We start from the raw sequence: 57671 nt of genomic DNA, 5'->3' as shown, positions 1-57671 counted from the left end.
CCGGGGAGCCGGCGACTGACTCCGGCACCACCAGCAGCCGTCGACCCCGCAGCAGCGCACCCCAGATATCCCATACCGATAAGTCGAAGGCCGAGGAGTAGCACTGCGCCCACACCCCACCGGGCGGCAGGCGTTCGTCGAGCGCCTCGATCAGCCAAGTGACGTTGTGGTGCGTGATGGCAACGCCTTTGGGTGTTCCGGTGGTACCGGAGGTGTAGATGATGTAGGCGACATTTTCGGGGGCGGGATTCGGAAGTGGGGTGCCGGGCTGGGCCTCGATGGCGGGATCGTGGGCATCGATGACCGGCAGGTCGGATTTGTCCAGCCGTGAGCGCAGCTCGGCGGTGGTGATCACGGCGGTCGGTGCGGCATCGGCAAGCACGAACTCCATCCGCGCCGACGCATGCGCCGGGTCGACCGGCAGATACGCGGCCCCGGTCTTGAGCACGGCCAGCATCGCCACGACCGCGTCAGTGCACCGGGGGAATAGCAGCGCTACACACTGCCCTGGGCCGACCCCACGAGCGGCCAGAAGATGCGCCAGCCGGTTCGCGGCCTCATCGAGTTCCCGATACGTCATGGCGCGGCCGTCGAAGGTCACCGCTACCGCCTCGGGGGTGCGCTCGGCGTGCTCGGTGAACACCACCGGAATCGACACCGGCGCGGTGACCGGCTGGGTTAACGCCGCGCGATGCGACCACGTATCGAGCCGGCCGTTTTCTTCCTCATCGAGGATTTCGATCGAGGAGATCGGCCGTTGCGGATCGGCGGTCATTTCCATCAGCACCTGCTGGAGGCGTGCCGCCAGGTAGGGAACGCCGAAGCTCGAATAGGGCTGTCCGGCGCCCGCCGTGCTGAGAAACAGTTGATCACTGGCCCCGATGAAGAACAGTCCGAAGTGCCCGGCGGGGCCGTTGTTGGTGTAGGTCGCGGTTGCTGGAGCGCCTCCGAGCTCCAGGGTCAATCGAGACGGGATGAAATTGACGCCGACCCTGTGCGCTGGCTCTCTCAGGCTGCGAGAGCCGTCTTCACCGTCGAGCCGGTGCACCGGAAACCGCTGATGCTTCAGCAATTCCCGGATCTGTATGTCAACGTGCTGACAGAAATCGGCGACCGTTGTCTCCGGTGACGTCTGCAAGACCAGGGGCACAACTCCGGCGAGCATCCCCGGGAGCGTCTTCGACTCGGGACGTACCCGCCGGCTGACCGGGAAATCCAGTGCCACCTCCGAACCGCTTCCCGACCATGCATGCACCACGAGCGCGCATGCCGCTGTGATGACCGAGTAGCGACGGATGCGCAGCTTCTTGGACAGTTCTTGCATGCGGCCGACGGCAGTCGCATCAAATTGAACTGACGCCGACGGCGAACACGAGTCCCTGACGGCGTTGGTTTGGGGGAGCTGATAGTCCTGTCCGCTCTCCGACGGAAGGTTCTTGCGCCAGTACGCTTCGTCTTCCAGATAGTCGGTGGATCCTTCGTATCCCGACTCGAGATCAACCAAATCCTGTGCCGAGCCGAAATACGCGTCGGGAACAGGCATTCCAGCCACGATCGCCGAATAGATGGTGGCAACCCGACGCGACACCAGCGCCATGCCCAATCCGTCTAACACGATGTGGTGGCAGCAGCCGAACAAATAAAACTCCTCGGCCTGCGTCTGGAACAGGACGAATCTGAGCAGCTGGCCGTTCAACGCCATCGGCGTGCGCTGGATGGAGGAAGCCCTCCGGCGGACGTCCTGCAGGGGATCGAATGAGCCGGTCAGGTCATGAAACTCGAGCTCGATGTGCGGGCAGTCGATCGGCCTTTGGAGGACCTGCCCATCGATCTCGAAGAATGAAACCCGGATTGGCTCGGCTTCCGCCACCGCTTGGCGGATCGCCCGCTCGAGGACATCACGCCGTATCGTGCCCTCGATCTTTATCAACAGGCCGAGCTGCCAATCTGTACCGGCATGGCCCGATTCCTGCGAGAGCCAGATGTCTAGTTGTCCGCGTGTCAGCGGTAACGCCAGGCCATCACGCCCCATCGACTCCCCCAGAGCTCCACCCACTCGCCCCGCTTACCCGAGTGGTTACCGGTCAAAATCCTGCCCGTCGTCTGCCCGTCGCGCAGAGATTTCGGCCGAATGTCCGGCCAATTTTTGTTCGATGTGATGCAGGCACGCGCGCGTCGGCTCCCGCAGCGACCATCCGCCACCCAACTGGAACACCGCCGACGGCCGGCCACAGGCCGCGCGCCCCGTGGCGGGGACACCTCGTTGGCCGAGGTTCTCAGACGGCCGTCGTGATGCGTGAATTCGGTTGAAGAGTCAGCGAATTGGGATCGAGACCGGAGCGCGGACCGGTTGCGCAAGAGCTGGTGATCGAACAGGTATGCACCTCGGCGTGGCCACGCGTCGGGCGGTGGCGCGGGGTGAACGATCAGCTGATCGGGCGGCCGGACTCGGGCGCCACGTCACCTCGAGAGTTCGACGCGCGTCTTGTTTCCGGATCGGTCTAACGGTTGCCAACCGTGCCGGGAGGTAACAGTGTCGCCGCGGATCGGCGATTTTGCCAACGCGCGCGGCAGACCGCGGTTAAACTCCCTTCGATTCGGGGGATTTACCGCCGGCGATGCACCTGATCTCGGGCGATCAACGTGAGCGCAGGCACCGGTAGGACGTGGGTGTTGAGTTTCGCCATTGGGAGGGGCGTCAATGAACCGACGATCGGACTATGTCTTCACTGAACTCAGCTACCACACGGACGACTGCGTTCCGGTAATCCAACAATATCTTGACTTTCTGGTCCGAGGCGACGGCCGAAAAGCGCATTGCCCCTTTACCGAAACGATGCTCGGAAAACGCCAATTCTACTATGATACGAGCAATTTTCTCCTGGATGAGGAGGAATTTTTCCGGGCTATAGCGGAGATGCGTGAATTTCACGCTAGACATTCTGATCGTTATCTGGTTGTCGGGGTGGCGTACCAGAATGTCGAAAACTTCTTGGAAGCGGTCGCTGCCCAGGGTGAAGTGTGGCGGCAGAAATTGAGACTTGAGCTCATAGCTGCTGGTCTGACGATTGCGTGGACTCATCCGAAAAATCCACTCGGTACCCACACAGATCGCGATAAGCCTGTCGAGCCTCTTTGGGTGAGCGATATTCCACTTCTTATGCTCAGGAACCTCGACAAGGGCGATGAACCGTTCATGGTGAGCGCCGATTCCAAGTCAGCGTTTGTGCTGGGCATGAAGTATAACGAAACGATACCTGTCGAAATACGTCCTGTTGCGATAAACCCGCAGCTGCAACCGCACTATAAGCTGACTGCCCTGACGAATCTCATGAGTCATGTTCGACTTTCCTCCGTCAGATCGGTATCCGCCGATTTAGCCGGAGATCTCACGGTCGTCATGAAAAGCGGAAAGACCTACGCGCATGCGTGGAGTCCCGAGCCCGCGATATCGGAGGAAATGCAAAATGCGTGAGCTTGCGAGCACCCGGACTGACGACAGGCGGGAATGCCCCTCTATCTGAAGTGATCAACGTTGGGGGCAGGAAAGCTTAACATCTTCGACTCGAGGGGGCGCCGGGCGACCACATCTGGAAAACAACAACGAACGCAGCCTTCCGGCAGTGGTGACGTTGCTTTTCGGCGACTAGGTAACAAATATTTACGCTGGTGAACATTCCGGTTTATCAGATGAACATTCCGCGACATCACATTTCCCATGGACAGAGGGAGACTCGATTGGATCTGCGCTGCAAGAAGTTCGAGAATGTACCCACGCTTAACCGCGTGGATTCGCGCGGACTTACGCATGACCGCGCATTTATTGTGCTCACCCGGTTGACGAAATCGGCACATAGTTTATTGCGCGAATAAGCATGACGGGCAAAGTCGAAACAAGGTGGTGCCACATGGTTTTCTACGCAGTTCGTCGGCGGCGTGTTCCTAGCCGGGGGTCTTGGTGACAGGGGTCGAAATGCTTGCCGCCACAGAGCAAAGATCACCGGGCGCCTGCGAGGCGGCCGCAATCCCGCGAGGCTTCCCAGCTCCCAGGTTCGTGCGGCCGACCATTGCGGTGCCGACCGTGCTGGTTTGGCTTGGGTCGCTCGTTGCGTGGTGCGGGGCGACGGCAGCCGTTCTCTGCGGAGTGAGTGGTTGGTGGTTGGCGGTCACCATCGTCGTTCAGGGTCTCGTAACGTTTTCCATGTTTTCCGTGCTGCACGAAGCGATTCACCACACCGTCGGCCGGCCAAAGTGGATCAACCAGGTGTTCGGTCGCTTGTCGATACCGTTCGTCTCGTTGTTCGCAACATTTCCACTGCTCGCGTATACGCATCTCGCACACCACCGCAACACCAACGAAGGTATCCATGAGGATCCGGACGCGTGGAGTATCACGGGTCCGCGTTGGCAGCTGCCGCTGCGCTGGTTGACGATCGACGCCTGGTATTGCCGCTTTTACCTGATGCGCCTGCGCGAGCGCCCCCGCAAGGAAGCCGTCGGGTTTGCCATACACGTCACTCTGGCCCTCGCCTTCGTAACCGCCATCCTGATTCTCGGCTACGGGCGCGAGCTGGTGCTCATCTATTTCATCCCGCAGCGGATCGGCATGGTCATCCTCGCGTGGTGGTTTGACTGGCTGCCTCATCACGGCCTCGTGGCGAAAAAGACCGACCGATTCCGGGTCACCCGCGCTCGGGTTGGCTGGGAGCGTGCTCTGTGTCTGTTGTTGATGTATCAGAACTATCACGTAGTTCATCACATCCATACTGCGATTCCTTTTTACCTGTACGTAAAGGCATGGAGGGCTGCAGAATCCGACTATCTGGACCGAAACGTCCCAATCAGCACCGCGTGGGGGCAGGAAATGACGCCTTCGGAGTACCGCAGATGGCGGGATGTCAGAAGCGGCATTGTCGAAGCGGATCGCGGTGATCGCCTCGCGGAGATCTGGGGGTAGCGGTTCGGCAGTGGTCAGGTCTTGGTTGCCGACCTTGATCTTGACGGTGCGGTATTGGTGGCGGTTCGCGCGAATGTCTTGATGCTCCAACCGGTTTCAGCCTCGATGAAGTGGCTGATGGCGACCGCGGCACCGATGCTCCGGTCTCAACCGCGAAGTTACACAAGAGATCGTGCGACGAATCCCCGGCATTATCACAGTCCTTAGGCGTTATGCGGGGCGTTGTGCGGTGTAAACGGTGATGGCCGCCCCGGAAACCGAGACGGCCACACCTCGACGCGGCTAGCGCATCGCCGCTCTCACCATCCCTGCGGCCCCAACGGTCCGCCCGGCCCCTGTCCCGGCGGCGGCGGTCCCAGCGGTCCGCCCGGCCCAGGCGGTGGTCCGCCGAATGGTCCACCCGGCGGAGGCGGTCCCGGCTGGCCCGGAGGCGCCGGCGGTGGCGGGGGATCCGCACTCGCCACCCCGGCACCGATGCCGGCCACGGCGGCCCCGAGCGTCCCCGCGAGCAACGAACCAGCGATGAGTTTCTTGAACTTCACTCGGCCCATCCATCCTTCCAATCGTCGTTTCCCTACCCGGCGACGCGAAATCGTCCTTCTCGCACCGCTTGCCGCGAGGTTAGGAAGTCAGCCTGAAGCTGAGCTGAAGAAGGACGGGGCCAGAGTGCTCAGCGCGGCGACGACGGCGCGGTGATCGCGGTCAGGTTCCACTTGTCCAGCCACGGCCGCACCAACTCGGCGACGGAGAATTTGGCGCGGGCCGCGCACCCGGCCTTGGGGGTGTAGGGGTCACCGCCGCGGATGAGGATGCCGACGGCGCTGACGGTGCCGTCGCGTTCGTAGAGGTACACCGGGCCGCCCGAATCGCCGCATTGGCCGCTCGCCAGGAACACGACCTTGCTGTCGGTGATCTCGACGATCTGCCCGCAGGCGTCCGCGCCGGAGCCCATGCCGAACTTGCACAACTGTTGTCCGACTTGAAGATTGGTGGCGACGCCGGTGACCGGCAGCGACGCGGCGACCGCCGAGGACTGGGGAACGTTGTTACCGTCCAGCGTGATCAGACCGATGTCGTGCTGTTCGCCGTGGACCCCCTCGCTGATCGTCTGGGTGAACGTGCCCAGCGCCGTGTAGGGAAGGACCCCGCCCAGGTTCATCGTGACCTTGCTCGGCCCGCCGGGACGATTGCAGTGACCGGCGGTGAGGACCCCGCCCCGGCCGTCACTGGTGTGGACCAAAAATCCTGCGGTGCAACCCATTCCACCGGATCCGTCGCCATATTGGACGTAAATTCCGGCGCCCGGGCCGATGGCGCTGGCCGCGGGCAGATCGATCGGCGCCAGCGTCGGCGGTGGCGGTGCGGGAGGCTGCTGCGCCGGGGAGGCGGCCTTGGGGTACAGACAGACGGCCGCCACGAGGGCGGCGGTGCTGCACACCGCCGCGAGGATGAGCAGCGTGGTGTGCAGTTTGGCGCGCCGCGGCAGCACGTCGGCGAGCGCGCGGGTTTTCGGCTTGCGCCGCCGCTGGTCCCGGCTGGGCAGGAAGCCCAAGACGGCGAGCACCGCCAACACCACGGCGCTGAGCGGGAGCGCGACGGTACGAGCCGGCGAATATGGCGACCCCCAGCTGGCGAACTCCAGCGCGTACACGCCCCCCATTAGATCGATCTTTGCCGCCTCGCGCGGCGCTCTCAACAGAGTTGGTGGATCAGCTGATGGTGGCGGGCTCGGGGGAGGGCTTGTCGTCGAGGCGGCGGTGTGCGAGGCGGTGGTGCCGACGGAACTGGCGGACCTCGATGATCAATCCCGCCAGGCCCAGCGCGCTGGTGATCGCCGACACCAGGTACAGCAGCGAGTTGGGGTGGCCGGCCAGCGCGTCGCCGAGGACGACGACGGCGGTGGTGCCGGGTAGCAATCCGGCCAGCGTCGCCAGGCCGTACGGCAACACCCGCACGCTCGACGCACCGGCGGCATAGTTGAGCGCCGAGAACGGCACCGCGGGAATCAGTCGCAGCGACACGATGGCCAGCCAGCCCCGCCGCCGCAGCCGTTGTTCCACCGTGTGGATCGATCGGTGGCGCACCAGGCGGGTCAACCGCCACCCGGCCGCGCGCACCAGCAGCATGGCGATCATCGCGCTCGCGGTGCTGGCGACCACCGCGATCGCGACGCCCAGCAGCGGGCCGAAGAGCAGCCCGGCCGCCAGCGTGAACGCGGTACGCGGGATGGGCACCACCGTCACGACGATGTGCGCCACCAGGAACGCCAGCGGGAACCACGGCCCGAGCGACTGCGCCCAGTCGCGCATCTGCACCGGCGAGGGCAGCGGAAGCACCGACGCCAGCACCAGCAGCGCTGTGATGCCCACCACTGTCCAGACGACCCGCGACCGAGACACGCTGCGCGCCGCCGCGCCGATGGCGCAGCCGAGATCGCGAAGCGTCGCGGTGATTTTGCTGGTGGCGGAACCCGTCACGGCATCCAAGGTTACGGGGCGCAGATGAATTGGGCGTTTCCCGCGCCTGGCGTTTCGTCCCGAGCCTGCTCCGCTGGCGGCACCTGGCGGTTTTTAGCGCAGAGCTCCCATCAATTAGCCTCAATAGCTAAGTGGTATCCCCAAAGCGGTAGCCCAAATGCTGGGAAAAGGGAGCAATCGGTGTCCATTGATGTACCCGAGCTCGCCGGCCTAGAACAGGTTCGCGGGCGTTGGCGCAGTGCGGTCGCCGGAGTGCTGGCCAAGAGCACCCGGAAGGACCCCGAGGAGTTGGGGGACGCGCCGGAGCGGCTGCTGGAAACCCCGACGTACGACGGGATCGCGATCCGCGCGCTCTACACCGCCCTCGACGAGCTGCCCGAACCGCCGCTGCCCGGTGAGTGGCCTTACGTGCGGGGCGGCGACGCGCTGCGCGACGTCAAGACCGGCTGGCGGGTCGCCGAGGCGTTCCCGGCCACCCCGGTGCCCGGCGTCGACGCAAAGGACGTCAACTCCGCGGTGCTCGACGCGCTCGGCAACGGAGCCAGCGCCCTGGTGCTGCGGATCGGGGAGTCGGGCGTGGCGCCCGACCAGCTGGCCGACGCGCTGCAGGGTGTCTACCTGAGCATGGCGCCGCTAATCCTCGAGGCCGGCGCCGACTACGCGGCGGCCAGCGACGTGGCGCTGGCGCTGGCCGACGGGATGGAACCCGACCAGCGCGCCACCGTGTCGATCGACCTGGGCGGTGACCCGCTGACAGCGGCGCACAGCGGCCGGCCCGCGCCGAGGATCGAGGACGTGGTCGCCGTCGCCAAGCGGGCGGCCGAGCACACCGGCGTGCGTGCGATCACCGTCGACGGGCCCGCCTTTCACAATCTGGGCGCCAACGCGACGTGGGAGCTGGCCGCCGGTGTCGCGGCCGCGGTGAGTTACCTGCGGGTGCTCACCGAGGCGGGGATGCCGATCGGCCAGGCGTTGCGGCAGATCAGCTTCCGGTTCGCCGCCGACGACGACCAGTTCATGACGATCGCCAAGTTCCGCGCGGCGCGCAACCTGTGGGCGCGGGTCGCCGAGGTCGTCGGCGAGCCCGATTCCGGCGCGGCCGTCATCCACGCCGAGACCTCGCTGCCGATGATGACCCAGCGCGACCCCTGGGTGAACATGCTGCGCTGCACCCTCGCCGCCTTCGGCGCCGGGGTGGGCGGCGCAGACTCCCTGCTGGTCTTCCCGTTCGACGTGGCGATCGACGGCGGATTCCCAGACATAGCAACAAGTTTCGCGCGCCGCATCGCACGCAACACCCAGCTGCTGCTGCTCGAGGAGTCACACGTGGGTCGCGTGCTGGACCCGGCCGGCGGGTCGTGGTTCGTGGAGGACCTCACCGCCCGGCTGGCCGAGCAGGCCTGGCAGCATTTCCAGGCCATCGAGGCGCACGGCGGATTCACCGAGGCTGCCGACTTCATCGCCGGCCAGATCGCCGAGATCGCGGCCCGCCGCAGCGACGACATCGCGCACCGCCGCACCGCGATCACGGGCGTCAACGAATTCCCGAACCTCACCGAACCGCCGCTGCCGCAAAGCGACTCGTCGTATTCGCCGCTCGCCGCCGGCAAGCTGGTGCGTTACGCCGCGGAGTTCGAAGCCCTGCGCGATCGCTCCGACGCCTTCGTGGCCCGCACCGGCTCGCGCCCCCAAGCGTTGTTGCTGCCCCTGGGCCCCTTGGCCGAGAACAACATTCGCGCGACGTTCGCCTCGAACCTGTTGGCCTCCGGGGGCATCGAGGCGGTCAACCCCGGAACCGTCGACGCGGCCGGCGTCGCGGCGGCGGTGGCCGAGGCGGGGTCGCCGACGGTGGCGGTCATCTGCGGCACCGACAAGCGCTACGGGGACGAGGCGTCCGGCGTCGTGCAGGCCGCCCGGGACGCCGGAATCTCCCGGGTGTATCTGGCCGGGCCCGAAAAGGCGGTGGCCGACGCCGAGCACCAACCGGACCAATTCCTGACTGCGAAAATCAATGCGGTCGAAGCACTGTCGGATCTGCTCACAAGGTTGGGGGCGTAGCTAGCATGACGACCACTGCACCTGCTGTCGGCAGCTTCGCCGAGGTTCCGCTGCACAGCGAGCGGACCATCGCGCCGGCGACCGAAGCCGCCGTCGACGAACACGTGGCGGCGGCCGCGGCCGCGCACTGGTACACACCCGATCAGCTGCAATGGCATACGCCGGAAGACATCGACGTCAAACCGGTCTACATCGCCGCCGACCGCGCCGCCGTCGAGGCCGACGGCTATCCGCTGCACAGCTTCCCCGGCGAACCGCCGTTCGTGCGTGGGCCCTACCCGACGATGTATGTCAACCAGCCGTGGACGATTCGGCAGTACGCCGGTTTCTCCACCGCCGCCGAGTCCAACGCCTTCTACCGCCGCAACCTGGCGGCGGGCCAGAAGGGTCTGTCGGTGGCCTTCGACCTGGCCACCCACCGCGGGTATGACTCCGACCACCCGCGCGTGCAGGGTGACGTCGGAATGGCCGGTGTGGCAATCGATTCCATCCTCGACATGCGGCAGCTGTTCGACGGCATCGACCTGTCGACGGTGTCGGTGTCGATGACCATGAACGGCGCGGTGCTGCCGATCCTGGCGCTGTACGTGGTGGCCGCCGAGGAGCAGGGTGTTCCGCCAGAGAAGCTGGCCGGCACCATCCAGAACGACATCCTCAAAGAGTTCATGGTGCGCAACACCTACATCTATCCGCCCAAGCCGTCGATGCGCATCATCTCCGACATCTTCGCCTACACCAGCGCCAAGATGCCCAAGTTCAACTCCATCTCGATCTCCGGCTACCACATCCAGGAGGCCGGTGCCACAGCGGATTTGGAGCTGGCCTACACGCTGGCCGACGGGGTCGACTACATCAAGGCCGGCCTGGACGCCGAGCTGGACATCGACAAGTTCGCTCCGCGGCTGTCCTTCTTCTGGGGCATCGGGATGAACTTCTTCATGGAGGTCGCCAAGCTGCGGGCCGGCCGGCTGTTGTGGAGCGAGCTGGTCAGCCAGTTTGATCCGAAGAGCGCCAAATCGCTGTCGCTGCGCACACATTCGCAGACCTCGGGCTGGTCGCTGACCGCGCAGGACGCCTTCAACAACGTCGCCCGCACCTGCATCGAGGCCATGGCCGCGACCCAGGGGCACACCCAGTCGCTGCACACCAACGCGCTGGACGAGGCGCTGGCGTTGCCCACCGACTTCTCGGCGCGCATCGCCCGCAACACCCAGCTGGTGCTGCAGCAGGAGTCGGGCACCACGCGGCCCATCGACCCGTGGGCGGGCTCGTATTACGTGGAATGGCTGACCCATCAGCTCGCGCAGAAGGCCCGCGCCCACATCGCCGAGGTCACCGAGCACGGCGGCATGGCCCAGGCCATCAGCGACGGGATCCCCAAGCTGCGCATCGAGGAGGCGGCCGCACGCACCCAGGCCCGCATCGACTCCGGGATCCAGCCGGTGATCGGGATCAACAAGTACCAGGTCGAGGAGGACCAGGAGGTCGAGGTCCTCAAGGTCGAGAACAGCCGCGTGCGCGCCGAGCAGCTGGCCAAGCTCAAGGAGCTGCGGGAAAGCCGCGACCAGCAGGCCGTCGACGCGGCGCTCGCCGAGTTGTCGCGCGCCGCGGCGGCGCACGGCCGCGCGGGTGAGGACGGGCTGGGCAACAACCTGCTGGCGCTGGCCATCGACGCGGCCCGCGCCAAGGCCACCGTCGGCGAGATCTCCGACGCGCTGGAGAAGGTGTACGGCCGTCACCAGGCGGAGATCCGCACCATCGCCGGCGTCTACCGCGACGAAGCTGGAAAGGCCGGAAACATGGCCAGCGCAACCGAACTCGTCGAGAAGTTCGCCGAGGCCGACGGCCGCCGCCCCAGGATTCTTGTGGCCAAGATGGGGCAGGACGGCCACGACCGGGGGCAGAAGGTGATCGCGACGGCGTTCGCCGACATCGGCTTCGACGTCGACGTCGGATCGCTGTTCTCCACGCCCGAGGAGGTGGCCCGCCAGGCCGCCGACAACGACGTGCACGTGGTCGGCGTGTCCTCGCTGGCGGCCGGTCACCTGACGTTGGTGCCGGCGCTGCGCGAGGCGATGGCCGAGGTGGGGCGCCCCGACATCATGATCGTGGTGGGCGGCGTCATCCCGCCCGGGGACTTCGACGCGCTGTACGAGGCCGGGGCCGCCGCCATCTTCCCGCCCGGCACGGTGATCGCCGACGCCGCAATCGGCTTGCTGCACAAGCTCGCCGAGCGGCTGGGTTACGACCTCTAATGATGCGCGCGAGACTGCAACTACCGACAGGGTTACTCGGGAAATGCGTCGCCAGTTGCAGTCTCGCGGTGTGGAAATGAACCCAGAGCAGCTGGCCAAGGCCATCCGCAGTGGCGACCGCGCGGCGCTGCCGCGCGCCATCACCCTGCTGGAGTCCACCCGCAAGGACCACCAGGAGAAGGCGCAGCGGCTGCTGTTGGAGCTGACGCCGGACTCGGGCAACGCGCATCGGGTGGGCATCACCGGGATTCCCGGGGTGGGGAAGTCCACCACCATCGAGGCCCTCGGCATGCACCTGATCGAAATGGGCCATCGCGTGGCGGTGTTGGCCGTCGATCCGTCGTCGACGCGCACCGGCGGCTCGATCCTCGGTGACAAAACCCGGATGGCGCGCCTTGCCATGCACCCGGATGCATACATTCGGCCGTCGCCCACGTCGGGCACCCTGGGCGGGGTGGCCAAGGCCACCCGCGAAGCGTCGGTGCTGCTGGAGGCCGCCGGTTTCGACGTGATCCTGATCGAGACCGTCGGCGTCGGTCAGTCCGAGGTGACCGTGGCCAACATGGTCGACACCTTCGTGTTGCTGACCCTGGCGCGCGGCGGCGACCAGCTGCAGGGCATCAAGAAGGGCGTGCTGGAGCTGGCCGACATCGTCGTGGTGAACAAGGCCGACGGGAAGCACCTGCCCGAGGCGCGGTCGGCCGCGCGCGAGCTGTCCGGGGCGATCAGGTTGATCTATCCGCGCGAAACGCTATGGCGGCCGCCCGTTCTCACGATGAGCGCCGCGGAGGGAACCGGCCTCGACGAACTGTGGGACACCGTCGAACGTCATCGCCAGGTGCTCAGCGAGGCGGGGGAGTTCGAGGCGCGCCGCCGCGGCCAGCTGGTCGACTGGACCTGGCAGATGGTGCGCGACACGGTGTTGGACCGGCTGGCCTCCAACCCGGCGGTGCGCAAGATCCGGGCCGACGTCGAGCGAAAGGTCAAGGCGGGGGAGCTAACTCCGGCCCTGGCGGCCCAGCAAATCTTGACAGCCGCGTCCGGCTAACGGATAGGTAAATATTCGGGGGGTTTCGCTCCTGCCGGGTGTGTAATCCAAGTAAATTCAAAGTGTGACGGTGGATAGCCGAGTCAATCGCCGCGCGGTCCGTGTCCACGATGACCTTGACGCAGGTCACCGTGTGTCCGGCGCGGCGGACTCACACTTCGGGTGCGTCGTTCGTAGCTTTTCCAGCATGTTTCCCGCCCGCCGGTTCGGTGGCGGGGCGTTGGCCGTCTATGTCGACGGCCGGCCCGTCGTGGACGTCTGGACGGGTTTTGCCGACCGGGGTGGCCAGCGGCCGTGGTCGGAGAACACCGCCCCGATGGTGTTCTCCGCGACCAAGGGAATGGCCGCCACCGTCATCCACCGGCTCGCTGACCGGGGGCTGATCGACTACGACGCCCCCGTCGCCGAATACTGGCGCGAGTTCGCGGCCAACGGCAAGGCCGAGATGACCGTGCGCCAGGTGATGCGGCACCAGGCCGGCCTGTCGGGTCTGCGCGGCGCCACCAAGGAAGACCTCCTCGATCACGTGGTGATGGAGGAGCGGCTGGCCGCGGCGGCTCCCGGGCGGCTGCTGGGCAAATCCGCGTACCACGCGCTGACCTTCGGCTGGCTAATGTCCGGCCTGGGTCGGGCGGTGACCGGTAAGGGGATGCGCACGCTGATTCGCGAGGAACTCGCCGAGCCGCTGGGCGTCGACGGCCTGTACCTGGGCCGGCCGCCGGCCGGGTGCCCGACGCGGGTCGCCGAGATCGTCGCGCCGCAGAACCTTTTGGGCAGTTCGCTCGTCAACTACGTCTCCCGCAAGGTCGCCAACGAGCTCTCCGGCGGATTCCGGTCGATCTATTTCCCGGGCATGGTCGCCGCGGTTCAGGGCGATACCCCGCTGCTGGACGCCGAGATCCCGGCGGCGAACGGGGTCGCCACGGCGCGCGGCCTGGCGCGGATGTACGGCGCCATCGCCAACGGTGGCGAGGTGGACGGCATCCGATTCCTCTCCCGCGACCTGACGGCAAGCCTGACGGGGGAGCGCAGCCTGCGGCCGGACCGAAATATCTACGTGCCGTTGGCTTTCCACCTCGGTTATCACAGTCTGCCGATCGGCGGTGTGATGCCCGGCTTCGGTCACGTCGGGATGGGCGGTTCGGTCGGATGGGCCGATCCCGCCTCGGGGGTGGCGTTCGCGTTGGTGCACAACCGCCTGCTGACGCCGCTGGTGATGTCCGACCATGCGGCGTTCGTCGGGATTTATGCGCTGATCCGCAGGGCCGCGGACAAGGCACGCAAACGCGGATTCCGGCCGGTCACCGAGTTCGGGGCGCCGTTCTGCGAGCCTGGGGCCGTCGCCGGCTGACGCCGAAAGGCGCACGAGCCCCCGGACGGTGCGTTGCCGCAATGCAAATGACCGCGTAATTAACGGGGGCGCTTAAATCGACTGGCCGATTCGAATGTCGGTGGTCGAAAGGCCCTATGTGCAGTTGTTTACGTGCGATGTAATGTGTGCTGGATGTTTGCTCAGCTCATTCCTGCGAATTGCCGCGGCGTTGCCCGAAAACAATGCCCGCCGGTAATCCTGGCTTCGCGGGAGTGCTGATGACCGGACTGCGATTTTGGTGCCCGGGCGCCGGGCAGCGAGAATCGGTCGGATGAGCGCGAACCCGGCAGTCTCTGGCCCCGATGCAACCGTCAACCCAAAGCGGCGAGGGCCGGGGCGCTCGACGCTCGCCCAGGTGTTCGACACCCGAAACAACGCACTGAACGTTTGGCGGCTGGTGCTGGCGTCCGGCGTCATCCTGCAACACTCCTGGTTCCTCACCGGCCGCAAGATCTACCCACCGGTGGAACAGCTGCTCACCCAGGTATGGGTGGACGGATTCTTCGCGATATCGGGGTTCCTCATCACGGCGAGCTGGGTGCGCAATCCGCGGCTTCGCGAATACTTCGTCGCCCGCGTTCTTCGGATTTTTCCGGGCCTGTGGGTCTGCGTGGCCGTGGTGGCTTTCGTCATTGCCCCGCTGGGCGTGGCGATCCAGGGGGGCTCGGCCGCCAAGCTGCTGTTGTCTACCGCGCCGATCGAGTACGTGCTGAACAACGCCGTGTTGAACGTGTATCACACCGGTATCGACGGAACGCCCCGAAACGTCCCCTTCCCGGGCGTGTGGGACGGCGTGCTGTGGACCCTCGTTTTCGAATTCCTCTGCTACATCGCCATCGCTATTGCCGGGGTGGCCGGACTCCTCAAACGCCGCTGGCCCGCTCCGGTGGTGTTCGCACTGTTCTTGGTGGCCGCGGCGCTCGTTTCGTACCCGGTGGGCGCGGTGGAGACGCTCCCGCAGATGATCACGCGGTTCGCCCTCGTCTTCGCCGCCGGCGCGGTCCTACATCAATTCCAGGATTTGATTCCCGCCCGATGGTCACTTGTTGCCGTGAGCGCGGCCATCGTGGTGGTGGCCGGCTTGCTGGTGCCGAACTATCGGGTCCTCGCCGCCCTCCCGCTGGCCTACGCCGTCGTCGTTTCGGGGGCGCTGATCCACAACCAGCGCATGCGTTTACGTACGGACCTGTCCTACGGCGTGTACATCTACGCGTGGCCCATGCAGCAGCTGTTGGTGATCTGCGGGCTGGGCTTCCTGCCTCCCGTCGCGTTCGCCGTGGTCGCCGCCGTCGCGACCCTGCCACTGGCCGCACTGAGCTGGTTCCTGGTGGAAAAGCGCGCGCTTGCGCTCAAGTCCCGCTTCAAGCGCAAAGCGCGTGAATGGGACGGCGTGGTCGCTGACGCACAACCGTCCGCGCACACCGTCACCGGCGACTGAGTCGCGGATTCCGCGCCGCACGACACTCAATCTCACCTTTACCGTGAGATAAAGTCGTCCAGACCAAACGATTAATGCGCGTTGCTGTAGGCACCTCTTGGTCGGCGACGGCGTTGCCGGAAGCGCGTATTTGAACTTTGCCCCGCAAATTGCAAATTCATGCATAATGACCCGTGATCCCGGGGGCCGCATGACGCGCAACTGAAAGTGTGGGCCACCGATGACAGCTCCCCGGACCAGCCAACCCGCCGATCTCCCAGAGTCATCCGCCGGCCAAGCAACCGCCGTCCGTCCGGTTGCGCTGTTCGTGCTGGGAATGGCGAGGTCCGGGACGTCGGCGCTGACCCGGGTCTTGTCGCTGTGCGGCAGCACGCTGCCGGCCGGAATGTGCGGCGCCGACGGGAACAACCCGCGGGGTTATTGGGAGCCGCGCGCCGCGATCATGCTCAACGAAACGATCATGCGTCGCCACGGCAGCAACTGGTACGACCCGACGCTGCGCCTGCAGGAGGAGTGCGCGTTCGGCGCCGAGGAGAAGGCGGCCTGCATCGCGGAGATCGCGGCGTATCTGGGCACACTGCCGGCGGCGCCGCTGGTGGTGATCAAGGAGCCGAGGATCACGGCGCTGTCCGGCCTCTGGTTCGAGGCGGCGCGCCAGGTCGGCTTCGACATCGCCGCCGTGATTGCGGTGCGCCACCCGCAAGAGGTTGTCGCCTCGGCGGCGAAGTACGTGGACACCTCGCCGGAGCTGTCGAGCGCCTTATGGCTCAAATACAACCTGCTCGCCGAGCGGCACACCCGCGGTATGCCGCGCGTGTTCGTCGACTACGGCAACCTCCTCGACGACTGGAAACGAGAGGTGAAGCGCATTGCCGCCACGCTGGAAATCGATTTGGACGCCGTCGACGAAAGCGCCGTCGAGGAGTTTCTCACCCCCGAACTTCGACGCCAGCGATACGGCGGCCCGGTGGCGGACCATTTCGGCGCGGACTGGATCTCCGCCGTCTATGAGGCACTGCGCGGAGCCGCGCAGGACTTCCCCCTGCACGTAGCGACCCTGGACCGGGTTTTCGAGTCGTATCAGGCGGGCGAGCGTGATTTCCGCATGGCGTTCACGGAATTCCACGCCCGCACCAACAGCTTGGTTCGCCGGGTGTTCAGGCCGTTCATCGTGAAGCGGATCCTCGAGGTCGCCGCGATGGTGCACCGGCGCCGGGGAGCCTGGGCGTAGACAAAAGACTCCAAAGATTAAGTACGCAAAACAGTTTCGTAAAAGCGCCGCCTGGATCGTGTGGTCGGGTTATAGTCCTTAGCGGGCGCAATGATTGATGGTTCTCACCGGGGGGCAGAAGTTGCCGGTCACAAGTCAAGCCTGACTCCGCAAGAGGAGTGCGGTATCGCCTTCTCTTTGCCAAAGTCGTTGAGCAGGCTGTGATTTGGTCTCTGACATCGTGGCACGCGCGACGGTGTCAATTTCGAACGGTTGCTGCGCGTTGATCGCGCGTACACCACCTCGGAAACCCCTGGATATCAACCGAACTCCGAAAGTCGCCCACGTGCGCGACCAGTGAAAGGTTTGGATTCGCGATGAGATTGGCCCGCATCACCAAGCCCGTCGAAAACGCCTTGACTTCCCCCAACCAGGTCGGCTCCGGGAACCGCCCGGTCGCCCTCTTCGTGCTGGGACCGCAACGGTCGGGAACATCGGCGCTCACCCGGGTGCTCTCGCTGTGCGGTGGCACGCTGCCGGCCGCGATGCTGGGCGCCGACGCCAACAATCCGCTCGGGTATTGGGAACCGCGAGCGGCCATCTCGCTCAACGAAACGATCCTGCGCCGTCTCGGGACCAATTGGTACGACCCCTCACTTCGCTTTCTCGATCGAGGTTCGCCCGACAAGGAGAGCAAGGCCTGCATCGCCAAAGTCGCCGAATATCTGTCCACGCTGCCGGCGGCGCCGCTCGTGGTGATCAAAGAACCGAGGATCACGACACTGTCCAACCTGTGGTTCGAGGCGGCGCGCATGGCGGGGTTCGACGTCGCCTCGGTGATCGCGGTACGTCATCCGCAAGAGGTCATTTCGTCGATCGCGAAGGCCTGGCACGTCTCTCCCGCGCTCGCGAGCGCCTTGTGGTTGAAATGCAACATCCTGGCCGAACGAAATTCACGCGGCGTACCGCGGGTTTTCGTCGACTACGCGAACCTCCTCGACGACTGGCGCCGGGAAATGAAGCGCATCTCCGCGGAACTGCCGGTCGAACTGCATGCCCAGGACGAGGACGCCGTTGAGCGATTCCTCACCCCTGGTCTGCATCGGCAGCGGCACTGCGGCCCGGTGACGGATCTTTTCGGCGCCGATTGGATTTCCACGATCTACGAAGCGCTTCGCGAGGCCGCGCAGGACGACCCCATCGACACGTCAACGTTGGACCGCGTTTTCGAGTCCTACCGGGCGAGCGAGCGTGATTTCCGTAAGGCGTACGAGGATTTTCACGGCTTGTCCAACAGCATGCTGTTCCGGGTTTTGCGGCCGGCCATCGCGAGGCCGGTGATGGAGGTCGTCGCACTGGCCCACCGGCACAGGGGGACTTGGGCGTAGCGCCTTTTCGTGCATGTGGCGCGCCCCGATGCGCCGGCGATCTGCTTGGCAGAATCGTCGGATGCGGCGGTAAGTGCCCGATATGATCGACCGGATGGCGATCTCGGCGAGTGTGCCGATCGCATATTTTCCTCAGCATCCGAACGGAAGGCGTCGATTCGTGTCAGCGTCCGTGCTCATCACCGGTGGGGCGGGATTCATCGGGTCGGCGCTCGCCCGTCGTCTCATCGAGGCCGGATACGACGTCGCCGTGATGGACGTGCTGCATCCACAGGTGCACGGGGGAGATCGGCCGATCGAGCTGCCGGAGTCGGTGCGGTTGTTCACCGGGGACGTCACGCACGCGCCCGACTTCGACGCGGTGCTGCGGTTGTTCCGTCCGTCCCAGGTCGTCCACCTGGCCGCCGAGACGGGCACCGCGCAATCGCTGTCCGAGGCGACGCGGCACGGCTCGGTGAACGTCGTGGGAACCACCCAGCTTCTCGACGCCTTGAGCCGCTCGGGACACGTGCCCGAACAACTCGTCCTGGCGTCATCGAGGGCGGTGTACGGCGAGGGCTCATGGCAGTCCGGCTCGCAGATCTTCTACCCGCGACCCCGCAGCCACGCGCAACTCGTCGCGGGTCTCTGGGATCCGCAAGGCCCCGCGGGTGAAGAGGCGGTGCCGCTGCCGAGCCGCGCCGACCGAACCGAACCCCGGCCCACCAACGTCTACGCCGCGACCAAACTCGCCCAAGAGCACCTGTTGGCCGCGTGGACGTCCGCGCACGACACCAACCTCAGCGTGCTGCGTTTGCAGAACGTCTACGGTCCCGGCCAGTCGCTGACCAATTCGTACACCGGGATCGTCGCCCTCTTCGCGCGGCTGGCGCGCCAGGGGCTTGCGTTGGAGGTATACGAAGACGGCCGCATCGTGCGCGATTTCGTCTACATCGACGCCGTCGTCGATGCCCTCTTCGCGGCGGTCCAGCGCCCGGCAACCCAGCCGCGCTGCCTCGACATCGGGTCCGGCCAGGCCACCACCATCCACGAGTTGGCCAACAAGATCGCCGCCATGTGCGGCGCGCCCGAACCGACCGTCGTCGCGAAATTCCGCGACGGCGACGTACGCGCCGCGAGCTGCGACATCGAGCCGGCGATCAACGAGCTCGGCTGGCGCCCCGCGGGGTCGCTCGATGACGGTTTGCGCGCGCTGCTCGACTGGATCGCCGAACGGCCCGAGGCCGCGTCGAACGAATCCGGCCGTCGCGTCGTGGAACAGGCGGGACAGCGCTAAGAGGTCCGGCCTGGAGCGGCTGGCGGTAGCCGAAGCAGTGCTTTTTTACGCCTATGATGGTTGCTACTCCCCGGTAGGGGCAGGGACGGATCACTCACCGCCAGTCTTTCATTTGAACCAGGGGGCAGCCTTGACCGTGACCGATCGTGACATGCGGTCTCCGTTCCTCGATACCCGATCCGCGTATCTTGACCTGCTGCGACGTAACCTCACCCGGTACGGCAGCGACGAGTTGGTGCCGGTGGGCTGGGACCGTCTGGGGCGCCGTCTCTTCAGCACCCGCAGCCTGATGCTGGTCCGCAAGCGTCCGTTCAACGAGCACGCCCGGAAGTTGGGCCTGGATTGGCCGGCCGACGCACTGACGATGATCGGCATGCAGCGGTTGACCAGCCTGCAGCGCTGCGTGGAAACGGTTCTGACGGAAGACGTCCCCGGTGACCTGGTCGAGTGCGGGGTGTGGCGTGGTGGGGCGTCGATTCTGATGCGCGCCGTGTTGTCCGCCTACGGGGACGAGAAGCGATCCGTGTGGCTATGCGATTCATTCGAAGGGGTGCCGCCACCGGACACCGCGCACTACGAAGCGGACAAAGGCATCAACTTGCATCGCGCCGCCGGGGTGCTCGCGGTATCCGAAGCGCAAGTCAGGGCGAATTTCGAACACTACGGGCTGCTCGATGGCCGCGTTCGTTTTGTTCCGGGGTGGTTCAAAGACACGCTGCAGGATGCGCCGATCGATCGCATTTCCGTCCTGCGGCTCGATGGTGACCTTTATGAGTCGACGATCCAGGCCCTCGATGCCCTCTACCCGCGACTCTCGTCGGGCGGGTATTGCATCATCGACGATTACCACGCCATCGACGCATGTCGGCAGGCCGTAGCGGATTACCGCACGGCTCACGGCGTCACCGCAGAGATCGAGGAAATCGACGGCACCGGCGTGCTGTGGCGCAAGCCGTGACGATCGCGCAAACCGGTGCAGTGGGGATTCGGCGCTATTTAAAGTGATCGGTGCATCACCGTGATGGCGCAACCGAAGGGCTTTGATCCGCGATGAAATGTGTGCTCGCCAGCTATGGAACGCGCGGCGATATCGAGCCTTCCGTGGTTGTCGCCCGTGAACTGCAGCGCAGAGGGCATGACATGGTCATGGCCGTCCCGCCCGACTCGGTGAGCTTCACCGAAGCGGCGGGTCTGACCGCGGTCCCTTACGGGCTGGAATCGCAGGCCTGGCTGGACGTCTACCGCAACTTCTGGACCTCGTTCTTCCGCGGATTCTGGAAGATCCAGGAGATGCGCGGCATGTGGCGCGAGATGTGGGATCTCAGTGACCAGTGCTGGGCGCAGATGAACACCACGCTGATGTCGCTGGCGGACGGCGCCGACCTGCTGTTCGCCGGGCAGAGTTACCAGGAGACCGCCGCCAACGTCGCGGAGTATTACGACCTTCCGCTGGCCACGCTGCATCACGTCCCCATGCGGCCCAACGGCCAGGTCGTTTCGATGCTGCCGCCGCCGCTGGCCCGCTCGGCAATGACGGCGTTCGACTGGTACTGCTGGCGCCTGAACAAAAAGGTCGAGGACACCCAGCGCCGGGAACTCGGGCTGCCGAAGGCGACAGCGCCGTCACCGCGGCGGATCGCCGACCGCGGATCGCTGGAAATCCAGGCCTACGACGAGGCCTGTTTTCCCGGGCTGGCCGACGAATGGGCGAAATGGGACGGCCTGCGACCCTTTGTCGGCACGCTGACGATGGAGCTGACCACCGAGGCCGACGACGACGTGATGTCCTGGATCCACGCGGGGACACCGCCGATCTGCTTCGGATTCGGCAGCATGCCGGTCGAATCTCCGGCCGACACCGTCGACATGATCAGCTCCGCCTGCACGCAGCTGGGCGAGCGGGCGTTGCTCTGCGCCGGCAGGAGCGACTTCAGCGGCGTCCCCCTTCCCGATCACGTCAAGGTGGTGGGCCCGGTGAACTATGCGACGATCTTTCCCGCCTGCCGCGCGGTCGTTCATCACGGCGGCTCGGGAACCACCGCGGCCAGCCTGCGCGCCGGGGTCCCCACGCTGATCCTGTCGATGGACGCCAACCAGACCATCTGGGGCGCTCAGCTCAAACGGCTGAAAGTTGGTACCACACGGCGATTTTCGGCCACCGATCGCAAATCACTAGTGGGGGATCTGAGCCGGATCCTCGCCCCGGATTACGCCCGGCGCGCTCGCGAGATCGCCGCCCGGATGACCAAGCCGGCGGACAGTGTCATCAAGGCCGCCGACGTCGTGGAGCAGTTCGTCAGCTCGCGGAGTCGCGCCTGATCGTCCGGCCGGCTCATGGCAGTTGTACTGGGGAAACGGCCAAATCCGGTGGCCTTTCGGCGTACGCAGGCAACCGGTACGACTTCTCGCTTTTCAAGACACGATGTGGATCGTCTGGCACACTGACGTGAGAACAGGCGACGACGCCCGGGGGTCGGCCATACCTGCCCAAGGGTCGTCATATCTCGACTACCGGGGGGCTAGGGCGATGAGGTTGGCTTCGTCGCACTCGGCTCGCCGGTGCGCGTACTATCCCGCTCGGGCGCGGGCCCTCAAATCCATTGCGAAACAACGACAACCAAATGCCTCTGACGAAACCACGGGACCAATGGCGGGCCGCAGATTACCGAGCGGAAACGCCGCCGTCAAAGTTGCCCGTGCCGTCGGAGATTGATTAAGGTAACAGTCGCGATGAAATTTGCTGTGGCAAGCTATGGGACGCGTGGCGATATCGAGCCTTGCCTCACCATCGGTCGTGAGCTGATACGCAGAGGCCACTCGGTACGCATGGCCGTGCCGCCCAATCTTGTCGATCTGGCCGAGGAGGCCGGTGTCCCGGCGATCCCGTACGGGCCGGATATGCATGACTTTTGGAGCGACGAGTTCATCCGCGACTTCTTCAAGAATTTCCTCCGGGGCCCGGTCAAGTTGATACGGGAAGCCTGGGAACCGGTACTGAAGAACTGGCAGGAAATGAGCTCGGCGCTGATGTCGGTGGGCGCCGGAGCCGATTTGCTGTTCACCGGGCAGCTCTACCAGGATTTGGCGATCAACGTCGCCGACTATTACGGCATCCCGATGGCCACATTGCACTACATCCCGATGCGGCCCAACGGCCAGGTTGTTCCGGGGGTGCCCGGGCCCATGGTCCGCACCGGAATGGCCGTGTACGACTGGATGTGCTGGCGGATGAACAAGAAGGCCGAGGATCGTCAGCGGCGCGAGCTCGGCCTCCCCACCGCAACGGTGGCCTCGCCGCGGCGGATCGCCGAGCGGGGGTCGCTGGAAATCCAGGCCTACGACGACGTTTGCTTCCCCGGACTGGCCCACGAATGGGCGAAGTGGGGTGGTCAGCGGCCGTTTGTGGGCTCGCTGACCATGGAACTGACGACCGAATGCGACGACGAGGTGTTGGGGTGGATCGCCCAGGGCACCCCTCCGATCTGCTTCGGCTTCGGCAGCATGCCGGTCGCCGAGTCGCCCGCCGACACGGTGAGAATGATCGGCGCCGCCTGCGCGGAGCTGGGGGAGCGGGCGTTGATCTGCTCCGGCTGGAGCGACTTCAGCGACGTTCCCCACCTGGATCACGTCAAGGTCGTCGGCGTGGTCAACTACACGAAAATCTTTCCCGCCTGTCGCGCGGTCGTTCATCACGGTGGCTCGGGCACCACGGCCGCCGGCCTGCGCGCGGGGATCCCCTCGCTGATCCTCTGGACGGCAGGCGACCAGCCGATGTGGGGGTCGCGCGTCAAACACCTGAAGGTCGGCACATCCCGACGGTTCTCGAGCTCCACCCCCGAAACTCTGATTGCCGATCTGCGGACGATCCTTGCCCCGGAGTACGCCACCCGCGCCCGTGAACTGGCGACCCGGATGACCAAACCCGCCGAGAGCGCAGGGCGCGCCGTCGATCTGCTGGAAGAATTCGCTCGTTCGGGGCGCTGTGTTCCCGGGGTATCGACAGAGCGAAGTCGCTGAGCAGACGGTGACGGATACACTGCGAAACGCATTGATGGCATCGAGGGACGTCTAGGCTCTCTACCGGTATTACTGGCACGCGGAGTTGGGGGTAGTTTTGGCCGTGACTGATCACGACACGCGGTTCGCATACCTCGATCTGCTCCGGCGCGACCTCACCAGATACGGCAGCGACGAGCTGGTGCCGGTGGGGCTGTACCGCCTGGGGCGCCCCCTGTTCAGTACGCGCAACCTGCTGCTGGTGCGCAAACGGCCGTTCAACAAACAGGCGCGCGACTTGGGCCTGGACTGGCCGGCCGATGCCTTGACGATGATCGGGATGCAGCGGCTCACCAGTCTGCAGCACTGCGTGGAGACGGTCCTGCAAGAGGACGTGCCCGGCGATCTGGTCGAGTGCGGCGTGTGGCGCGGCGGCGCTTCCATCTTGATGCGTGCCGTGTTGGCGGCATACGGCGACGAGAAGCGCACCGTATGGTTGTGCGATTCGTTTGCCGGAGTCCCGCCCCCCGACACCGTCAATTACAAAGCGGATAAAGGGATCAGGCTGCATCGCCACGCGCGCATCCTGGGGGTGCCCCAAGAGCACGTCAAGGCGAATTTCGAGCGCTACGGGTTGCTGGATGACCAGGTGCGTTTTCTTCCGGGTTGGTTCAAGGACACCCTGCAGGACGCCCCGATCGACCGCATTTCCGTGCTCCGGCTCGACGGCGACCTTTACGAGTCGACGATTCAGGCGCTCGACGCGCTCTACCCGCGGCTGGCGCCCGGAGGCTTTTGTATCGTCGACGACTACCACGCGATCAAGGCGTGCGCGCAGGCCGTGACGGACTACCGCGCCAAGCATGGGATAACCGACGAGATCGTCGAGATCGACGGCACCGGCGTGCTGTGGCGTAAGTCCTGAAGAGAACGCTGAAACATTAGGTGTACGAGATGGTTTGCCCTTTGGTGCAGGGTAGGCGAAACACGATCATGATGAACCGCTTCCGTTCCCCCCGGGGACGGCACGCGCCGATGCTATGGTTGCCGCCGTGGCAACTGGGCTGACAACCGGCACCCGCCTGCGGATGTGGTGGGTGCGCACCGAATACTGGCTCGCGCGCACGCTGTTGCCTGACGTCTACGCCAACGATGCGTTGATCACGTTCAACAACTTTCATGCGTTCCTCGATGATCCCGAATTCCGGCGTGCCTACCAGCGTGGTGCCCGCTCCCTCGGCAACGAGGATTGGTACCAGTGGCAGTGGCGCGTGCACGTGGGGCTGTGGGCGGCGGCCAGCGCCAGCCAGCTCGAGGGCGACTTCGTCGAGTGCGGCGTCAGTTACGGGTTTTTGAGCAGCGCGATCATGGAGTACCTCGACTGGGATCGGCTGGGCAAGACGTTCTACCTGCTCGACACCTTCGCCGGTCTCGACCCGCGGTTCGTCACCGAGAACGAACGCCAGGCCGGGGCGCTGGAGACCAGCAAAGGACACCTGCGCAACGGGATGTACGTCAACGGGGTGGACAGCGTCCGCGCCAATTTCGCGGAATGGAAAAACCAGCGCATCATCGTCGGCGCGGTTCCGGAGACACTGGAGCAGGTCGATGCGCCGTCGGTGGCGTACCTGCACATCGACATGAACTGCGCTCCCCCCGAAGTCGCTGCGCTGCGGTTCTTTTGGCCGCGGCTCACTCCCGGCGCCTTCGTGCTGCTGGATGACTACGCGAACCGGGGACGCGACGAGCAGCGCGCCGCCATGGACCAGGTCGCCGGCGAACTGGGTGTGAAGATCTGTACACTGCCCACCGGCCAGGGCCTGCTCATCAAGCCGGCTCGCTAGGCGAAACAGGCCTTCTCCCAACGTTTTTAGCTCGCTGGATCGCCCGTTGTTGCCCGATCGGGTTTCATGGTCTTTCACACGGGTAGGCCTCTGTTATGGCATTAGCATTGATCACGGGCGCGTCCAGTGGAATCGGTCTCGAGCTAGCGGAGCTTTTCGCCCAGCGGGGATATGACCTGGTGGTGGCCGCCGAAAACGACGGCATCTACCCGGCGTCCACCACGTTGTCCCGGTGGGGCGTTGATGTGCGGCCTGTACAGGTTGACCTACGTACCCCGGAAGGCGTCGAACAGCTCTATCAGCAGGTCGCAGAAGGTGATCGGCCGCTCGACGCGGCCGCGCTGAACGCCGGCATCGGCGGCGGCGGGAGTTTCGTCGAGGGCGACCTGGCACACGACATATCCATCATCGACCTCAACGTGAAGTCGACCGTGCACCTGGCCAAGCTCGTGCTGCGTAACATGACGCGGCGCGACGCGGGGAAGGTGCTGCTCACCTCGTCGCTGGCGTCGATGGCGCCCGGACCTTTCGAGGCCGTTTATCATGCCTCCAAGTCGTTCGTTCAGTCCTTCGCCGGGGCGTTGCAGGACGAATTGCGTGATACCGGAATCACTATCACCTCCCTGCTACCCGGCACCATCGAGACCAACTTCTTCAACCGCGCGGGTATGGACGAGACACGCGCGGGGCAAAAGCCGAAGGACGACCCGGCCGAGGTCGCCAGGCAGGGCTTCGAGGCGATGATGCGGGGCGACCGCAGGGTCGTCGGTGGCTCGTTGACCACCAAAACCGTGGGTGTGGCCCTGCGCTTCCTGCCCGATTCGCTCAAGGCGGTCGCCAGCCGGATGAATTCCACGCCCGCCGGGCGGCGATGAAGCGGCCTCAGCCAACCACTTTCCGGCGGACGGCTTCCTCCAAGAGGTCGGCGGTGGTCCCGATGCTCTCGGCGGGCTTGCTCATCCGGGCGGAGAGTTCCCGGGCTCTGGTCGCGTAGTCTGGGGCGAGGATGGTGTGCAAATCCGACACCAGAGATTCTCGGGTGGTGGCCGAAAAGCGCCGGGCGGCACCTACTTTCAAGCGTTTGATCTGGGCCGCCCAATACGGCTGATCGGCCGAACTCCACAGGGCCAGGGTCGGGGTGCCCGCTCGCAGGCTCGCGGCGGTGGTGCCCGAACCGCCGTGATGAACGACGGCACGGCAGGCGGGAAAGATGGACGCGTAGTTCACCGGTCCGACGACTTTGACGTGGTCGAAATGCGGCACGTCGCTGAATTCCGTTCCGCCGAAGCAAATCAGAGCCCGCTCGCCCAGCTGTGCGCACGCCGCGCCGATCATTTCGACGGTGGCGGTGGGGGATTCGACCGGTATGCTCCCCGACCCGAAGCAGATGGGGGGTGTCCCCGAGGCGATCCACGAGGCGACGTCGTCGTCGGCGTCGGTCGTCAACTCCATCGTCAGGGCGCCGACGAACGGACGGCGGCTGCCCCATTTCGCCCATTCGGCGGCCAAGCCGGGGAAGAACACGTCGTCGTAGGTTTGGATTTCCAGCCAACCGCGGTCGGCGATCCGTCGCTGGGAACGGCGTGTCGCCTTGGGCAGCCCGAGTTCTCGGCGCTGCGCGTTGTCGATCTTTTTTGTCGCGCGCCAAAACAGCCACTCGAGCGTCGTCATCGTCGAGCGGACCAGCGGCGACGGCATGCTCGGCACCAGCTGGCCGTTGGCGCGCATGGGGAAGTGATGGAACGAGGCCAACGGAATGTCGTAGTACTCAGCCACATTGGCGGCGGCCTGCTCGAAATTCAGGCCGGTGGTGAGTAGGTCGGCGTCTTCCGCCAGCGACTTCAGCGTCGTGCTGGTATCGCCCCAGAACTTGATGAGCGGTTCCCAAATCTTGAGTATCGACCTGATCGGATGGCGGAAGGAATCCGACCACATGTTCCGCAGAAATTCCTCGTCGAGGAACTCCTGCACCGTGGGGCCGTAGGGGACCGCCGCCAGCCCGATCGACTCGACAAAGCCAACGAGTTCGGGGGGGACGGCCAGGCGAACGTCATGCCCGCGGCGCAGCAGTTCGCGGCCCACAGCGGCGGACGGCTCGATGTCGCCGCGAGTTCCGTAACTCGCCAGGGCAAATCTCATTGTTGGTCCCAGCCTTGCAATCGTCGTGCACCGGCGGCGTCCAGGGTATCGAAGGTGATGGTGGTTTCCGGCGCACTGGGGGATTCAGTCAAAGCGCCTCGCGCGGGCAAATTTTTCCAAGAGGTCGGCGGCTCTTTCGATGCTTTCGGCGGGTTTGGTCATCCGAGAAGACAATTCGCGGGCGCGGGCGACGTAGTCGGGAGCCAGGATCCGGCGCAGGTCGCCGACCAACGTTTCTCGGGTGGTGCTCGAAAACGGGCGGGCGATGCCCACTTGTAGCCGGTCGACCTGGCCGGCCCAGATCTTCTGATCGTTCATGCTCCAAAGGCTCAGAGTGGGTACTCCGGCGCGCAGGCCCGCGGCCGTGGTGCCCGCTCCGCTGTGGTGCACCACCGCGCGGCACGCGGGAAAGACCGCTGCGTAATTCACCACACCCACAACCTTGACGTGGTCGAACTGCGGCACGCCCGTGAAATCGGTCTTGCCGGAGCACACCAGCGCCCGCTCGCCCAATTCCGCGCAGGCCTCGCCGATCATCGTGATCGTGTCGGCCGGCGAATCGACCGCGGTGCTGCCGAAGCCGAAGCAGATCGGGGGTGTTCCCGCGGCGATCCACGAGGCGACTTCGTCGTCGGCGTCCGTCGTCAGCTCCATGGTCAGCGTGCCGACAAAGGGCCGCTGGCCTTTCCACTTCGCCCATTCGCCGGCCAGCCCGGGAAAACACACCTCGTCGTAGGCCTGGATCTCCAGCGCGCCTCGGGCGGCCATCCGCTGCGGCGCCGGGCCCTTTGCCTTCGGCAGGCCGAATGAGCAGCGCTGCGCGTCCTCGGCCTTCTTTGTCACCCGCCACTGCGTCCAGTCCAGCGCCATCATGGCGGAGCGCACCAGCGGTGCGGGCAGGCCGGGGGAGAGCTGTCCATTGGGCCGCATGGGGAAGTAATGCATCGTGGCCAACGGAACGTCGAGATGCTCGGCCACGTTTGCCGCGACGCCCGGGAACCCCGGCCCGGTGAACACCAGGTCGGCCCCATTCGACAGGGATGTCAGGGTGGCACTCATCTCCGCCCAGGATTGGACAAGCATGTCCTGGGCCTCGCGCCACCGCCTTCTCACCTCGGGGAAATTCCAGAACTTGCCCAGGAAGTCCGTGTCCCAAAAGCCGTCCTGCTGATCGGGCCCGTAGGCGGCCGCCGCGAGGCCGGCCGACTCGACCAGCGCCACCAGGTTGGGCGGCACAGCCAGGCGAACGTCATGTCCACGCCGCTGCAGTTCGCGACCCACGGCCGTGCAGGGCTCGACATCGCCGCGAGTTCCATAGCTCGCCAGGGCAAATTTCACGACGAATCCTTCCGGTGGTCGTGCGGGTGGGCGGCGACGAGGCCATTATGTCTGCTTACTCGCCCGGCGGGGTGGCCCGATCGCTCACGAAACGCCCCGTGTCAGCCGGAGATGAGTGCGCGGTCGGCCAGCGCACCAATTGCCGGCGCCAATAGCCGGGCGTACTCGGGCGTCAGATGAAATTCGTCCTCGTACACGAGAGTGTTGCCCACAATCGGCGGGCATCGGTCCGCAGTGCAGAACAACTCGGTGACGTCGGCGTATTGCCCCCCCGGGGCTTTGGTCGCGGTGTTTTCCGCCCCGATACCGGACTTGTTCACCGCTGTCGACGTCGCCGACGAGCAGGCGGTCGCGTCGTTGAGGTGAACGGAAAGGCAGTCCGGCACCATTGTATGAAGGTCGGGGGTTGGCCCGATAACCAATACGTTCGCCCCAGTGCCGCGAAGCTGCTGGACTAGGCGGGTCAGGCTTTCGGTCCAGGCCGGCCCGTAGGGTGGGGCACCTGTGCCGCCGTGGCGCAACATGCCCAGCACCACCAGTCGCGGGTGCTCGCTCTGCAGTCGGGCGATGATATGACCGCGCCACTGCTCGCACTCGGTGTAGTCCCGTTGACCGAAGACTTTGATGGGCAGGTCCAGCATCGGGCAGGCGCCCTTAGTCAGGACCTCCAGGCGCCAGTGCCGATGCGCGGCGACATCCTGGAACGCCGGGCTCCAGCTGTAGGCATTCGAGTCGCCGACTAGAGCCACGGTGGTCTTCGATGCAGTGTCGCCCGTCGCGCACTCGGGTTGGTCGACGTTCAACAGGTTGCGCAGGCAATCCTCTAAACCGCGCGGCGCATTTTCGTGTGTCGCGCCAACCAGCGACGGATCGAGATTTGACGGTACGGCCTTAAGGTCGACGGAGGCCGCAACGGCGGCCTGCACTTGCGCGAAGACCTGCTGAACCGCAGCGTCATACGGCTCAATGTTCTGCCCAGTGGGCGGAGGCCCCGCAGTCAGCCGCAGCGCCGGAGCGGCTGGGCCGCGGCCGACAGGATCGGGCAGGACCACCAGCAGCGCCACTCCTACAATGACCGCCACCGCGGTGGCGATGCCGCCGAGCGCGAGGCTGCGGGCGGCCGATCGGCGCAGGGAACCGGAGTATCGGAAGGGGTTCTCGATAAGACGCAGCGTGAGTACCGCCAACAAGAAGGAGACGAGAACCGCCGCCAGGCCATCGATCGGCCCCAGCGGACGGCCCAGCAATGGTGTCGCGAGCAGCAGCACTGGCCAGTGCCAGAGATACCACGAATACGACAGCCGACCAATCGCTCGCATCGGCCGCAATGCCAAGATGCGGCCACATCCCCTAGACGGTCCGGCACAGCCGGCGCCGATCACCAGCGCTGTCCCGAGCACAGGCAACAGTGCGGCGGTACCCGGAAAGGGCGTCGTTGCGTCCAATTGGTTGCAGGCCACCAAGATCAAGGCCAGACCTGCCCATCCCACGATCGCGGCTGGCAACGTCGGTAGTCGGCGCCAGTGGATGGTTGTGAGGGCCACTAGGCCGCCTACGGCCAACTCCCACGCCCGGGTATGCAACGAAAAGAACGCCACCGGAGGCGCCGTGTGGGTAGTCACCAAGGACACACCAAACGAAACGGCGCCAACCAGGGCAAGGACTAACACGTAGGGAGCGACCGACGCGGCATGTGCCGTCCCGGCGCGCCGACGCGCACACCGTATGACCCACGCAGTACCAATCATCAGGGCCGGCCATACGAGGTAGAACTGTTCCTCGACGCCCAGAGACCAGTAGTGCTGGAACGGTGAGAGCGAAAGCTTGCTGATGTGAAAGTAATCGACGCCTTGCAGCGCAAATCGATAGTTCCCGACATACAGCGCGCTAGCGATGCCGTCGCCGATAACGCCCGTAGCCTCCAGCGGAGATAACAGCACAGCAGAGGCAATCGCGGTAACCACGCCGACCGTGGCCGATGCCGGCAACAGCCGGCGAGCCCGTGCCCCATAGAAGCGGAGCAGCCCCACGGTCCCGGTGCTGCTCGCCTCGCGCCAGAGCATCCCAGTAATCAGGAAGCCTGAGATGACGAAGAAAACGTCGACACCGACGAATCCGCCGCCCACTCCGGGCGCACTGCAGTGAAAAAGAACAACGGCCAGCACCGCAACAGCCCGCAACCCCTCGATGTCCGCGCGAAATCCCGTCTGCGGGTGCCGATCACCATCGGCGGCATCACCAACAGCGGACTTCGATTCGATGGCGGAAAAAGGTGCCACAGCGGTGAGAGATAGCTCTCGATCACGGGTGTCGTCGTCTGTTGAGGTCATGCTCGCCCTTCTGGTCGTCTGCGTATTGTGCTCCACGAGGAGCCGACACCCGCTTGTTATCGCCTATTCGCGCTTTCAGGCAGGCTAATGACCAGATCAGTCAAGAGTTTTGGCCTTCAACTAGACCAGCGGAGCGGCGATGTCGTCGCCTATGTCGTACCGCAACCAGCCAGAAGTTGTTGCTCAGTCCGAGGTGTGTCTCGCAATCGGTGTCCTCGTGGGGCCGGCTGTTATTGAATAGAGGCCATGCCGCTTTCGGATACCGGCCGACGCGCCGGCCGCCTCATCCGCCGTGTATGCTTCTTTGGCCCAGGCCAATGCAACATATGCGGGAGTTGGGTTCGCTTTCTGAGTGTTTCGCGCAGGCTTGGTGGCGAGCTGGCCATGTACGGGTTTCCTTACTCTCTCGACCAGATGGAGACCATCAATCACCGCCGATACGTCTGTCCGGTGTGTGGCTCTGTCGACCGGGACCGCCTCTATAAGCTGTATGTCGACCGGTATCTACCGCCCGATGGTGGTGTACGCGAGGTGCTCGAATTTGCGCCGTCCGCACCCTTGTCGGCGTACTTACGCAGTCGCGACGATTTCCGTTACCGCAACGCCGATTTGATGATGGGCGGTGTCGATGACGTCGTTGACATCACCGATATGCCGATTTACGCGGACGGCTCGATCGATTTCTTCATCTGCTCCCATGTGCTCGAGCATGTTTCGGACGACGGCCGCGCGCTCAACGAGCTGTATCGAATACTGGCACCCGGCGGACGCGGCATCGTCATGACCCCCGTGGCCCCCGAGGGAACCTTTGACGAGGACCCTACGGTCACCGATGAAGGCGAGCGGTGGCGCCGCTTCGCCCAAGGCGACCACGTGCGCCTCTACGATCGCTCCACACTGTGTTCGCGGATCGCTAAGGCTGGGTTTGAGGTTTCTGGCCTTGACGTCGAGACGTTTGGTACCGAGACGTTTAATCGGCATGCCATCGCGTTCGGCTCGGTCCTCTATATAGTGCGTAAGCCGGAACTGCCGCCAACCGACGGGTGAGGGCGCTAAACTTGCGCCGGCAAGCATGCTGGCGGCGTTGTGATCCTGATTTGAGAAATGCTTTGAAGCGCCCAAACGTTGGGACGCTGACCAACACCCTGAGTTTGCTAGGGGGATCGAATGCTAAGGTTGACGGACAGGCTCAACCAAATCGGCCGTGCAATTCGGGATGGACGTAGCGCAGGGCAATCTGAAGGCGCTTCACTCGGTAACGGGCAACAGACAACACTACCTCAACGCGGTTTTGACATATGCAAACCAGCATATTCCCGCAAGAAGCTGCGAAAGCAATTTCACGAACTTCACGATGAAATTTTCTGGCAGATCCTTCCCGAAGTCTATAATTTTACTCAGCTTCCGATTGAACCGATGTGGAGCCTATACGAAGCTGTTCGTTACCTTTCAGCCAGGAAGATAAAAGGCGACATCGTCGAGTGTGGCGTCCTACTCGGGGGCGCCTCGATGCTGATTGCCAAGACGCTGCTGTCGGTTGATGACACTTCACGTGAACTGTGGCTTTTCGATAGTTTTCAAGGCTTCGTAGGCGAGCAGGCGAACGACGACGTCACGTGGTACGGCGATTCGATCAAGGATCGTTACCCTGATTTCGGCACGATTGCCGAGAACAATATTGTTTCGACGGGCTACCCCCGGAAAGGCTTCACCTGGTGAAAGGTGACGTCGAAAAGACTGCGGCCGAAAACGTTAACGGTGACATTGCTCTTTTGCGTCTCGATACGGATACCTACTACAGCACGAAGGCGGAACTTGAGTACCTTTACCCGAAGCTGGTGCCTGGCGGCATACTAATTATCGACGATTACGGTCACGCTCTCGGAGCGCGACGGGCGGTCGATGAATATTTTACCGATCCCGACAGGCGTTTGCTGCTTAATCGTGTGAATTTCACTAATCGCCTCGCCGTGAAGATATAAGACGGGCGCATTAAGACGCGCGATTTCCGATTCGTCGCGCGCGCCATAGCCTTCGCAACGGGGCTCTGAAGCGCCGCGCGGGCGACTTCCAGCGATGCTGCAACGCCAGCATTGCGGATCGGGGATGGTGCGCAATGGTGTCCAGCAGCGCGGCCCGGCCCTCCGCGCCAGGAATCCTGCCGATCTCGCGCAGGATCCAGTAAGCCCGGTCAGCGATGAGTTCTTCCCGGGTCGGGTCGTCAGGGAAGACGTCGAGCATTGCCTCGAACATCGCGGCATGTCCGCGACCATGCAACACCCAGAACTTCGCACGGTCCACATCGGCGCCGTACCAGAAACTCTGCGGATGGCGACGATAGACCGCCATCGTCTCAGGGAGCATGGCGATTCCGCCTTGTGCTGCGTGCCGAACGTGGAGGTACCAGTCCATAGGCATGACGTCGGGCGGAATGTCGTCATAGCGTGCCTGCCGCCGGTAAAGAACCGAGTTGGTCTGGATGAAATTCCGCCTGATCAGCGCGTCCACGCTCAAGTCGCGACGCCAGCTGGTTGGCGGAAATTCCGAGCCCTTACGCCCATCCGTCCAGAGCACCTGCACCGGATGGAAGCACAACGAGGTCTCCGGGTGCTGGTCGAGAAACGCCACCTGCTTGCTGAGCTTCATCGGGTCGGTCCAGTAGTCGTCGCCCTCGCATATTGCGAGATACTCGCCGCGGGCGGCCGATAGCGCATCGGTCAGGTTCGCGTAAATTCCAACATTCGTGGGCCGCAGGATCGCCCGGAATAAATGCGGATACCTGTTCGTGTAATCCTGAATAATCGCCGCGGTGGCATCGGTTGAAGCATCGTCCGCGATCACGATCTCGACGGGAAAGTCCGTCTTCTGGGCAACGAATCCGTCGAGAGTCTCACGGATGAAGGCCTCGTGGTTATAGGTAATCGATACGACGCTGACTTTGGGGGCGCTCGCGGGCGAAACATCGGTCAATGTCAACTCCCTTTTCTTACGGCGGCGACGACGCGTGCGATGTCGTCTGGCGCCATGTAGTCATGAATCGGTAGCGAGACGATACGTGCGCAAATGTCACGCGTTACCGATAGGTCAGCCGACTTAACGAGCTCTGAATTAGTCACAAAGTACTCATTCAAGTGCAGCGGGGGATTGTAGTAATCGCGTGCTTGGACCGCCGCTTCCCGCAAGCTGGCGAGCACCGCGGCTTTGTGGTCGGCCGATGTGCACGACGCGCTCGCGAAGCACAGCGACGACGCCTCGGCATTAGGCTGAAAACGTACGCCGACCTGGCCGAGCTCGGCGCGATACTCTTCGAAAACGTTGCGACGGCTTGCGAGGCGTCGGTCAAACGCAAGAAGCTGGCGCAGGCCGATCGCCGCATTCAATTCCTGCAGCTTCGCGTTCATCCCTAGCTGTGTAGCGTCCCGCGGTCCAGCGAAACCGAAGTTCTGAAACTGGTGTGCTCGCTCGACTAGCTGTGAATCGCGGGAGACCAGCGCTCCCCCCTCGCCGACCGCGAAGGGCTTGGTCGCGTGAAAGGAGAAGATCTCACAAGCGCCTCGGCCGCCGACGCACTCACCGTCCCCATATGACGAGCCAAATCCCGCCGCCGAGTCCATGACAACGGGCAAGTCCCATTCGGCCGCGAGGGCCTCCCAGGCATCAATGTCGGGGTTACCGACACCGAATACATTGGGAAGCAAGATGCCGGCGACCCGGTCGCGGGAGCTCTCCAGGATGGTGCGGGCAGACGGGACGCTTGGTTGCCAAGTGTTTTCATCGATGTCGATGAACCAGGGACGGTATCCGACCCAGAGCGCAGCTTGTGCGACAGCGATGAACGTGAACGACGGCATTAGCAGGTAGCGGTCCCGCGCACCCGGTCCCACTGTGACGTGGAGTGCGGCGATAAGCGCCAGAGTGCCATTCGCGAGGGTGGCGACGTGTAATTCCGCTCCGAGGTACTCGCTCAGGGCGCGCGCGAACTGTCGCTCTTTCGGTCCGAAATTCGTGTACCAGTTGGCACGCACAATCTCTGCAAGATCCTCCGCGACTTCAATGGGTTCAGGAAAGTTCGGACGGATGAACGGAATTTCAGACGACATCGAGCCACCCGTCCCGAACTTTGACTACCGACGCAGGGACACCTGCAACGACCGCATTGGGTGTCGCTACATCGGCCAGCACGATTGCGCCAGCGCCAACCACCACACCGGATGCGATGGACACGTCATTAGAAATGCTGGCCCCCACGCCAACGAACACGCCATCGTCGAGGCGCACTCGACCCGCAACGTGCGCACCGGGGCCTATTGTCACGAATGATCCAAGGTGCACGTCGTGGCTGAGCGTTGCGCCAATGTTCACCTGGCAGTGGTCGCCGACCACCACATTGACGGTGAGGATTGCGCCGGGCGCAATGACGACGCCATCACCGATCTTGGACGAGGGACCTACACAGGCCGCAGGGGAGACGACTGTCATGAAGCGGTCACCCGGCCAGGCCGCGACCAACTTCCGACGTAACGCCGGTGCTCCGACGGCGCCAATGACCGGCGAGTCTTGAGCGGCGGCCGACGGCGAGGTGATATCGACCTGATCATGCGCCGCGGCGTCGAGGTGAGCTGGGGAGACGGCCCAGAAGACGTTCGTAGTCGGTGGCAAGTAGGAGGCTATTTCACGAGCCTGCGCACCGGCACCGAGCAGGCCCACGTACACCGGCATACTGCGACCCGAATGCTCGATCGCGTTGTCCATCCCCACCGCCTGTCTTCGTCCTCCGACACCGTCACAACATGATGCCCGGCCAGGCTGCGGTTCGCCTCGTTACACGCGGCATGGCTGCCACCCCGGTGCATGTATGTGCTCATCACGGAGTTGTCTGGCGCACGCGGATTCGAGAACGCGTGCTGCTAGCAACATATACAGCTGGGTTTGATGGCGGCGTACATCAAGCCCCCTAACAAGCTGCTCAGCATTGCAGGCAGTTACGGCGGCGTTGAAGCGGCAGCATCGGTGTCCGACGTTGGCAAACCTGCGCATCGTGGTGAGCTGGGAATCTACGAGTGCAGAATTCGTCGCGTAACGTTTCTCGCAAAGAAAACTTTACGGCGATTAATCGAACTGGTTACTAATGTCCCGCTAGTTTATGGTGCATTGCGCTGGAATCAGCACGCCCGACAGCTTATAGTAGTTGCGGCTGTTTGGGTCAGGTGCCGAAATCCACGGTCGTTCCCGGGAGCTGCTCTGGCGAAAGCTGAGAGGTGGGCGCACCAGGGGCGAGCCGTCCTAGCAATCGACATGTGCGAATTCAGCGCGCGGTAAAGCTACGGCGGGACTTCACGACTTACCAGGAGCCGGCGTGCCGAAATAGTGGTTTCGCGGCCCAGCTGCAGCGGCCAAGTCCGATGTCGCACGAAATGGGACGCAACATGAAAACTCCGACAGTATTCACTTTAGCCTCCGGACGGTCAGGCACACAGACTTTAGCGGAGTTACTTAGGCGCAACGCATCCCAATACCGTGTCGTGCACGAACCCCAGCTCAATTTATGGAATCCAGGGATGCAAGGTCCGGCGATCTATGAGCACACCCAAGGAAACTTTCACGCCGTGCGGGCTTTACTGCGTAGGAAGCGTCGCGCGATCACCTTTTATCGCACACCCACTTACATCGAAACTAGTAACGTCTTTCTTAAGTCCTACTGGGATCTCGCCCCGGAATATTTCCCCAATATTAAGGTATTTCATTTGATTCGCCATCCGCTAGAAGTCGCACGGAGCACCGCTAATCGCGAAAAGTATCTTTGCGATCAACGCAAGTACCGTTACTATCGAGGACGTGACGGCCGCCAATATCGTTGGTGGGCGCTAACCGGGCTGGAGCCGATTTTCGGCAGTTTTGATTTGTCGCAGCTCACGCTGTTCCAATTCCACCTAATTCAGTGGATCGAGATCGAAAATAGAGCGATGGAATATCTGCGACGCTTCAATATGCACACACGCTGCCTTACGCTGCATGCGCCACAGGATTTGAACTGTGCGGCGACTGCAGCCAAGATCCTCGACTTCGTGGGTATTGCAGACTCGGGCGGGTTGTCAATGCCCGGCGTGCAGAACCGCACACCGGGGTATGAGACCTCAGTGGGCAACGATGAGCTGATCCAATCCCGCGATATAGTGTCGGCGTTGCCGACGGCATACCTTGAGGTTTTCCAGCATGAGCCATGCGCATCCCAGCCTTGGGCTGCTCTCTTGACGCAGTAAGACAGGCTGCGACCGGGGAGACCTCAAGATTGCCGTCCCGATGCGCTGTGACTTGCAGTCCACGAACGCCTTTGTCTCAGTTGCGGATCATTACATCGCGAAACCGGCGTGCCCGGACGAACTCACTAAAGGGCGCCGCTAGCAAGGTTTTCAAGCGCGGGCATCGCTGAGGCCCGAACACCGTCACCTTGAAGAGCAGCCCCAGCCAAACAAGTAACCACCACGGCGTTGCAGCTGCCCGAACAGCATTGGTGGATGCCGGATCTACGATCATCCAAGTCACTATGCGTAGCTGATCAAGCCAGTGTCGCTGCGCCTTGGTGATATTCGCCGACTCGGTGCTGCCGGTGTGATGCCGTACCGAAAGTTCTCGCGGCACAAAGCAAACGGCTGATCGCAGCATAAGGCGCAACCAGAAGTCCAAGTCGACCGTCTGATAGATGTCGTCCCGTAAGCCTCCCGCCTGCAGCGCCAGCTGCCGCCGGAACATCACGCAACTCGGTTCGCCGATCAGGTTGGCGCTCGCGCCCCACAGGCCTACGATCTGCAAAACCAAGGACGACCCGCGATTGTGTTCCCGAAGCTTCACGAAGTAGACATGCAGCTTGCTCGGTGCCCGCCGCCGTTCGCTCCAGGGGAGGTCGTCGGTCTGCACACGCCGAGGTGCGAAGACCAATCCGACGTCCGGGTCGTCGAAAGACCGGGCAAGCGTCCGCAAGGCCCCCGGGAGCAACCAATCATCTCCGTGTAGGAACTGGATGTGGTCGCCGCGCGCGAGTTCCAGGCACCTGTTGTGGTTTCCGTTCAGGCCCAGGCGAGAGTGGTTGCGTATCAGCTGGTCTCCAGGGCGAAGTAACGATGCGGCCTTTGTCGCGCCGTCGTCGGTCGACTGGTCATCGACGATGACGATCTCGAACTCGACGCCATCTTGATCCAAGACGCTGCGCAGGCAACGTTCGATTGTCGCCGCGTTGTTGTACATCGGCACGCACACCGAGATCAGTGGCTTGGCCGGTGCGTCGTCAATCCTGTCGACGGGTGGGGCGTCGGTATGTGGCTGGCCGGCCGGCTCGCTCATGCGTTGGCCTCGGCAGCCAATCGATAACCACGCACGGCTATTGGAATGAAAACCGCGAGCAGTACGACGGCCCAGATCAGAGTTGCCGCAAGAGGCCACATGATTGGACCGCCGTGCGCGAGCGCTCGCATGGTCTCAATCGGTGGCGATATCGGCTGCATGCGGATCAACGGCTGCGCCCAATCCGGGAACAGCTTGATGGGGGTGGCGCCGGGATTGACGAACGCCAGCGCGAAGGTGACTCCCAGCACCCACGTCATCGCGGTGCGGCCGTTGTTGCGGATCGCCATCGCCATTACCAGTGCGGTGAACCCGGTCACCACGATCGAGGGGATAAGCACGAAAAGTAGGGCTGCGGCCCAGCCTTGCGTGAAGCGCAGCCCCATTGCCAGCCCGATCGCGGTGATCAGGATGGTGCCGATGAAAGCGCGCACGACTTCCGCGGCCACCCAACCGGTGATTGGGCTCGCCCGGTGTATCGGCAGCACCCACATCCGGCTGATCAGGCGTGACTCGCGGTCCATAGTGATACCCACAGAGTTGCCCAGGGAGCCGAACAGCGCGGATATGACCGCACACATGGGGACGACGCCGTAAACACTGTCGACACCGGTGACCTTGTGTACCTGCTCACCCAGCACAATTTTGTAGATGAATAGCAGGAAGACAGGCAGCAGCAGTGACCCCATCAGCACAGCCTGGTCACGGCGCCATCGGAGCAGAAGCCGACCAGCCTGCACCCAGCTCTGGGTCATCAGGGAAACCTGCGGCTCGAGGCGGTGGGTCATTAGCCGCGCCTCTGCATCCGCAATGTGATTGCGCCGAAGACGAGCACCATGCCCAGACACCAAGCCAGGGTGGCCGCCAGGTTGCTGAAAATTACGTGCCCGGTGGACAGGCCGCGCAGCGTCTCGGCGAACTGTGACACCGGTTGGTTGCGGACGTATGGGCGTAACCAGTCTGGGAAAGTCCGCTCGGGAGCGATACCTGTAGACAGCATGAACAGCAGCAGTTGGGGGACAAACAAGAAGTGGCTGGCCCCCTGCACGCTCCTAGCGCTCGATCCCAGCGCGTCGGCGCCCAGAGTCACGGCCAGGCACAGCAGCAACGAGATCACCAGAAAGGCTGCCGCGTATCCCAATCCGCCGGTGATCCGGAAACCGAAGGCATAGCCGGCGATCAGTGCCACCACCAGGGAGAGCACGCCGCGCATCAGGGTGGCCACGGTGCGGGCGGCTACTGTGGCCGCCGCATGGACGGGCAGGGTCTGCATCCGCTCGCCGAACCCAAACAGGTGGTCGCGCGCCGCGCGGTCCGCGGTGAGGAGCCCGACGAAAATCATCGATTGGGCCACCACCGCGGGCAAAAAATACTGTGTATAGCTTACGGGCCCCGTATCGATCAGGCCGTGCAGCGCCACACTGAACCCAGCCAAATACGCTGCGGGGGACAGGATCTCGAAGATCATCTCGCCGTCGCGTGCGGCCGACATCAGCGAACGCTCGGTGAGGGCGGCTAGGGCACTCATGACCGGGCGACGGTCCGTTCGGTGAGGTGTAGGAACGCTTCGTCGAGCGACGGCTTGCGCAGCGAGATGTCGGCCAGTTCGAGGCCGAGCGCGTCGACCCGGCGAAATACATCGACCAGCGTGGCCACCCCGTCAGGGGCGACCACCGACACCGAACTCGTATCGGTGTCGATATCGACCCCGTCGAGTCCGGCCAGTGCCGACGCGACCTGAGGCAGGTCGGCGGGATTGGCCGGAGTCACCTGGCAGTAGCTGGTGCCGACGGCGCGCTTGAGCTCCTCGGCGGTGCCGCTGGCGATCACCTGCCCGTGGTCGATGACGATGATCGAGTCGCTCAGTACGTCGGCCTCTTCCAGGTACTGCGTGGTGAGCAGCACGGTGATGCCCTGCTCGGTCAGCGAACTCACCAGGGCCCACACGTCGCGGCGGCTGCGCGGATCCAGCCCCGTGGTCGGCTCGTCGAGGAACAACACTTGTGGCGGCACCGCCAAGGCGCTGGCCAGGTCGACCCGGCGGAACATGCCTCCGGAGTAAGTCGACAGACGCCGGTCGGCGGCGGCGACGAGGTCGAACTGTTCGAGCAGTTCGTCGGCGCGTGCCTTCGCCTGCCGCCGGTTCAACCCACGCAGCCTGCCGAACAGCACCAGGTTCTCCCGGCCCGTGAGCATGGGATCCATGCCGGTGAACTGTCCGGCCATCCCGATGCTGGCCCGTACCTCGGCGGGCTGGCGGGCGATGTCATGCCCGGCAACGCTGGCGCGGCCCGAGCTGGGACGGATCAACGTGGACAAAATGTTGATCGTGGTGGTTTTGCCGGCGCCATTATGGCCGAGCAGCCCACACACCGTGCCGGCCGGAACCGAAAAGTCCACGCCATTGAGCGCGAGCGTGTTTCGCCCGAATGTCTTTGTGAGGCCGACAACCTCGATCGCCAATGGGCTCACGGTAGGAGTATTTCACGGTGCAAACCGGCGTGGTGTCGGTATAGGTGGATGGGTCCGCTGACGTGACCCATATCCGTTTGCGGGGGAGTTCCGAATGTGCGGGGCAAAATCATTGCCGTCCAACCTTTCTCACCACGTTCTTCGCGAAGGGCGTCGAGCGCCCCGTTGCCCGGGCAATGAGAAACGCGAGAACCACCTAGACGGTCGACCGGGGGATCGGGATCTCGGCCGTGGGGGCGTCCGCGTCGTCGTCCTCGCGCAGCAGGGTGCGCACCGACGGGCGCGTGCCCACGGAGCGAAGCAGCAGGCTGGCCGGCCGCGGCCGAACCAAGAGCGGCCACCAGAACCAACGCCCGAGCAGGGCCGCGATGGTGGGCGTCATGAACGAGCGCACGATCAAGGTGTCGAACATCAGGCCCAGGCCGATCGTGGTACCGACCTGACCGATGATGCGCAAATCGCTGACCACCATCGATGCCATGGTGAATGCGAACACCAGGCCCGCGTTCGTCACGACCTTGCCGGTGCCGCCCATCGCGCGAATGATGCCCGTATTGATGCCGGCGGCTATTTCCTCTTTCATGCGGGACACCAGCAGCAGGTTGTAGTCCGACCCGACCGCCAGCAGGACGATGACGGACATCGGCAGCACCATCCAGTACAGCTCGATGCCGAAAATGTATTGCCAGATCAGCACCGACAACCCGAACGAGGCGCCCAATGACAGGGTCACCGTGCCCACGATGACAAGGGCGGCGATAAAACTTCGGGTGATGATCAGCATGATGATGAAAATCAGACACAGCGCGCCAACGCCGGCGATCAAGAGGTCGTAGGTCGAACCGTCCCGGAAGTCCTTGAACGTCGACGCGGTACCCGCGATGTTGATCTTGGCGCTTTCGAGTGGCGTGTTCTTGAGCGCTTCTTCGGCCGCCTGCCTGATCTTGTCGATGCGGGCCACGCTTTCCGACGTTGCCGGGTCGCCGCGGTGGGAAATGATGAAGCGGGCGGCCTTTCCGTCCGGCGACAAGAATTGGCTCATCGCTTTCTTGAAGTCCGCATTGTCGAAGATGTCCGGCGGCAGATAGAACGAGTCGTCATTCTTGGAGGCGTCGAAAGCCTCGCCCATGGCAACGGCGTCCTTGTTGTTGCTGTCCATCTGGCCGATGATCCCGGACATGGTGCTGTGATTGGTTAGCATCATCTGTCGCATATCCTCGGACATCGCGATCATCGGCGGGTACTGCTCGAGCAGCTGCGGCATCAGCCTGTCCATATTGTCGAGATCTTTGAGAAGATCCGTCAGTTTGTCGCTGAGCGTATCGACGCCGTCGAGAATTTCGAAAATTTGTCGTAACGACCAGCATATCGGGATGTCATAGCAGTGCTTTTCCCAGTAGAAATAGCTGCGCAAGGGCCGGAAGAAATCCTCGAAGTCGGACATGTGGCCGCGTAGCTCATAAATGACTTCGGCCATTTCCTTGGTCTTGACGATCGTGTCGTGCGTGATATCCGTCATGCGCTTCTGCAATGAATAGATGCGCTTCATGATCTCGATTTGCTTGGCCATCATGTCCGCCTGGACGAGCATGTCGTCCATACGCAGCTGCATGTATTTGATGTCTTGACTCATCATCGCCTGCTGCATGCTGAGCAGGAACGGGATCGACGTGTGCTGGATCGGTGTTCCCTCCGGCCGCGTGATGCCCTGCACCCGAGAAATCCCGTGAACCCCGAAGATTGCCTTGGCAAGCCTGTGCAGCACTAGGAAGTCCGCCGAGTTTCGCATGTCGTGATCGGCCTCGATCATCACGATTTCGGGCATCATCCGCGATTGATTGAAGTGACGATCGGCGGCCGCGTACCCGACGTTGGCGGGAACGCTGTTGGGCATATACAGCCGGTTGTTGTAGCTCGTCTTGTATCCGGGCAACGTTGCCAGGCCGACGATGGCGATCGCTATCGTCGCGCACAGAATGGGTGCGGGCCAGCGGACGATTGCCGTGCCGATCCGGCGCCACCGGCCGAACCCGATCGTGCGCGTCGGGTCGAATAATCCGACGCCACCACCGACGGTCAGCACCGCCGGAACCAACGTCAGAGCGATCAGGACGGAAATCAGCATGCCCAACGAGCAAGGCAGGCCCATGGTTTGGAAGATGGGCATGCGGGTGAAGCTCAGGCACAACATGGCCCCGGCGATCGTCAGACCGGAGCCCAAAACCACGGGGGAGACGCTGCGATAGGTGGTGAAGAACGCGCTTTCCCGGTCCTCGCCGGCTTGGCGTGCCTCTTGATAGCGGCCGAAGAAGAAGATCGCGTAGTCGGTTCCGGCGGCCATTGCCAGTGCCACCAGCAGGTTGACGGCAAAGGTTGAGAGTGCGATGAGGTTGTGGTCGGCGATAAAGGCGATGACACCGCGCGCGGCAAAGACTTCGATGCCCACCGTGAGCAGCAACAGGATCACGGTGATCACCGAGCGGTACACGAAAAGCAGCACGATGAAAATGATCAAGGCGCCGATCATCGTCATCTTCAGAATGGATCGGTCGCCGGCGAGCTGCATATCGGAAAACAGCGCCGCCGGGCCGGTCACATAGGCCTGAATTCCGGGAGGCGGCGGCGTCCGCTCGATGATGTCGCGGATCGCCGCGACAGATTCCTGACCCTGGGTGGTGCCCTGGTTGCCCGCCAGATTCAACTGCACATAGACGGCCTTGCCGTCGGGACTTTGGGCGCCCGCCGCGGTGAGGCGGTCCCCCCACAAATCCTGCACGTGCTCGATGTGCTTGGTGTCGCTTTTGAGCTCACGAACCAATTTGGCGTAGTAGGCGTGCGCAGAGTCTCCGAGCTGCTGCTGCCCCTCGATCACCAGCATCGCGAAGCTGTCGGAATCGGACTCCTTGAAGTCCCTGCCCATGCGCTGCATGGCCTGGACCGCCGGGGCGTCCTGAGGGGCCAGCGGCACCGAATGCTGTTGGCCGACGATCTCGAGCCGCGGGACGCCGAAGGTCACCAGCAGGGTCAGCGCCACCCACCCGATGATGATGAGCGCCGCAAAGCGACGGATGTTCCGGGCGATGCGGGGAGGCCGAGTCCCTTGGGTCGTCATGCGGCCCCCAGCGTGTCTGCGGCGCTATCGCCCTGCGTCACGATGTTCCCCACGGTTGCTGTTCCCATCCTGAAGTGGAAAGCCGCCACTTATTGCGACTGCTTGAGCAGCAACGAACGCACCAACGGACGAGGCCCCGTGGGACGCAGCATCGTGCTGGCGGGGCGGGGGCGTACCAGCTGTGGCCACCAGAACCAGCGCCCCAGCAATGCAGCCACAGAGGGCGTCATGAATGCGCGCACCACCAAGGTGTCAAACAACAGTCCCAAACCGATGGTGGTCCCCAATTGGGCGATGCTGCGCAGGTCGCTGACCACCATCGAGGCCATGGTGAATGCGAACACCAGGCCGGCGTTCGTCACGACCTTGCCGGTGCCGCCCATGGCGCGAATGATTCCGGTGTGGATTCCGGCGGCCAATTCCTCCTTCATGCGGGAGACCAGTAGCAGGTTGTAGTCGGAGCCGACCGCCAACAGCACGATCACCGAGGTGGACAGCACCGTCCAGTGCAGCTGCATGCCAAGCAGGTACTGCCAGACCAACACGGACAGCCCGAAGGATGCCCCGAGGGATAGCAAAACCGTGCCGACGATCACCATGGCGGCAATAAAACTTCGCGTCATGATCAGCATGATGATGAAGATGAGGCAGATCGCGGAGACGCCGGCGATCAGGAGGTCGAACTTGGATCCGTCCACCAAATCTTTGGTGATCGCCGCCGTGCCGGTGAGATAGATCTTGGCGTTTTCGAGGGGCGTTCCCTTGAGCGATTCTTCGGCCGCCGTCTTGATCTGCTCCACCCGCGAGAGGCCCTCGGGTGTCGCCGGGTCACCCCGCTGCGAGATGAGCAGGCGGAAGTCCTTCCCGTCCGGCGACATGAACACCTTCTCGACCCGCTTGAAGGCGTCGGAGCCGTTGATGATCCCCGGCGGCAGGTAGAAGGAATCGTCGTTTCTGGAGGCATCGAACGCCTGTCCCATGACACTCGGATCCTTGGCGCTCGAATCCATCTGGCCCATCACCCCGGACATGGTGCTGTGCATGGTCAGCATCATGTTGCGCATGCCCGACATGGTTTCGATCATGGGCGGGATCTGCATGACCAGTTGCGGAAGGATCATGTCCAGCTGGTCGAGGTTTTTCACCATCTCGCCCAATTTGTCGCTGATCTCGTCAACGCCGTCGAGCGCATCGAAGATGGACCTCAGGGAGTAACAAATCGGAATGTCGTAGCAGTGTTTTTCCCAGTAGAAATAGCTGCGAATCGGCCGGAAAAAATCCTCGAAATCCGAAACACGATCCCGCAGCTCCGACGTGATGTCCTGCATTTCATGCGTCGTCTGGACCATGTGGTGGGTCGTGGCGACGAGTTCCTTCATCAGGCCCAGCATGTGCTGCATGATGCCGATCATTTTCCCGAGCTCTTCGGCCTGGACGAGCATGTCGTTCATGCGGTCTTTTTGGAAGGCCATGTTCTGCATCTGGCTGGCCTGACCCATGCTGATGATCCACGGAATCGTGGTGTGTTGCAGGGGAACACCTTCGGGACGGGTGACGGTCTGCACCGTGGCAATCCCCGGAACCCCGAGCACGGCCTTGGCAACTTTGTTGATCACCAACATATCGGTCGGATTACGCAAATCATGATCGGTCTCGACCAACAGAATCTCGGGCATTTGCATCCGCTGGCCCGGAAAGTGCCGCGCCGCCGCCGCGTACCCCACATTGGCGGGAATGCTTTGCGGAATGAATTTCTGGTCGTCATAACTGGGGTGGTAATTCGGTAGGGCCAACAGGCCGATCAGTGCAATGGCCAACGAGGCAACCAGAATGGGCGCCGGCCACCGGACGATGGCCGTACCGATCCGTCGCCACCGGCGGGCCGAGATCGCCCGCCGAGGCTCGAACAGGCCGAACCGGGCTCCGGCGGCCAGCAGCGCCGGCCCCAGCGTCAGCGCAATCAGCACCGCAACCGCTATGCCGACCGCGCACGGGATACCGAGCGGTTGGAAAAACGGGAGACGGGTGAAGCTGAGGCAGAGCACCGCGCCGGCAATGGTCAAGCCGGAGGCCAACACAACCTTCGCGACCCCAGCGAAAGTGGTGTAAAAGGCGTCTTCGCGACTTTCACCGGCCTGCCGAGCCTCTTGATATCGGCCGACGAAGAAAATGCCGTAGTCGGTTCCCGTCGCGATGACGGCGGCGACCAGCAAGTTGACGGCAAAAGTGGTAAGGCCGACCAGCCCGAGATGGCCGAGAAGCGCGACCATTCCGCGCGCGATCTGCAATTCCAGACCGACGATGAGCAACAGAAGGATGACGGTGACAATCGATCGATAAACGATCAGCAACGTCAGGAAAATCACGCAAAGGCTGGCCAAAGTCACCAGCATGACCGTCTTCGCGCCGGCGCTGTTCATGTCCGCGACGATGGCCGCGGGTCCGGTGACATAGACCTTGAGCCCGGGCGGGGGAGAAGCCTCCTGCACGATCTTTCTCACTGCGGCCACAGATTCGTCGCCCGCGGCCGCGCCCGCGTTTCCGTTCAGGTTCACCTGAACGTATGCGGCTTTGCCGTCCTGGCTTTGCGCGGCGCCGCGGGTAAGCGGATCGCCCCAGAAGTCCTGGACATGCTGCACGTGCGTGCGGTCGGCCTCCAACTGGCGAACCAAGCGGTCGTAATACTTGTGCGCGTCGTCGCCCAGTTGCTGTTGGCCCTCCAGCAGGACCATGGCCATGGCGCCGGTGTTGGTTTCCTTGAAATCCTCGCCCAGGCGTTCCATCGCCTTGAACGACGGTGCGCCCAAAGGACTTAGCGACACCGCATGCTCGGCCGAAACCTTTTCCAGCGAGGGGACGGCGACGCTGATGAGGACGGCGATGCCGAGCCAACCCAAGATGATGGGCACCGACAAGCGGTGGATGATCCGCGCCACCCGTGATCGCGCGGCAGGCCGCTGGGTCTCCAATTGCTCGGTACTCATGTCGCCGTCAGCACGCAGTAGGTGAACGCGTTCAATTGGTGCGAGATCCTCTCGGTCTTGACAACGCCGTCTACCACGATGCGGCAGCCAAGAGTGTCGCTATTGCCCTGCGCCACTACGTTTCCCACGATTGACGGCAACGTCGTCGAGATGTCGAACGTCCACGGCAGCGCGATGCCGGTGATGTGGTTCGGCTCGCCGTTGGCGTCAAAGTAGCTGATGTCGGCCGTCGTCCCCGCCGGCCCGAAGACTTCGTATTTCACGTGCTTGGGGTTAAAGGGTTTGGTGTCCTGTTGCCGTGATTCGGCGTACGAGGGGCGGCGCTCGGAACCGAAAACGCCGTGCAGCCGCGAAACGGTCATGCCCCCGGCAATGACGACGGCCACGATCACCAGCGGAATCCACAGCCGCTTCAGAAAACCGAATATCGCGGCGCCCTTTTGGGGACGATTCGGTAGGCGGCCAGTTTGCTGCGTGGGTTCGGGCGAAGATCGGCGAGCAAAGCCCAAGAAACCGCGTCGCCGGCCAGACGGTTGGCTAATTTCTCGTCCTTCCGCGATGGTGTTGTCGGGCCGGGCCCGCACATCGGAGTCGACCACTGCACCCCCTTCAGCCGTCTTCATGTCCGTGCGGGCTTCGCCCCCGAACATGCAACTACAGACCGGTAGCAACACGCCAGACTGCGGCGCCTCGAATGCGGTGCACGTCGCCGACCAGTCGTGCCTCTGTCACCTCATGCGAGCCCCGCCCCCGGGGAGCGCGACCAGGTCTTGATGAGTAAACCACGCCTGTCGCTTCCGTATCAGTGCTTTGCCAACGCGATACGGGATCGTAATGGATACCACCTGCGTAAACGGCATTTTGCTGACCTATCCGTCCCGCACAGCGGTCGGCAACGCCGCGCACCCACCTAAGCACAGCAGTCATCACGTGTCACCGGCCGGGAGGGTTCAAACGCGCCCCGCCGGGAGCCGGCGGGTTCGCCTCCGGGTGATTTTCGCCCCCTCACGCGTTCGGCTAGGATGTGAGACGACAAGCACAATAACTTCATCGGCCTGAAGGACGTGCCTGCCCCAATAGCGATATTTCGCAATCAACGCCATTGATGCAGGTCACTGCTGCGAATTCAGGGGCATCGGGGCCCTCCGCACACCAATCATTCGATGGCGCCAAGAGCCTTCCAGGTCACACCAGGAACTTTCCCCAAACCGCCGACGGGCAGTGTTGCCCTCCACTATGGTTTGGAGCTGTTCCACTCATGTCCACTATGTATCTGGAGAATTGTGAGCATCAATCCATTCGACGACGACAACGGCAGCTTTTTCGTCCTGGTGAACGACGAAGAGCAACACAGCTTGTGGCCGGCCTTCGCCGATGTTCCAGCGGGCTGGCGAGTGGTACACGGGGAAGCCGATCGAGCTGCGTGTTTGGAATACATCGAGCAGCATTGGCCCGACATCAGGCCGAAGAGCCTGCGGGACAAGCTCGCAACGGGTCGGGGTTTTGACCAGTAACCAGCCGGGGTATGGGGCGGGTGGTGGAGACTTGGGGGAGTCGATGGCGAGGGATGATCGGACGCTGCCATTAACACGCGGGCAGCTTGATATCTGGCTATCCCAAGAAGCAGGCTTCGCCGGCACCCAGTGGCAGCTCGGTCTCCTGGTCAAAATCGACGGCCCCGTCCATCGGGACGCCTTCCAGCAGGCACTCACCCAAGCCGTCAGCGAGGCCGAACCGGGCAGGGTCTCGTTCTTCGAGGTCGACGGCCAAGTCGTCCAGAAGCCGATCGACTACCCCCACGTCGAACTCGAGTTTCACGACCTGACGAGCGCGGCGGATCCGGTGCAGGAAGCCCGCGAAATGTCTTCCTCCATCCAGCGCACGCCGATGCCGTTGAACGGCCAAATGTTCAAATTCGTGCTATTTCAAACTGGGCACGAGGAATTCTATTTGTTTGGTTGCTGCCACCACATTGCCATCGACGGTCTGGGCATGGCCTTGGTGTGCCGCCGGGTGGCGACTATCTATTCCGCGATGGTGGCGGGAAAACCAATTCCCGACGCCTACTTCGGTTCGGCGCAGGACCTGGTCGACCTCGAGTCCGAGTACGAGGCTTCCGAGGACTACCTCCAAGACAAGGCCTACTGGAGCGAACACCTTCCGCCGGAGAGCGGACCCGTCGATCGGCTGCCCGACACCGCGGGCGAGCAGGACCACTACTCGCCGTCCGCGTCGGTCCAGTTGGACCCGTCCGTCGCCAACCGGATCAAGGAGCTGTCCAAAAAGCTGGCCATCCGCCGGTTTTCGGTCACCACCGCCGCCTGCGCCCTGCTGGTGCGCGGATGGTCGGGCAGCGGCTCGGAGGTGGCGCTCGACTTCCCGGTCAGCCGGCGCGTGCGCCCGGAGTCGAAGACGCTTCCCGCGATGCTGGCCGGTGTCGTGCCGCTGGTGCTGGCGACGGAGCCGACAACGACGGTCGCCGACTTCTGCAAGCACGTGGACAAGCGGATCCGCGAACTGCTGCAGCACCAGCGCTTCCCGGTGCACACCCTCGAGGGCGACGGGCTGCGCCAGGCGCCGAACCGCGTCGGCATCAACTTCATCCCGTCCCGGCTGACCCTGGACCTGGCCGGCTCCCCGGCGACGGCGTCGTACACGAACCACGGCCCGGTCGGGCACTTCGGCCTGTTCTTCCTCGGCGCCGGAGACCAGCTCTTCCTCAGCACCGCGGGCCCCGGTCAACCGTTCGCAAGCTTCGGCGTCGCCGACCTGGCGGGCCGGCTGCAGCAGATCCTGGCGGCCATGACCGCCGACCCGGAGCGGCCGCTGTCGTCGATCGACCTGCTGACCCCCGACGAGCCTGCGCTCATCGACCAGTGGAGCAACCGGCCGGCGTTGGCCGAGCCCGCGCCCGCCCCGGTGTCGATCCCGGCCGCGTTCGCCGAACACGTGCAGGCCGCGCCCGACGCGCTGGCCGTGACCTTCGGCGACCACTCGCTGACCTACGCGGAGCTCGACGAGGCGTCGAACCGGTTGGGGCACTTGCTCGCCGGCCACGGCGTGGGCCCCGGCGACTGCGTGGCGGTGATGTTCCCCCGCTGCGCGGACGCCATCGTCTCGATGCTCGCGGTGCTCAAGACCGGGGCGGCCTACGTGCCGATCGACCCCGCGCATGCGTCGTCGCGGATGGACTTCGTCCTCACCGACGCTGCACCCAGCGCGGTGATCACCACGGCGGACCTGCGCCCGCGACTGGACGGCCATGACGTTTTCGTCGTCGATGTGCACGATCCCGAGATCGACGCCCAACCCGACACCGCGCTGCCGAACCCGGCCCCCGAGAACGTCGCCTACATCATCTACACGTCCGGAACCACCGGAACCCCCAAGGGCGTGGCGATCCCGCATCTCAACGTCACGTGGCTGACCGAGTCGCTCGACGCCGCCCTGCCGCCCGGAAATGTCTGGACGCAAAGCCATTCCTCGTCCTTCGACTTCTCGGTGTGGGAGATCTTCGGCGCGCTGCTGCGGGGCAGGCGGCTGCTGGTGGTGCCCGAATCGGTGGCGTCCTCCCCGCAGGACTTCCACGACCTGCTGGTCGCGGAGAAAGTCAGCGTCCTGACCCAGACCCCGTCGGCGGTGGCGATGCTGCCGGCCGAGGACCTGGAGTCCACGGCGCTGGTGGTGGCCGGCGAGGCCTGCCCGACCGACGTCGTCGACCGGTGGGCGGCGCCCGGGCGGGTGATGATCGATGCCTACGGCCCGACCGAAACCACGGTCTGCGCGTCGATCAGCACACCGCTGACGCCGGGCTCCCCGGTGGTGCCGATCGGCTCCCCGATAGCCGGGGCGGCGATGTTCGTGCTCGACAAGTGGCTGCAGCCCGTGCCCGCCGGCGTGGTCGGCGAGTTGTACCTGGCGGGTCGGGGCGTCGGGCACGGCTACGTGCGCCGGGCCGGCCTGACGGCCTCGCGGTTTGTGGCCAACCCCTTCGGCGGGCCGGGGGCACGCATGTACCGCACCGGTGACCTGGTGTGCTGGGGTCCCGACGGGCAGCTGCAGTACCTGGGCCGCGTCGACGAGCAGGTCAAGATCCGCGGCTACCGCATCGAACTCGGCGAGATCCAAGCGGTTTTGGCCGGCCTCGACGGAGTGGACCAGGCCGCCGTGGTCGCCCGCGAGGACCGCCCCGGCGACAAGCGCCTCGTCGGCTACATCACCGGCACCGCCGACCCCGCGGCGCTGCGCGCCCAGCTGGCCGAAAAGCTTCCGCCCTACATGGTGCCGACCGCGGTGATGGTGCTCGACGCCCTGCCGTTGACCGGCAACGGGAAACTCGACAAGCGCGCCCTGCCGTCGCCGGAATACACCGCGAGCGAGTACCGCGCTCCGGCCGACGCGATCGAGGAGATCCTGGCCGACATCTACGCCCAGGTGCTCGGGGTGGAGCGCGTCGGTGTGGACGACTCGTTCTTCGACCTGGGTGGGGACAGCATCCTGTCGATGCAGGTGGTGTCCCGGGCCCGGGCGGCCGGCGTGATCTGCCGCCCGCGGGATGTGTTCGTCGAGCAGACGGTGGCCCGGCTGGCGCGGGTGTCCGAGGTGGCCGTCGACGGCGAGCTCGGCGCGGCCGACGAGGGGATCGGCCCGGTGGTGGCCACCCCGATCATGCGGTGGCTGCAGACCATCGACGGCCCGATCGACGAGTTCAACCAGGCCATGGTGTTGGCGGCGCCCGCCGGGGTGAGCGCCGACGACGTGGCGGTGGTGCTGCAGGCCTTGCTGGATCGCCATCCCATGCTGCGGCTGCGCGTGCAGGACGACGGCTCCGGCGGCTGGTCGCTCGAGGCGCCCGAGGCCGGCTCGGTGCAGGCCGGCGACTGCCTGCGCACGGTCGACGCGCTCTCCGACGCGGAGCTCGTCGAGGCCCGCTCCCGGCTCAACGTGGCCGACGGGATCATGCTGAGCGCGGTATGGGCAAGTGCGACAAACCAATTGGCGTTGATTATCCACCACCTGGCCGTCGACGGTGTGTCGTGGCGGACCCTGATCGAGGACCTCAACATCGCCTGGGTCCAGCATCACAACGCCCAACCGGTGGCGTTGCAGGCGCCCGGAACCTCGTTCGCCCGGTGGTCGTCGCTGCTGGCCGAGCACGCGAAGGATCCGGCGGTCCTCGAGCAGGCCGACGCGTGGCGGGAGGTCGCCGCCACCCCGGCGGCGTTGCCGGCCCCCGGGGCGGAGGACACCTACGCGAACGCCGGACAATTGTCGGCGTCGCTCGACGTCGAGACGACCCGCCTGCTGCTGGGGGAGGTGCCCGCGGCGTTCCACGCCGGCGTGCAGGACATCCTGTTGATCGCGTTCGGCCTGGCGTTCACGGAGTTCCTGGGGTCCGTGGGGACCGTGACGCCGATCGGCATCGACATCGAAGGCCACGGGCGCAACGAAGAGATAGCCTCCCGCGTGGATCTATCCCGCACCGTCGGCTGGTTCACCACCAAATACCCTGCGGCACTGTCGATTACCGGCCGGCTGAACTGGTCGAAGGTGGCGGCGGGGGACGCCGCGCTGGGCGCGGTGATCAAGGACGCCAAGGAACAACTGCGCTCCCTGCCCGACGGCCTCACCTACGGGCTGTTGCGCTACCTGAACAGCGAGGTCGGCCTGCAGGGCTCCGACCCCGTGATCGGGTTCAACTACCTGGGCCGATTGGCCGCGGGGGCAGACCTCTCCGAGGACCTGTGGCGCGTCAGCGAGGACAGCCTGTCGTCGGCCGCCGTGGCAACGGCGGTGGCGATGCCGTTGGCGCACACGGTGGAACTCAACGCCGGCACCATGGACACCGAGGCCGGCCCGCTCCTGCACGCCAACTGGAGGTGGGCGACCTCGGCGCTGACCGACGAGCAAGTAAATCGGTTGAGCCAGTTGTGGTTTGAGGCCCTGAACGGCATCTGCGCGCACGTGCGGGCCGGCGGCGGCGGCTTGACCCCGTCCGACATCGCGCCCGCCCGGCTGGACCAGAAGCAGATCGACGAGCTGTGCCGCCAGCACCAGGTCGCCGACGTGCTGCCGCTGAGCCCCGTGCAGCAGGGGTTGTTGTTCCACACCAGCTTCGCGGCCGAGCTCGAAGACCTCTACGCGGTGCAGCTCGGCATCACCGTGAGCGGCAGCCTGGACGCGAAGCGGCTGCGCGAGGCCGTGCAGACCGCCGTCAACCGCCACCCCAACCTGGTGGCCCGCTTCTTCGACGAATTCGGCGAGCCGGTGCAGATCATCCCGGCCGAGCCCGAAATGGCTTGGCGCTACGTCGAATTGGACGGCGGCACCGACCGAGTCGACCAGCAGCTCGAGGAGTTGGCCGCCGAGGAACGCACCGCCGTGTGCGACCTGGCCGGCCAACCCGCCTTCCGGGCCGCGTTGATCCGCATCGCCGACGACCGGCACCGGCTGCTGTTCACCATCCACCACATCGTGATCGACGGCTGGTCGCTGCCGGTCCTGCTGCGCGAGGTGTTCGCCGGCTACTACGGGCAGCGGCTGCCCGCGCCGCCGTCGTACCGCAGCTACCTGATGTGGTTGGCCGCCCAGGATCACGGCGCCGCGCAAGCCGCGTGGCGCGAGGCGCTGGCCGGATTCGAGGCGCCCACCCTGGTGGCCCCGCCGGGCAAGATCGGGCGGCGCGCCGTTGCCACCTATACAGTTTCGGCCGACACCACGCGCGCCCTCGGGGAGCTGGCCCGCTCCAGCCGCACCACCATCAGCACCGTCCTGCAGGGCGCGTGGGCGCAGCTGCTGACCTGGATGACCGGACAGCACGACGTCGCCTTCGGCACCGCGGTGTCGGGCCGGCCCACCGAGTTGGCCGGCGCGGATGCCATGGTCGGGTTGCTGATCAACACCGTGCCGGTCCGGGCGAACGTCGCCGCCGCGACCACCGTCGTCGACCTGCTCGAGCAGCTGCAACGCGCCCACGCCGACACCCTCGAGCATGAACACTTGGCGCTCAACGAGATTCACCGCGTCACCGGGCACGACCAGCTGTTCGACACGCTGTTCCTCTACGAGAACTACCCGATCGACGCGGGCGCGCTGCTGGGTGTCCAAGAGCTGGCCGTCACCGAGTTCAGCAGCCGCGAATTCAACCACTACCCGCTGTCCGTCGTCGCGACGCCGGGCCACGAACTGAGCCTGCGCGTCGAGTACGACACGGAGGTCTTCGAGGCGACCGCCATCGAAACGCTGATCGAGCGACTGCGCCACGTGATGGCGGCCATGACCGCCGATCCCGCGCAACGGCTTTCGTCGATCGATCTGCTCGACCCCGCCGAGCACGAACGGCTCGACGAGTGGGGCAACCGGGCCGTGCTGGCGCAGCGCCCCACCGGGCAGGAGTCGATTCCGGCGCTGTTCGCCGCGCAGGTCGCCCGCGCCGCCGACGCGGTCGCGATCACCTGCGGCGAGCGCTCGTTCACCTACCGCGAGGTCGAAGAGTCGGCAAACCGGTTGGCGCACTTGCTCGTTGGGCAGGGCGCCGGCCCGGGCCAGCGGGTCGCGGTGGTGATCCCGCGGTCGGCCGAAGCGGTGATCGCGATCTTCGCGGTGCTCAAGACCGGGGCGGCCTATGTGCCGATCGACCCGAGCGTGCCCGCGGCGCGGCTGGAGTTCGTGCTCGGCGATGCCGCCCCGATCGCGGCGGTGACCACCGCCGAGGTGCGGCCGCAGCTGGCCGGGTTCGTCGGGCAGATCATCGACCTCGACGACGCCGCCGTGGCCGACCAGCCGACGAACGGCCTGCCGGCGCCGGCGGCCGAGAACATCGCCTACATCATCTACACGTCGGGCACGACCGGAACGCCCAAGGGCGTGGCGATCCCGCACCGCAACGTGACGTTGCTGCTCGAGACACTCGATGCTCAGCTGGGGTTGGGCCAGGTGTGGACGCAATGTCACTCGCTGGCGTTTGACTTCTCGGTGTGGGAGGTCTTCGGGTCACTGCTGTACGGCGGGCGCCTCGTGGTGGTGCCCGACGCGGTGGTGCGCTCGGCGGAAGACTTGCACGCCTTGCTGGTTCGCGAGCAGGTCAGCGTGCTAAGCCAGACCCCGTCGGCGTTCTACGCCCTGCAGAGCGCCGACGCGTTGGCGCCGGAGCTCGGTGAGCAGCTGAAGTTGCAGACGGTCGTGTTCGGTGGGGAAGCCCTTGAGCCGCACCGCTTGTCGACGTGGCTGCATCACCACCCCGGCCTGCCGCGGATGATCAACATGTACGGCATCACCGAGACCACGGTGCACGCCTCGTTCCGCGAGATCCTCGGCGGCGACGTCGGCAGCAACGTCAGCCCGATCGGGGTGCCGCTGGCCAACCTCGGTTTCTTCGTGCTCGACGGCTGGCTGCGGCCGGTGCCTGTCGGGGTGGTGGGCGAGTTGTATGTCGCCGGCGGCGGATTGGCCACCGGCTACGTGGGCCGCCCCGGGCTGTCGGCAACAAGATTCGTGGCCTGCCCGTACGGGGCCCCCGGCGCGCGCATGTATCGCACCGGCGACCTCGTCCGCTGGGGCGCCGACGGCCAGTTGCAGTACATCGGCCGCGCCGACGAACAGGTCAAGATCCGCGGCTACCGCATCGAACTCGGCGAAATCCAGGCCGCGCTCGCCTCGCTGAGCGGCGTCGAGCACGCCGCCGTGATCGCCCGCGAGGACCGCCCCGGCGACAAGCGCCTCGTCGCCTACGTCACCGGCACCGCCGACCCGGCCGACGCGCGGGCCCAACTCAGCGAGCGGCTGCCCGGCTACATGGTGCCCTCGGCGGTAGTCGTGCTCGACGCGCTGCCTTTGACCGTCAACGGCAAGCTCGACACCCGCGCCCTGCCGGCGCCGGAATACTCCGACGTCGACCGCTACCGGGCGCCGGCGAGCGCCATCGAGGAGATCCTGGCCGGCATCTACGCCCAGGTGCTGGGCGTCGAGCGCGTCGGGGTTGACGACTCCTTCTTCGACCTCGGCGGCGACAGCATCCTGTCGATGCAGGTGGTGGCCCGCGCCCGCGCCGCCGGCGTGGTGTGCCGCCCGCGGGACGTCTTCACCGAGCAGACCGTCGCGCGCCTGGCGAGGGTCGCCACGATCGCGAGCCCCGAGGACGACGTCGTCGACGAGGGGATCGGGCCGGTGGTGGCCACCCCGATCATGCGCTGGCTGCAGAACATGGACGGCCCCGTCGAGCAGTTCAACCAGACGATGGTGCTGGCGGTCCCCGCCGACGTCACCGCCGACGACGTGGCCGTGGTGCTGCAGGCGTTGCTGGACCGGCACGCGATGCTGCGGGTGCGCGTCGAGGACGACGGCGTGGGCGGCTGGTCGTTCGAGGTGCCCGAGCCCGGCTCCGTGCAGGCCGGCGACTGCCTGGAGACCGTCGACGAGTTGTCCGAGGCGGAGCTGGTCGACGCCCGGTCGCGGCTGAACCTGGCCGACGGCCTGCTGATCAGCGCGGTATGGGCAAGTGCGACAAACCAATTGGCGTTGATCATCCACCACCTTGCCGTCGACGGCGTGTCGTGGCGGACCCTGATCGAGGACCTCAACATCGCTTGGGCGCAGCACCACAGCGGCCAGCCGGTGGCCCTGCCGGTGGGCGGCACCTCGTTCGCCCGGTGGTCGTCGCTGCTGGACGAGCACGCGCGCCGCCCCGAGGTGGTCGAGCGGGCCGAGGAGTGGCGGCAGGTGGCCGCGACCCCGGCGGTGGTGCCGGCCGCGCAGCCCGAGGACACCTACGCGAACGCCGGGCAGCTGTCGGCGTCGCTGGACGTCGAGACGACCCGCCTGCTGCTGGGGGAGGTGCCCGCGGCGTTTCACGCTGGGGTGCAAGACATTTTGCTGATCGCGTTCGGGTTGGCGTGGACGCAGTTCGTGGGCACCGGCGCGCCGATCGCCATCGACGTCGAGGGCCACGGGCGCAGCGAGGAGCTCGGCCCGCAGGTGGACCTTTCGCGCACGGTGGGGTGGTTCACCGCCAAGTACCCCGTGTCCTTGCGGGTCGGTGGCCTGTCGTGGGGCCAGGTGATCGGCGGTGACGCGGCGCTGGGCCCGGTGATCAAGGACGCCAAGGAGCAACTGCGCGCCCTGCCCGACGGCCTCACCTACGGGTTGCTGCGCTACCTGAATCCCGATGTGGACCTTGGTGATTCGGATCCCGCCATCAGCTTCAACTACCTGGGCCGCCTGGGCGGCGGCGCCGCCGACCTGTCGCCCGAACTGTGGCAGCTGAGCGAGGACAGCTTCGCGTTGGCCGGCGCGGCCGGGGCGGTTGCCCTGCCGTTGCCGCACACCGTGGAGCTCAACGCCGGCACCATGGACACCGCCGACGGCCCACACCTGCAGGCCAACTGGACGTGGGCGACCTCGGCGCTGGACGAAAAGCAGATCGGCAAGCTCAGCGAGCTGTGGTTCGACGCGCTGGCCGGCATCTGCGCGCACGTCCGCGACGGTGGCGGCGGGTTGACCCCGTCGGACCTCGCCCCCGCCCGGTTGACCCAGCGGGACATCGACGAACTGCAGCAGCAGCACCGCGTCGCCGACGTGCTGCCGCTGACCCCGCTGCAGCAGGGACTGCTGTTCCACACCGGCACCGCCCAGGGCGGCCAAG

General features: G+C 64.7%; 38 protein-coding genes and 2 pseudogenes (2 of these 40 only partly in view). 22 read left to right on the top strand and 18 right to left on the bottom strand.

Going from position 1 to position 57671, the window contains the following annotated elements:
- Positions 1 to 2032, bottom strand: the 5' portion of a protein-coding gene (locus AC0KS4_RS14470) for an amino acid adenylation domain-containing protein (RefSeq protein WP_472408545.1). The gene continues 8249 nt to the left of window position 1, outside the view; only the first 2032 of its 10281 coding nucleotides appear in the window; the start codon lies at positions 2030 to 2032; the stop codon falls past the left edge of the window.
- A gap of 669 nt (positions 2033 to 2701) precedes the next feature.
- Between AC0KS4_RS14470 and AC0KS4_RS14465 the strand changes: the two genes are divergently transcribed.
- Both AC0KS4_RS14465 and AC0KS4_RS14460 read left to right on the top strand, forming a co-directional pair.
- A complete protein-coding gene (locus tag AC0KS4_RS14465) occupies positions 2702 to 3475 on the top strand; it encodes a 1-aminocyclopropane-1-carboxylate synthase (protein WP_238956231.1) in 774 nt (257 codons plus the stop codon).
- Between the two features lie 684 nt (positions 3476 to 4159).
- Entirely contained in the window at positions 4160 to 4957 is a 798-nt protein-coding gene (locus AC0KS4_RS14460) for a fatty acid desaturase (protein WP_238956230.1), read from the top strand.
- Here the strand turns inward: AC0KS4_RS14460 and AC0KS4_RS14455 are convergent.
- The 4 genes and pseudogenes from AC0KS4_RS14455 to AC0KS4_RS14440 form a co-directional block, all read right to left on the bottom strand.
- Positions 4907 to 5088: pseudogene (locus AC0KS4_RS14455) on the bottom strand (IS1634 family transposase); the annotation flags it as partial. The gene AC0KS4_RS14460 and the pseudogene AC0KS4_RS14455 sit on opposite strands and share 51 nt — an antisense overlap.
- 168 nt (positions 5089 to 5256) lie before the next feature.
- The gene (locus AC0KS4_RS14450; RefSeq protein ID WP_238956229.1) at positions 5257 to 5499 is read right to left on the bottom strand and encodes a hypothetical protein; all 243 of its coding nucleotides are present in this window, start codon (positions 5497 to 5499) and stop codon (positions 5257 to 5259) included.
- A 128-nt stretch (positions 5500 to 5627) separates the two neighbouring features.
- Positions 5628 to 6617: a chymotrypsin family serine protease gene (locus AC0KS4_RS14445; protein WP_238956228.1), complete on the bottom strand. Its 990-nt coding sequence runs from the start codon at positions 6615 to 6617 to the stop codon at positions 5628 to 5630.
- 49 nt (positions 6618 to 6666) lie between these two features.
- A complete protein-coding gene (locus tag AC0KS4_RS14440) occupies positions 6667 to 7434 on the bottom strand; it encodes a TVP38/TMEM64 family protein (protein WP_238956227.1) in 768 nt (255 codons plus the stop codon).
- Between the two features lie 180 nt (positions 7435 to 7614).
- Between AC0KS4_RS14440 and mutA the strand changes: the two genes are divergently transcribed.
- The 14 genes and pseudogenes from mutA to AC0KS4_RS14370 all read left to right on the top strand — a co-directional run bounded on the left by mutA (position 7615) and on the right by AC0KS4_RS14370 (position 26194).
- The gene (gene mutA, locus AC0KS4_RS14435) at positions 7615 to 9492 is read left to right on the top strand and encodes a methylmalonyl-CoA mutase small subunit (RefSeq protein ID WP_238956226.1); all 1878 of its coding nucleotides are present in this window, start codon (positions 7615 to 7617) and stop codon (positions 9490 to 9492) included.
- Between the two features lie 5 nt (positions 9493 to 9497).
- On the top strand, positions 9498 to 11747 hold the full coding sequence (gene scpA, locus AC0KS4_RS14430; protein WP_238956225.1) for a methylmalonyl-CoA mutase: 2250 nt from the start codon (positions 9498 to 9500) through the stop codon (positions 11745 to 11747).
- Positions 11748 to 11823: 76 nt separating this feature from the next.
- Positions 11824 to 12806 (top strand): annotated as a pseudogene (gene meaB, locus AC0KS4_RS14425) (methylmalonyl Co-A mutase-associated GTPase MeaB).
- A gap of 53 nt (positions 12807 to 12859) precedes the next feature.
- Complete coding sequence (gene lipL, locus AC0KS4_RS14420; protein WP_225327560.1) at positions 12860 to 14146, top strand: esterase/beta-lactamase LipL; 1287 nt, start codon at positions 12860 to 12862, stop codon at positions 14144 to 14146.
- A 292-nt stretch (positions 14147 to 14438) separates the two neighbouring features.
- Positions 14439 to 15605 (top strand): acyltransferase family protein, encoded by a 1167-nt coding sequence (locus tag AC0KS4_RS14415; protein ID WP_275254162.1) that lies wholly within the window; start codon positions 14439 to 14441, stop codon positions 15603 to 15605.
- 316 nt (positions 15606 to 15921) lie between these two features.
- Entirely contained in the window at positions 15922 to 16836 is a 915-nt protein-coding gene (locus tag AC0KS4_RS14410; protein ID WP_238957312.1) for a sulfotransferase family protein, read from the top strand.
- Between the two features lie 356 nt (positions 16837 to 17192).
- A complete protein-coding gene (locus AC0KS4_RS14405) occupies positions 17193 to 18203 on the top strand; it encodes a sulfotransferase family protein (protein ID WP_238956223.1) in 1011 nt (336 codons plus the stop codon).
- A gap of 172 nt (positions 18204 to 18375) precedes the next feature.
- Positions 18376 to 19479, top strand: a complete 1104-nt coding sequence (locus AC0KS4_RS14400) for an NAD-dependent epimerase/dehydratase family protein (protein ID WP_225327600.1) — start codon at positions 18376 to 18378, stop codon at positions 19477 to 19479.
- Positions 19480 to 19630: 151 nt separating this feature from the next.
- Entirely contained in the window at positions 19631 to 20437 is an 807-nt protein-coding gene (locus tag AC0KS4_RS14395) for a TylF/MycF/NovP-related O-methyltransferase (RefSeq protein WP_238957311.1), read from the top strand.
- 92 nt (positions 20438 to 20529) lie between these two features.
- Positions 20530 to 21798 (top strand): glycosyltransferase, encoded by a 1269-nt coding sequence (locus AC0KS4_RS14390; RefSeq protein ID WP_225327563.1) that lies wholly within the window; start codon positions 20530 to 20532, stop codon positions 21796 to 21798.
- Between the two features lie 411 nt (positions 21799 to 22209).
- Positions 22210 to 23496, top strand: a complete 1287-nt coding sequence (locus AC0KS4_RS14385) for a glycosyltransferase (protein ID WP_225327564.1) — start codon at positions 22210 to 22212, stop codon at positions 23494 to 23496.
- A gap of 97 nt (positions 23497 to 23593) precedes the next feature.
- Positions 23594 to 24400, top strand: a complete 807-nt coding sequence (locus AC0KS4_RS14380; RefSeq protein ID WP_225327565.1) for a TylF/MycF/NovP-related O-methyltransferase — start codon at positions 23594 to 23596, stop codon at positions 24398 to 24400.
- Between the two features lie 115 nt (positions 24401 to 24515).
- Positions 24516 to 25319, top strand: coding sequence for a class I SAM-dependent methyltransferase (locus AC0KS4_RS14375; RefSeq protein ID WP_275254161.1), 804 nt, complete (start codon positions 24516 to 24518; stop codon positions 25317 to 25319).
- 95 nt (positions 25320 to 25414) lie between these two features.
- Positions 25415 to 26194, top strand: a complete 780-nt coding sequence (locus tag AC0KS4_RS14370) for an SDR family NAD(P)-dependent oxidoreductase (RefSeq protein WP_238956221.1) — start codon at positions 25415 to 25417, stop codon at positions 26192 to 26194.
- Positions 26195 to 26201: 7 nt separating this feature from the next.
- Here AC0KS4_RS14370 and AC0KS4_RS14365 read toward each other — a convergent pair whose 3' ends face one another.
- The 3 genes from AC0KS4_RS14365 to AC0KS4_RS14355 all read right to left on the bottom strand — a co-directional run bounded on the left by AC0KS4_RS14365 (position 26202) and on the right by AC0KS4_RS14355 (position 31126).
- Positions 26202 to 27458, bottom strand: a complete 1257-nt coding sequence (locus AC0KS4_RS14365) for a glycosyltransferase (protein WP_238956220.1) — start codon at positions 27456 to 27458, stop codon at positions 26202 to 26204.
- An 84-nt stretch (positions 27459 to 27542) separates the two neighbouring features.
- Complete coding sequence (locus tag AC0KS4_RS14360; protein WP_238956219.1) at positions 27543 to 28796, bottom strand: glycosyltransferase; 1254 nt, start codon at positions 28794 to 28796, stop codon at positions 27543 to 27545.
- Between the two features lie 101 nt (positions 28797 to 28897).
- Positions 28898 to 31126 carry an acyltransferase family protein gene (locus AC0KS4_RS14355; RefSeq protein WP_238956218.1) on the bottom strand — a complete coding sequence of 743 codons (2229 nt, stop codon included), beginning with the start codon at positions 31124 to 31126 and terminating at the stop codon, positions 28898 to 28900.
- Positions 31127 to 31540: 414 nt separating this feature from the next.
- Here AC0KS4_RS14355 and AC0KS4_RS14350 point away from each other — a divergent pair, with 414 nt between their 5' ends.
- The 3 genes from AC0KS4_RS14350 to AC0KS4_RS14340 all read left to right on the top strand — a co-directional run bounded on the left by AC0KS4_RS14350 (position 31541) and on the right by AC0KS4_RS14340 (position 33108).
- Complete coding sequence (locus AC0KS4_RS14350; protein WP_238956217.1) at positions 31541 to 32173, top strand: class I SAM-dependent methyltransferase; 633 nt, start codon at positions 31541 to 31543, stop codon at positions 32171 to 32173.
- Between the two features lie 129 nt (positions 32174 to 32302).
- A complete protein-coding gene (locus AC0KS4_RS14345; RefSeq protein ID WP_275254160.1) occupies positions 32303 to 32845 on the top strand; it encodes a TylF/MycF/NovP-related O-methyltransferase in 543 nt (180 codons plus the stop codon).
- Positions 32842 to 33108: a TylF/MycF/NovP-related O-methyltransferase gene (locus AC0KS4_RS14340; RefSeq protein WP_472408517.1), complete on the top strand. Its 267-nt coding sequence runs from the start codon at positions 32842 to 32844 to the stop codon at positions 33106 to 33108. The genes AC0KS4_RS14345 and AC0KS4_RS14340 overlap by 4 nt, the downstream gene beginning before the upstream one ends.
- Before the next feature lie 10 nt (positions 33109 to 33118).
- Here the strand turns inward: AC0KS4_RS14340 and AC0KS4_RS14335 are convergent, their stop codons facing one another.
- From AC0KS4_RS14335 to AC0KS4_RS14325, 3 genes are read right to left on the bottom strand one after another with little or no spacing between them, the layout of a single operon-like run.
- Positions 33119 to 34096 carry a glycosyltransferase gene (locus tag AC0KS4_RS14335; RefSeq protein WP_238956216.1) on the bottom strand — a complete coding sequence of 326 codons (978 nt, stop codon included), beginning with the start codon at positions 34094 to 34096 and terminating at the stop codon, positions 33119 to 33121.
- Between the two features lie 2 nt (positions 34097 to 34098).
- A complete protein-coding gene (locus AC0KS4_RS14330) occupies positions 34099 to 35226 on the bottom strand; it encodes a DegT/DnrJ/EryC1/StrS family aminotransferase (protein ID WP_238956215.1) in 1128 nt (375 codons plus the stop codon).
- On the bottom strand, positions 35216 to 35878 hold the full coding sequence (locus tag AC0KS4_RS14325) for an acetyltransferase (protein WP_238956214.1): 663 nt from the start codon (positions 35876 to 35878) through the stop codon (positions 35216 to 35218). Before AC0KS4_RS14325 ends, AC0KS4_RS14330 begins: the two co-directional genes overlap by 11 nt.
- 806 nt (positions 35879 to 36684) lie before the next feature.
- Here AC0KS4_RS14325 and AC0KS4_RS14320 point away from each other — a divergent pair.
- Positions 36685 to 37386, top strand: a complete 702-nt coding sequence (locus AC0KS4_RS14320; RefSeq protein WP_472408516.1) for a hypothetical protein — start codon at positions 36685 to 36687, stop codon at positions 37384 to 37386.
- A 76-nt stretch (positions 37387 to 37462) separates the two neighbouring features.
- On the opposite strand, the gene AC0KS4_RS14315 is transcribed toward AC0KS4_RS14320, so the two are convergent.
- The 7 genes from AC0KS4_RS14315 to AC0KS4_RS14285 all read right to left on the bottom strand — a co-directional run bounded on the left by AC0KS4_RS14315 (position 37463) and on the right by AC0KS4_RS14285 (position 47448).
- Positions 37463 to 38464, bottom strand: a complete 1002-nt coding sequence (locus tag AC0KS4_RS14315; protein WP_238956212.1) for a glycosyltransferase family 2 protein — start codon at positions 38462 to 38464, stop codon at positions 37463 to 37465.
- Positions 38461 to 39252, bottom strand: a complete 792-nt coding sequence (locus AC0KS4_RS14310; RefSeq protein ID WP_238956211.1) for an ABC transporter permease — start codon at positions 39250 to 39252, stop codon at positions 38461 to 38463. Before AC0KS4_RS14310 ends, AC0KS4_RS14315 begins: the two co-directional genes overlap by 4 nt.
- Positions 39252 to 39992: an ABC transporter permease gene (locus AC0KS4_RS14305; protein ID WP_238956210.1), complete on the bottom strand. Its 741-nt coding sequence runs from the start codon at positions 39990 to 39992 to the stop codon at positions 39252 to 39254. The genes AC0KS4_RS14310 and AC0KS4_RS14305 overlap by 1 nt, the downstream gene beginning before the upstream one ends.
- Positions 39989 to 40936 carry an ATP-binding cassette domain-containing protein gene (locus AC0KS4_RS14300; RefSeq protein WP_238956209.1) on the bottom strand — a complete coding sequence of 316 codons (948 nt, stop codon included), beginning with the start codon at positions 40934 to 40936 and terminating at the stop codon, positions 39989 to 39991. The genes AC0KS4_RS14305 and AC0KS4_RS14300 overlap by 4 nt, the downstream gene beginning before the upstream one ends.
- Before the next feature lie 196 nt (positions 40937 to 41132).
- Complete coding sequence (locus AC0KS4_RS14295) at positions 41133 to 44048, bottom strand: MMPL/RND family transporter (protein WP_238956208.1); 2916 nt, start codon at positions 44046 to 44048, stop codon at positions 41133 to 41135.
- An 89-nt stretch (positions 44049 to 44137) separates the two neighbouring features.
- On the bottom strand, positions 44138 to 47032 hold the full coding sequence (locus AC0KS4_RS14290; RefSeq protein WP_225327578.1) for an MMPL/RND family transporter: 2895 nt from the start codon (positions 47030 to 47032) through the stop codon (positions 44138 to 44140).
- Entirely contained in the window at positions 47029 to 47448 is a 420-nt protein-coding gene (locus AC0KS4_RS14285; RefSeq protein WP_225327603.1) for an MmpS family transport accessory protein, read from the bottom strand. The genes AC0KS4_RS14290 and AC0KS4_RS14285 overlap by 4 nt, the downstream gene beginning before the upstream one ends.
- Positions 47449 to 48315: 867 nt before the next feature.
- On the opposite strand from AC0KS4_RS14285, the gene AC0KS4_RS14280 reads away from it, so the two are divergent.
- Positions 48316 to 48546 carry an MbtH family protein gene (locus tag AC0KS4_RS14280; RefSeq protein WP_003877688.1) on the top strand — a complete coding sequence of 77 codons (231 nt, stop codon included), beginning with the start codon at positions 48316 to 48318 and terminating at the stop codon, positions 48544 to 48546.
- 43 nt (positions 48547 to 48589) lie between these two features.
- Positions 48590 to 57671, top strand: partial view of a non-ribosomal peptide synthetase gene (locus AC0KS4_RS14275; RefSeq protein WP_238956207.1) — the 5' portion only. It continues 1193 nt past the right edge of the window; only the first 9082 of its 10275 coding nucleotides appear in the window; it begins with the start codon at positions 48590 to 48592; its stop codon lies off the right edge, out of view.

Source organism: Mycobacterium sp. NTMscope_MAC_12, from assembly GCF_976985675.1.
The sequence above is the reverse complement of the archived record's forward strand: the minus strand, read 5'-3'. Positions and strand labels throughout refer to the sequence as shown.

Excerpts from the sequence above, each read along its gene's own strand:
- AC0KS4_RS14295 (WP_238956208.1), bottom strand. The coding sequence starts at position 44,048 with ATGACGACCCAAGGGACTCGGCCTCCCCGCATCGCCCGGAACATCCGT.
- AC0KS4_RS14390 (WP_225327563.1), top strand. The coding sequence starts at position 20,530 with ATGAAATGTGTGCTCGCCAGCTATGGAACGCGCGGCGATATCGAGCCT.
- AC0KS4_RS14395 (WP_238957311.1), top strand. The coding sequence starts at position 19,631 with ATGCGGTCTCCGTTCCTCGATACCCGATCCGCGTATCTTGACCTGCTG.
- AC0KS4_RS14350 (WP_238956217.1), top strand. The coding sequence starts at position 31,541 with ATGGAGACCATCAATCACCGCCGATACGTCTGTCCGGTGTGTGGCTCT.
- AC0KS4_RS14325 (WP_238956214.1), bottom strand. The coding sequence starts at position 35,878 with ATGGACAACGCGATCGAGCATTCGGGTCGCAGTATGCCGGTGTACGTG.
- AC0KS4_RS14385 (WP_225327564.1), top strand. The coding sequence starts at position 22,210 with ATGAAATTTGCTGTGGCAAGCTATGGGACGCGTGGCGATATCGAGCCT.
- AC0KS4_RS14315 (WP_238956212.1), bottom strand. The coding sequence starts at position 38,464 with ATGAGCGAGCCGGCCGGCCAGCCACATACCGACGCCCCACCCGTCGAC.
- AC0KS4_RS14310 (WP_238956211.1), bottom strand. The coding sequence starts at position 39,252 with ATGACCCACCGCCTCGAGCCGCAGGTTTCCCTGATGACCCAGAGCTGG.
- AC0KS4_RS14365 (WP_238956220.1), bottom strand. The coding sequence starts at position 27,458 with ATGAGATTTGCCCTGGCGAGTTACGGAACTCGCGGCGACATCGAGCCG.
- AC0KS4_RS14465 (WP_238956231.1), top strand. The coding sequence starts at position 2,702 with ATGAACCGACGATCGGACTATGTCTTCACTGAACTCAGCTACCACACG.
- scpA (WP_238956225.1), top strand. The coding sequence starts at position 9,498 with ATGACGACCACTGCACCTGCTGTCGGCAGCTTCGCCGAGGTTCCGCTG.
- AC0KS4_RS14415 (WP_275254162.1), top strand. The coding sequence starts at position 14,439 with ATGAGCGCGAACCCGGCAGTCTCTGGCCCCGATGCAACCGTCAACCCA.
- AC0KS4_RS14305 (WP_238956210.1), bottom strand. The coding sequence starts at position 39,992 with ATGAGTGCCCTAGCCGCCCTCACCGAGCGTTCGCTGATGTCGGCCGCA.
- AC0KS4_RS14290 (WP_225327578.1), bottom strand. The coding sequence starts at position 47,032 with ATGAGTACCGAGCAATTGGAGACCCAGCGGCCTGCCGCGCGATCACGG.
- AC0KS4_RS14410 (WP_238957312.1), top strand. The coding sequence starts at position 15,922 with ATGGCGAGGTCCGGGACGTCGGCGCTGACCCGGGTCTTGTCGCTGTGC.
- AC0KS4_RS14330 (WP_238956215.1), bottom strand. The coding sequence starts at position 35,226 with ATGTCGTCTGAAATTCCGTTCATCCGTCCGAACTTTCCTGAACCCATT.
- AC0KS4_RS14375 (WP_275254161.1), top strand. The coding sequence starts at position 24,516 with ATGGTTGCCGCCGTGGCAACTGGGCTGACAACCGGCACCCGCCTGCGG.
- AC0KS4_RS14370 (WP_238956221.1), top strand. The coding sequence starts at position 25,415 with ATGGCATTAGCATTGATCACGGGCGCGTCCAGTGGAATCGGTCTCGAG.
- AC0KS4_RS14445 (WP_238956228.1), bottom strand. The coding sequence starts at position 6,617 with ATGGGGGGCGTGTACGCGCTGGAGTTCGCCAGCTGGGGGTCGCCATAT.
- AC0KS4_RS14355 (WP_238956218.1), bottom strand. The coding sequence starts at position 31,126 with ATGACCTCAACAGACGACGACACCCGTGATCGAGAGCTATCTCTCACC.
- AC0KS4_RS14405 (WP_238956223.1), top strand. The coding sequence starts at position 17,193 with ATGAGATTGGCCCGCATCACCAAGCCCGTCGAAAACGCCTTGACTTCC.
- AC0KS4_RS14320 (WP_472408516.1), top strand. The coding sequence starts at position 36,685 with ATGCAAGGTCCGGCGATCTATGAGCACACCCAAGGAAACTTTCACGCC.